This window comes from Thermophilibacter sp. ET337 (genome assembly GCF_024733715.1).
In the GTDB taxonomy this organism is placed as follows: domain Bacteria; phylum Actinomycetota; class Coriobacteriia; order Coriobacteriales; family Atopobiaceae; genus Thermophilibacter.
In genome coordinates, this window is record NZ_JANRHO010000001.1 from 1 (window position 1) to 56207 (window position 56207).

The window sequence follows — 56207 nt, forward strand, 5'->3', positions numbered from 1 at the left end:
TCGACGCCGGCGCCTGGCGCTACGACGAGGAGAACGACGTCTACTACCAGCTCGGCCTGCGCTACTGCCTGTCTCCTGCGACCGAGACCTACGAGTCCCTCGCGGTCTTTGTCCCCGGGGCCTATTTCACGGCCGAGAAGAACGGGTCAACGTATACCTGCACCGTGAACGAGAAGGCCGTGGTGGGCGCCTTCACCGCCGCTACCGCGCCTGTCCTCATGCCCATCAACACCGGGACGCTCGCCGCGCAGGCAAGCCCCACCACCTACGCCTTCGACGGCCTCGCGCCCTATCTGGACGCCGGCTGCATCTACGTCTACGCCGGCTTCCGCGGCAGGTCCGCGGGCTATGACACGGCCTCCGGCTCCGACGAGCTCTTCCCGGGCGGCTCTCCCTGGCCGGTCGTGGACCTCAAGGCGGCGATCAGGTACCTGCGCTACAACGCCGCCGCCCTTCCTTGCGACGCGAGCCGGGTATTTGTCTTTGGCTTCGGCGCCGGCGGCGGGCTGAGCGCGGTGCTCGGCTCCTCCGGCGACGCCGCTCTCTTCGAGCCCTACCTGGACTCGATCGGCGCGATCACGCACGACGCCGAGGGGCAGGCGGTCTCGGACGCCATCGCCGGCAGCGCCTCGTGGTGCCCCGTCACGTCCTTTGACGTGGCGGACGCCGCCTACGAGTGGGGCCAGGGCCAGTACGCGAGCGAAGCCACGCGCGCCGAGGGCACCTGGACGCGCCTGTTCTCGCAGGATCTCGCCGGGGCCTACGGGACCTGGGTCAACGAGATGGATCTCCGCGACGCGGATGACGCCCAGCTCACGCTCGACGAGACCGAGGCGGGCGTCTACTCGATGGGCTCCTACGCGAGTGCCCTGCTCGACGTCATCGACGAGGCCGCCACGCACTTCGTGCAGAACACCTCGTTCCCTTATGCCTACACCCCGCAGCGCCTCGAGGACCCCACCTTCCCCGGCGACCCCAACCTCGCCGCGACGCGCGAGGCGGATGCCGCCATGAGCGCCGCTCCCGCCGAGGCGGTCGCCGACGGGACGGGTCAGGAGACGGTGGGCGAGGCCGCCGCGGGGGACGCCGAGACGGCAGAGGCGCCCGCCGAGACGCCCGCTCAGGATCCCGCGCAGGTCACGCTCACGGGCGTCGCCCAGGTCCAGTCGACCATCTACGACACCGCGCAGAGCTACTTCGCCGCGCTCAACGCGCAGAACTGGTGGATCAACTACAACCACCGCTCCGGGAGCGTCTCGGTCTCGAGCCTGCGCGACTTTGTCTTGAACCTGCGCCCCGCCGCGCTCGACGCGTCCCCCTTCGACCATCCGGACCGCAGCTCCCAGACCAACCAGCTCTTTGGCATCGGCGAGGAGTCGACGCTGCACTTCGACGCCCTCGCCGAGGGCCTGATCCAGGCCAACCTCGACTCCTATGCGTCCTGCGAGGACTGGCCGGCCGAGCTTGAGGCGGACTGGGAGGAGGACCTCGAGAAGGTCGACTCCCTCGAGACCGACATGGTGACGCGCGTGGCCATGATGAACCCGCTCTTCTGGCTGAGCGGCCACTACGAGGGCTACGGGCAGGCGACCGTTGCGCCGCACTGGCGCATCAACGAGGGACTCTTTGACACCGACGTCCCCCTCGGCACCGCGCCCAACATCGTCTTCGCGCTGAGGAAGTACGACGGCGTGACCGACGTCGCCCACACCCCGGTCTGGGGTCAGGGGCACGTCCTGGCGGAGCGCTCCGGCTCGGCGACGGCCAACCTCGTCGCCTGGGTCACGTCCTGCTGCTCGGCGTAAGGTCACGTCTGACGATGGCAGCCGTCTCGATCGAGTGCCGCGACAGGGGAGAGGAACCCTCGGGCAGCCTCCCCATGCGACAGACCCTCGCCGTGGGGATCACGCTCTTCTCGATGTTCTTTGGCGCGGGCAACCTCATCCTCCCGCCCCTGCTCGGCGTCCAGGCGGGCACCGAGAGCCTTCCTGCCCTGCTGGGGTTCTTTGCCGCGGGCGTGGGGCTGCCGGTCCTGGGGATCATCGCCGTCGCGCTCGCGGGCACCCTGCGCGAGCTCCCCGCGCGCGTGCACCCGCTCTTTGCCCGCGTCTTCGTCGCCCTCGTCTATCTGGCCATCGGTCTGTGCCTCGCCATCCCGCGCACGGCCTCGACCGCCTTTGAGATGCTCGCCCCGCTTCTGCCCGCGGACAGCTCGGTCGACGCGGCGCGCCTCGCGTTCTCGCTCGCCTTCTTCGCGCTGGCGTTTCTGCTCGCGCTGCGCCCGGGGCGGCTCACGAGGTTTCTCGGGCGCGTCACCGGGCCCGCGCTCATAGCACTCATCGTCGCGGTGGTCGGTGCCGCGCTCTTCTCGCTGCTCTCGGGAGGCGCAGAGGCGCCCGCCGCGCCGGTGGCCCCCTATGACGGCAACGCCCCCGTCCAGGGCTTCCTCACAGGCTACCAGACCATGGACCTGCTTGCCTCGCTCACCTTCGGCCTCGTCATCGCCGAGAACGTCCGTGGGCTCGGCGTCGCGGACGGGCGCGGCGTGATGCGGGAGGTCTGCCGCGCCGGCGTGATCGCTGGCGCGCTCATGATGCTCGTCTACGGCGGGCTCTGTCTCGTGGGACTTGAGCTGAGCGCCCCGCTTGCGGGTGCCACCAACGGGGCCGAGGTCATCACGGAGTCGGCGACGCTGCACTTTGGCCTGCTCGGGACGGTGCTCGTCGCCGCCATCTTCCTGCTCGCGTGCCTGAACGTGTGCGTCGGCCTCATCAGCTGCTGCGGGACGTACTTCTCGGGCGAGCTGCCCCGCGTCTCGTACCGTGCCTGCGCGCTCGTCTTCGCGGTTTTCTCCTGCGCCGTCTCCAACCTCGGGCTCGACGCGATCCTGAGCTTCTCGGCGGCGCTGCTTGGGGCGCTCTACCCGCCCGCGATCGTGCTCGTGGTCATGGGCATGCTGAGAAGACCCTACGACGCCCTCCCGAGCGTCTGGCCATGGACGGTCGGGGTGACCGTGGTCGTGAGCTCGGTCGAGTCGGCGCGTGACGTGCTCGCGCCCGACCTCTCCCTGCCCCTCGACGCGCTCCCGCTGGCAGACCTCGGCCTCGGATGGGTGCTTCCCGCGGCGCTCGCCGCCGCCCTCTGCTGCGCCGCGACCCTCGTCGCGCGGCGTCTCCGCCCGGCTCAGGCTCCGGGCGGCAGGACCTCGTGAGAAAGGAACCGTCGTGACCGTCAGAAACAGAAAGCCCCGCGCCCTTCTCGGCATCTTTGCGCTCGCGCTCGCGGCGTGCCTCGTCGTCCTCGCGGCGGGCTGCACGGGCGAGACCGCCTCGCAGACGCAGGGAGACGACGCCACGGCCCCCGCCGAGCAGACCTCGGGCGCCGACATCTCCTCCGTCGACGCGGACGACCCTTACGCCACGGGCGTGCACCACGCCAAGATCGAGGTCGAGGGCTACGGCACGATCGAGGTGGCGCTCAACGCCAACGTGGCGCCCATCACGGTCTCCAACTTCTGTCACCTCGTGGAGGAGGGCTTCTACGACGGCCTGACGTTTCATCGCGTGGTGCCGGGCTTCATGATCCAGGGCGGGGACCCCGAGGGCAACGGGACCGGCGGCTCGGACGCCACGATCAAGGGCGAGTTCGAGGACAACGGCGTGGAGAACAACATCCCGCACGTGCGCGGGACGATCTCCATGGCGCGCGCGAGCGACTACGACTCCGCGAGCTCCCAGTTCTTCATCATGCAGGAGGAGGCGGACTACCTGGACGGCCAGTACGCGGCGTTTGGGACCGTGACCTCGGGCATCGAGGTCGTCGACGCCATCTGCGAGGGCGTGTCCATCGCCGACGAGGCAAGCGGCCTGGTCACGGAGCAGACCCAGCCCGTCATCTCGAGCATCACGCTCGTTGACTAGAAACCGCTTGCAAGACATAAACACACTAACCTACTTGAGTGTGCTTAAGGTTTCAATACCGTTTCCGTAAACGACATGGATTCACCTGTCTCCGTGCTATACTGAGCAGCAGTGAAAGGAGCTGCCAATGTATGGCATAGGGGAGTACCTCGTCCATCCCGGTCAGGGCGTCTGTCGCGTGGAGGAAGTGACGGAGGGACCCCAGGCGGTCTATCGGCTGCTGCCCGTTGGCAAGCGTCATCCGGTGCACATCAGCTTTCCCATCGCCAACGAGGCACGCCTGAGGCCGGTCCTCACGCGCGACGAGGCGCAGCACATCATCGACGTCTATCCCGCCCTCGAGGTCGAGAGCTTCACCGCGCGCAACAACTCGCTCGAGGAGGAGCACTACCGCAGCGAGATGCGGCAGGGCTCGTGCCTCGACTCCGTGCGCATCGCCAAGACCTTCCGCATCCGCATAGAGGACCTCTCGGCGCGCAACAAGAAGCCGCCCGTGGCCTACGAGCGCATTCTCAAGGAGGCGCGCGAGCGTTCGTGTGCGGAGCTGGCGGTCGCGCTCGGCATCACGCCGGAGGACGTCGCCGTCCTCTTTGAGCAGCGCATGGGCGAGGAGAGTCAGAACTAGCGCCGCTTTGGCAGCCCCTCGGAGGTTACGTCTCTCGCACGGTTGCGTGGGCAAGTTGTGACGGCGGTCGGCTCTGCCGGTAGAATGGGCACCATCTGAATGAGCCGTACCCAAGGAGGCACCATGGCGGAAAACGACATGGCGACGACTAACGCCGCAACCGAGAGCCGCGCGATCATCACCGTTCTGGGTGGGGACCGCCCCGGAATCGTTGCCGCGGTCGCCGGCGCGCTCAGCGAGCGCAATGCCAACATCCTCGACATCTCTCAGACCATCCTGCAGGGCACCTTCACGATGACGATGCTCGTCGACCTGGGCCCTGCGGACTTCTCCGACCTCAAGGCCTGCCTGGACGAGCTCTCCGCAACCCTCGGCGTGCAGATCATGATGCAGCGCGAGGAGGTCTTCAGGTACATGTACCGTCTCTAGGGGGCGCGTCGGGCCGTCTCCTCGGCCCGGCAACAGATGAGGAGGTAGCCCATGATCCGCATTCCCAAGGGGGCCGGCTGGCCCATCCTGACGCCGCGCGACACGCCGGCCTTCGACCATGTCGCCGACGCCTATCCCATGCCCTCGGTCGCCCTCGGGCTGCCCCCCGTCTCCGACGGGCTCTATCACGGCTACGAGGACGTGGACGTGGTCCCCGCCGAGCTGTACGAGAAGTACGACGTCAAGCGCGGCCTGCGCAACGCGGACGGCTCAGGCGTGCTCGTGGGCCTCACGACGATCTCCAACGTCCACGGCTACAACCGGACCGAGCACGGCATCGAGCCCGACGACGGCCAGCTGATCTATCGTGGCTACGGCGTGGACCAGCTCATCAACGCCGCGCAGGCCGATGACCGCTTTGGCTACGAGGAGGTCGCCTACCTGCTCATCTCCGGGCGCCTTCCTACGCGCGACGAGCTCGACGACTTCCGCGCCCGCATCGACGCGCGCAAGCAGCTCCCCGAGGGCTATCTGGGCATCTTCCCGCGCGCCACGTACAGCCACTCCATCATGAACGTGCTGCAGCGCGCGACGCTGCTGCTTTACGCCTTCGACCCCACGCCGGACGACACCTCGCCTACGCACGAGATCGACGTCGCGCTCTCGCTGCTCGGCCGCTGGCCTCGCACGGCGGCCGTGGCGCACGCTGCGCACGTCGCCGAGCAGAACGACACCAAGCTCATGGTCCCGCCCGTCCGCGAGGGCTACTCGATGGCCGAGACCGTGCTCGACGTCCTGCGCAGCGACGAGGGCTTCTCGCACGAGGAGGCGATGCTACTCGACGTCATGCTCGTCCTCCACGCCGAGCACGGCGGCGGCAACAACTCCACGTTCACCACGCGCGTCCTGTCGTCCTCCGGGACCGACGCCTACTCAGCCTACGCGGCGGCCATCGGATCGCTCAAGGGTCCCAAGCACGGCGGCGCCAACTACAAGGCCAACGACATGATCGAGGACGTCGCCGCCCACGTGCGCGACTGGTCAAATGACGACGAGGTGGCGGACTACCTGGGCAAGATTCTGCGCAAGGAGGCCTTCGACAAGGCCGGCCTGCTCTACGGCCTGGGCCATGCCGTCTACACCAAGACCGACCCGCGCGCCGAGATCATCCGCTCCTATGCGCGCAAGCTCGCCGAGCAGAAGGGTCAGGTCGAGAAGCTCGACCTCATCGCGAGCATCGAGCGCCTGGGCCCGCAGGTCATGCGCGACGTCCGTGGCATCACCAAGTCCATCAGCACCAACATCGACATGTACACCGGCTTCGTGTACTCGATGCTCGGCATCCCCCAGGACCTCTACACCCCGATCTTCGCGATGGCGCGCCTTGCGGGCTGGACGGCCCACCGCATGGAGGAGCTCTACGGCGCGGGGCGCATCATCCGTCCCGCCTACAACTCCGTCATGCCCAACTCGGAGGGCTACGTGCCGCTCGACGAGCGCTAGGGTCAAGGCCTCGTTCTTCTCGCCCGCCATCTCCAACGTTCTCCGCGAAGAAATCGCGGTTGGGTACGTTAACAACGGCTACAGACTGCGATTTCTTCGCGGAGAACGGCGTGGCTGACGAGAAGAGCTCGCAAGACGGCTTCTGGCAAGAAAAGACCCCGGCGGCGCGTTGCCGTCGGGGTCCTGTGCTCTGGCGAGAAGGACGCGCGGGCTGCGTTACTCCGCGGGCTCGTCCTCTTCCTCCCCGTCGTCGAGCAGGGGACGGAAGCTCGCGGTGTCGCCGCCCACGACGGTGCTCGCCTCCTCGACGGAGCGCTCGCGGTCCTCGCGCATGCGGACGGAGAAGATGTCCTCCTCTTCCTCCTCGCGCGCCTCCTCCTCGGCGGGGGAGGGCTTGGGGACGACGCGCTCGCTCTCGGGCAGCTCGACGCGCGAGAGCTTATGCTGACGCTTGGTGCGCGAGAAGAGCGGCACGTACTCGTAGATCAGGCTCGAGTTCTCGAGGCCGTACCAGCGGGCGGGCGAGCCGCAGAGGCTGCGGATGAAGTACTTGAGCTCCATGCAGCGGCGGTTGATGCCGGAGATCTCGGTCTCGGGGGAGAGCGTCTTGCGGATGAGGCAGAACTTGAAGTCGCCGACCTGGCTCGGCTCGAGGTAGATCGAGTACTTGTGCTCCTGCGGGGCGAGCTGGCCGCGCTCGACCAGGCTGGAGACGATCTGGTAGAGGTAGGTGTTGACGCGCTGGTTGACCTTGAAGCCCAGGCGCAGCTGAACCTTGAAGAGGAAGTCCGTGCCAAAGTCCTCGACGAGGTACTCGTGGGTGAAGGGCTCCTCGGTCACCTGGACGTTGAGGAAGTAGTACGCCTTGGCGCGCTTGGGCTGCTTGTCGAGGATCGAGTAGAGGATGTCTCGGTCGAGCCGGTCAAACGACGAGTCGTTGGTCAGGAAGACCAGGTTGTCGGCGAGCAGCGGGTAGTCCTCGTCGTGGCTGAGGTCGAAGATCTGGTCGAGGTACTTCACCACGGGCAGGTACATCGTCTGCGTGCGCTCGACGGCGGTGCCGCGGCGCCACACGTACATGACCAGGAAGATCGCGGACGCGATGACCACGGTGACGTAGCCGCCGTGGAAGAACTTCGTGAGGCTCGAGAAGAAGAACATGAACTCGATGGCGCCAAAGAAGATGGCGAACGGGATGGCGAGCGCCGTCTGGCGACGGATGCGAGAGAGGTAGGTGAAGAGCAGGACCGTGGTCATGAGCATCGTCACGGTGATGGCCAGGCCGTAGGCGGCCTCCATGTGCGCCGAGGTCTGGAAGAACAGCACCACGCAGATGCAGGCGACCCACATGACGTTGTTGATCATGGGGATGTAGATCTGGCCCTTGGTCTCGGACGGGTAGTTGATGCGCATGTGGGGCATGAGGTCCAGGCGCACCGCCTCGGAGACGATGGAGAAGGAGCCGGTGATGAGCGCCTGGGAGGCGATGATCGCGGCGAGGGTGGAGAGCAGGACGGCGAAGACGCGCACCTGCTCGGGCAGCATCTGGAAGAAGGGGTTGAGGTCGGCGATGGAGCCGAGCTCGGCGGAGCCGTTGTTGGCGAGGATCCACGCGCCCTGGCCCAGGTAGTTGAGGATGAGGCAGACCTTCACGAACGGCCAGGTGGCATAGATGTTGGGCTTGCCGACGTGGCCCATGTCGGAGTAGAGGGCCTCGGCGCCGGTGGTGCAGAGGAACACGTTGCCCAGGACCATGACGCCGGCGGCGTTGAGGTTGCCGTTGAACAGGAACATGATGCCGCGCACGGGGTTGAGGGCGCGCAGCACGCCGAAGTTCTCGAAGATGTGCGGCAGGCCGGCCACGGCGAGGAAGAGGAACCACAGCGTCATGATGGGGCCAAAGGCCTTTCCGATCTTCGAGGTGCCGGCCTTTTGCAGGAAGAAGAGCACGCTGATGATGCACACCACGATCGCGATGACGATCTGCTGGCTGTCCCCGATGAGCCGATAGAGGAAGTCCACGGTCCTCAGACCCTCGATGGCCGTGGTGACGGTGACCGCCGGCGTGAGGATGCCGTCGGCGAGCAGCGCCGCGCCGCCGATCATGGCGGGGATGATGAGCCAGCGCCCGCAGCGCTTCACGAGGCTGTAGAGCGCGAAGATGCCGCCCTCGTTGTGGTTGTCGGCCTTCATCGCCACGAGCACGTACTTGACCGTGGTGATGAGGGTGAGGGTCCAGATGATGAGGGAGAGGGCACCGAGGACGACGTCCTCGGACATGGTGGCGAGTCCCCCGTTGCCGGAGATGATCGCCTTCAGGGTGTACATGGGGCTCGTGCCGATGTCGCCGTAGACGACGCCCAACGTGACGAGAATCATTGCCGCGGAGAGCGGGATGCCGGCGCTCTTGGCCCTGTGGCCGCCGTGCGCCAGCGTGGTTTCCTTCGCAGTCATGAAGCTCCAAACTCGATTGTCAACAATGAGGGGCCGTGTGGCCTGACAGCCTAGCGTATCACTTTGTCGCATGGGTAGAATGTGCTGCGAGTAAGGTATCTGGCCGAAAGGAGAGAGATGGCAGACGAGGAGAAGGGCGCCGCGCGTCCGCAGGCGAGCGAGCAGACCAAGGGCTACGCGGTCGTGGGCGCCGAGCGCGCCTCGAGCGTGCCCGAGCCGGCGTCGGCGCGCCTCACGTGGACCGACGGCGAGCGCGTCATCGACTACGAGGCCCGGGCGGCGCACCTGGAGGTGCGCGGGGACGACGGGGCGCTCATCGGCAGGATGTTCTCGCTCTCGTACGTCGCGGTGGACGGCGAGGGGCGGCCGGACGCGGCGCGCCCGGTCACCTTTGCCTACAACGGCGGCCCGGGCTCGAGCTCGGTACCCATCAACTTCGGCGGCATCGGGCCGCGCCGCGTGACGACCGACGGAGTCCGCCACGTGCGCGCCGACGCGCCGGTCGTGGACAACCCGCATACACTGCTGGTTGACTCTGACGTGGTCTTTCTCGACGCGCTCGGCACCGGGTGGTCGGTGCTCGCGGAGGACGCCGACCCGAAGAAGCTCTTCTGCACCGACGGTGACGCGGACGCCTTCGCGCGCGCCATCTGCGCGTGGCTCACGGACAACGGCCGCTGGTCGAGCCCGCTGTACCTCTACGGGGAGTCGTACGGGACGGTGCGCAACGCCGTGCTCATGCGCCTGCTCGGCGAGCGCGGCGTGCAGCTCACGGGCGTCGTGATGCTCTCCGCGGTCTTCAACATCGCCGGCCTGCTCAATCCCGGCGACGACTTCTACTACCTGGGCATGACGCCCACGTATGCCGCCACGGCGCAGTTCTTTGGCAAGGCGGGCGCCGGCGTCGACGAGGACGAGTGGTTCGACCGCGCGACGGCGTTTGCCGAGGACGAGCTCGCGCCGGCGCTTTTGCTCGGCGACCGGCTGGGCGAGCAGCGCGAGCGCGAGGTGGCCGAGCGCATGGCTAGCTTCATCGGCCTTCCCGTCGAGCACATCCTCGCCCGTCACCTGCGCATCGACCTGCTCGACTTCAGGACGCACCTGCTCGCCTCCGAGCGCCGCGTCTGCGGGCGGCTGGACACGCGCTTCTCGGCCGACGAGCCCTCGCCCATGCAGAGCTACGACATGTGGGTCGCGGGCGAGGATGCCGCCGACGACGCGCTCGAGGGCGCGTGGGTGCGGGCCTTCCGCCGCTTCTGCGCCGACGAGCTCGGCTATCAGGGGCCGGCGCGCTACCTCTCCAACAACTACGACAAGGTCAACGCCGGCTGGGACTGGGGGCACGAGGAGCCGGGCCTGGGCCGCGTCGCGACGCCCAACGTGGCGCTTGACGTCGCCGTCGCCCTGCGGCGTAACCCCACCTGCAAGCTCGCGATCATCGGCGGGCGCTACGACGCCGCCACCACGTGGTGGAACGTCGCCCACGACATGAGCTGCCAGTTCCTCTCGCCTGAGCTCAAGGGTCGCGTGAGCTGGTACCGCTACGGCTGCGGGCACATGGCCTACGTCGACGAGCCCACGCTCGAGGCCATGGGCCGCGACGTCCACGAGTTCTACGAGAAGCGCTAGCCGGAAGGGCCGGGGCGAGAAGGTTCGGCGCTCAGAGAGCTTGCCGCTTAGAGCGCGGCAAGAACTCGCGGCGAACCTTCTCGATTCGATGACGTGCGGCTTCCGGACGGTTTTGTGGCTCAGACCGTCCGGAAGCCGCACGTTTGTAAAGAAGGTGCGGGCTTCGGACGAATTTGGCTCCTGAAAAGTCCAGAATCCGCACCTCAGCCGATAGGGTGCGGGGAATGGACGATTCGTGGGCGGACGAGAAGGACGAGCGGGCCCGGTACAATGGTTGGGCAACGGAGAAGAACGGGCGAGAGGTGACCCGATGGAGTTTGTGGCGACGTGTCCCAAGGGCTTCGAGCGACTGCTGGCGGACGAGCTGAGGGCGCTGCGGGTGCCGCAGGTGAGGCCGCTCAAGGGCCAGGTCTCCTTTGGCGGCGAGCTGGCCGACGCCTATCGCGCGTGCCTGTGGTCGCGCCTGGCGTCGCGCGTGCTGGCGGTGCTCGCGCGTGTGGACGCCCATGACTCCGACGCGCTCTACGCGGGCGTCTCGTCGATTGTCTGGGAGGGGCAGCTCGCCCCCGGCGCGACCTTTGCCGTGGACGCGCACGGCACCAACGCCCAGCTCCGCAACACGCAGTTCGTGGCCCTGCGCGTGAAGGACGCGGTCGTGGACCGCATCTTCGCCGCCACGGGAGTCCGACCGGTCACCGACCCCGCCCGCCCGGGCCTGACGATCGACGCGCGCCTCTCCGGCGATCACGTCACGATCTCGATCGACCTTGCCGGCGAGCCGCTCTTCCGGCGCGGCTACGACTCGCGTGCCGCCAAGGGGGTGGCACCGCTGAGGCCGGACTACGCCGCGGCGCTGCTCGCTGCCGGCGGCTGGCGGGAGGCCGTCCGCTCCGGCGCGCCGACGCTCGTCGCGCTCTGGCCGGGGCAGGGAAGCGTGCTCGTGGAGGCGGCGTCGGCGGCGCTCGACCGCGCACCGGGCCTGCTCCGCAGCCGCTGGGGCTTTGCGGGCTGGGCCGGGCACGACGAGCCCGTCTGGCAGGCCCTTCTCCACGAGGCCGAGGCCCGCGCCGCCTCGGGCGAGAAGAACGCCTGCTCGCTCGTCGTCTGCGACGACCGGCCCGGCGCTGCCTCCGCGTGCCGCCAGGCCCTCCGCGCCGCGGGCATTGCCCTCGAGCCGACGCCGTGCTCCGCCCCCGAGGCGGCAGACGCCGCCCGTGCGGCCGCGGGCGCGCTTGTGACCTGCGATCTTTCCTGGATTGGCGAGACGGCCCTCGCGCGCGAGGCCGCCGCCCTCTCCTCCGTCTCGGCGCTTGCCGGCCAGGGCGTCGTGGCCCTTGCGCGCGACGCCTCCCTCGACGCGGCGCTGCGCACCGAGCCGGCCGCCGTCGACGAGCTCATCGTCGGCCGCGACCCGGCGACCATCCGCCGCTACGCGCGACGCGACGACGTCGAGCCGCCGAGTTGCGTCGATGCCGCCGGCGAGCGCATCCCCGTGCTCGTGGCGGGCTCCGAGCAGTTTGCGCGGCGCCTCTCCAAGGTGGCCAGGCAGCGCGCCAAGTGGGCCCGGCGCGAGGACGTGACCTGCTACCGGGTCTACGACGCCGACCTGCCGGACTACGCGGTGGCGATCGAGCTCTACGAGGGCTCCGAGACCCCGGGCCGCTGGCTGCAGATCTCCGAGTACGCGCCCCCGCGCGGCGTCGACCTCGAGCTCGCGCACCGGCGCCTCCTCGACGTCCTGGCGATCGCGCCACGCGTGATGGACGTCGCCTCCGGCGACGTGAGCGTGCGCGTGCGCACCCGGTCCCGTGGCGGGTCACAGTACGCCGACGAGGCGCGCGCGCCCGAGCGCGGGCGACGTGACGGCCGCTCTTCTTGCCGTCCCGGCCGCGTGGAGCTGCCCGCGGGGGCTCATCTGGTGGACGAGGGCGGACTCACCTTCGAGGTCAACTTCGACGCCCGTCACGACTGCGGGATCTTCCTGGACCACCGCGAGACGCGCGGGCGCATCCGCGAGATGATGAAGCAGACCAAGGGCTCCAAGCGCTTCCTCAACCTCTTTGCCTACACGGGCACCGCGACCTGCTACGCCGCGGACGGCGGGGCCAAGCACACCACGACCGTGGACCTCTCCCGGCCAAGCCTGGACTGGGCGCGGCGCAACATGGCGCGCAACGGCTTTGCGGGCGAGGAGCACGAGTTCGTGCAGGCGGACGTGCTCGCATGGGTCTCCGAGCAGCGCCACACCAAGAACCGCTGGGACCTGATCTTTTGCGACGTGCCCACGTTCTCCAACTCGGCGCGCATGCGCAAGGCGTCGTTTGACGTGCAGCGCGACCACGCCGAGCTGATCATCGGCGTGTCGCGCCTGCTCGTGCGCGGCGGTAGCGCGATCTTCTCGTGCAACCTGCGCACCTTCAGGCCCGACGTCGAGAAGCTCGAGCGGGCGGGTGTGCGCCTCACGGACATCACCGACGAGACCATCCCCGAGGACTTCTCCCGCAACCGAAAGATCCACCACGCCTATCTGGTGGAGCGCGCGTAGCGGCTCCGCGTCCCTCTCGCCCGCCTCCGTCTGCCGCCGTGCGGCGTCCGTCCGCGCATGCGTTGGCCGGGCGGTCGCCGCGGGCGAGTAATATCTCCCTATACGTGTGGATTTGGCGCGGGCCGCGGCTCGCGCCCCGAGCAATAGGGGGAACACGCAATGGACGCACGCATCGAGGCCACGGTCAAGACCTGGCAGGACAACGTCAAGGAGCCCGACCTCGCGGCCGAGCTCGCCGAGCTCACCCAGGAGGGCAACGAAGACAAGCTCTTCGATGCCTTCTATCGCGACCTCGCCTTTGGCACCGCGGGCCTGCGCGGCACCCTCGGCGTGGGCACCAACCGCATGAACGTCTATGTGGTCGCCCAGGCCACCCAGGGCGTCGCCGACTACCTGAACGCCCACTACGACAACCCCACCCTGGCCCTCGCGCGCGACTCGCGCAACAAGGGCGAGGACTTCCAGAAGGTCGCGGCCGGCGTGCTCGCGGCCAACGGCGTCCACGTCTACGTGTACCCGCGCATCGAGCCCGTCCCCACGCTCTCCTTTGCGGTGCGCCACCTCGGCACCTCCGCCGGCATCGTCCTCACGGCCTCCCACAACCCGGCGCCCTATAACGGCTACAAGGTCTACAACGACAACGGCGGCCAGATCACCGACGAGGCCGCGGCAGAGATCTCCGCGAACATCGCCAAGGCCGACCCGTTCAATGTCAAGATCATGGACTTTGACGAGGGGATCGAGAAGGGCCTGATCGAGTGGACGCCCGAGGAGGTCCTCGACAGCTTCATCGACAACATCAAGAAGGTCTCCGTCCCGGGCTTCAAGGCCTCCGACGACTACTCCGTGGTCTACACCCCGCTCAACGGCACCGGCATGGAGCTCGTGACCCGCATCCTCAAGGAGATCGGCGTCGAGAAGGTCTCCGTGGTGCCCGAGCAGTCCCAGCCGGACGGCAACTTCCCCACGTGCACCTATCCCAACCCGGAGTTCCGCGAGGCGCTCGAGCTCGCCCTCAAGCTCGCCGAGGAGGTCAAGCCCAAGCTCGTCGTGGCCACCGACCCCGACGCCGACCGCATGGGAACCGCCATCCCGCACGACGGCGACTACGTGCTGCTCTCCGGCAACGAGATGGGCGTTCTGCTCATGGACTGGCTCGCCACGATGGCCAAGGACAACGGCGAGGACGTGAGCCGCAAGGTGGCCGTGTCCACGATCGTCTCGTCCTCCATGCCCGACGCCCTCGCGCGCGATTGGGGCTTTGAGATGAGGCGCGTGCTCACCGGCTTCAAGTACATCGGTGACCAGATCGACCAGCTCAAGGACGAGGGCGAGGAGGACCGCTTCCTCATGGGCTTCGAGGAGTCCTACGGCTACCTCGTGGGCACGCACGCCCGCGACAAGGACGCCATCGTCGCCACGATGCTCTGCGTCGAGATGGCCTCCTACTACGCCGAGAAGGGCATGGACCTCTACGAGGCCATGGACACCCTCTATCAGAAGTACGGTTACTACCTCAACGGCACCGTCAACGCGAGCTTCCCGGGTGCCGCCGGCGCCGACAAGATGGCGGGCATCATGGACGGGCTGCGCACCAACCCGCCGACCGAGATCGCCGGCTACAAGGTCGTGGGCATGACCGACTACGCCACCGGCCCCGAGATGCCGCGCGTCTCCGGCCTGCAGAAGGAGGCGGCGCAGGTCCTGCCGCCGGCCAACGTCATCGAGTTCCGCCTCGAGGACGACAACAAGGTCATCTTCCGTCCGTCCGGCACCGAGCCCAAGGTTAAGGCGTACCTCTTCTCCAAGGGTGCTACGCGCGCCGACTCCGAGGCCGTTCGCGCCAAGCTCGAGGCCGCGTCGAAGGAGATCCTGTCGTAGGACGCTCTCAGCCGCAAGGGAGGCCCGCCATCTCCACGAGGAAGTGCGCTTCGCGAAACTTCCTCTTAGGAGATGGCGGGCCTCCGTCTGTCGATCGGCTACTTGCAACCAAGGATTTTGTTGTGAGGGCACAAAAATAGCGGGGACGTCGTCGTTGGACGGCGTCCCCGCTTGGGTTGTGGGGGTGGGGGCTACTCGGCGTCGTCGGTCGTGGCGTCGGAGGAGCTGAAGGCGTAGAGGTTGTCGCAGGAGGCGGCCAGGGTCGCCGGAGCCCACGGGTGGGCGCTCACCTCGGGCGAGGTGGGATCGTAGACGACCACGCTGCCGTCCTCGTTCTCGGAGACGAGCAGGACCCAGTGGGCCGTGTCGGTGAGCGTGCCAGCCTTGGCCTCGATCAGCAGGTAGGTGCCCGTGTCGAGCATCTGGGAAAGGTTGTCGCCGTTGGAGACGTAGGAGGCGTAGGCGACCCCCAGGCCCTCTGCCGCGCTCGAGAGGTAGTCGGCGGACATGGCGCTGTCGCCGCTTGCGAGCTCTGCCTCGGTGACCGCCTGGGCGATGTCGGCGGGGGACTTGTCGCTCTTGCCGGTGAGGCCCATGTAGGCCATCGAGACGACGGTGGGGCCAGAACCGCTCACGGCGAGGGGGTGGCCGGCGTAGTCGACGGCGCCCCAGCGGGCGTCCCAGCACCAGAGCTGCGGGGCGACGCCCTGCTCGACGGCGTCCTCGTAGGGCTGCGCGGTCTTCTCGGCATCCGGGTAGGCGGCGACGAAGTCGATGGCCTCGGGCACGGTGAGCGCGAGCTCGAGCAGGCCCTGGTCGGAGTAGCGGTCCGCGGAGGCGGCGATGGCAGAGAGCTTCTCGCTGCGGTTGAGCTCCGTGGCAAACTCGTTCGTGAGCTCCTCGGAGACCCCGGCGGCGACGCGCGCGTCGACCGGGTTGGTTTCGCCCGCGGGCTCGGAGGACGAGCAGCTGCGCACGCAGCTGGAAACGCCCACGATGATCAGGACGAGAAGAACGATGGCCAGGGCGCCAAGGATGAAGAGCTGGCGGTCGATGCCAAAGATTCGGGTGCGACCGTTTTGGAAGTTGATGCTGCGCGCACGCACGGGATAGCCCGGGCCCTTGCGAGAGGGGCCCTTGAGCCCGCCGCCGCGCTGGCGCGTGCCGCGCGGCCCGTGATAGGCGCCCCCACCCGGGGTGATGGGCGGCCGCGAGGACTGCTGTCGGGGGCGTGAGCTGCCGGAATCCCGGCGCAGCCTCCCGGTGTTGTCGTTGTACGCCATTGGCCCTCCATGAAACCATGTCGCAGCATTTTCCTTATCGCATGATACGGCAGGGCGTGGGATAGCGTTTGACGTGCGGTTGAATAATCGGGGAGTGGCGAGAAGAAAAAGCCCCGGGGCCCATGTGGGCGCCCGGGGCAGGTGTGCCTGGGACTAGGCGGTGGGCTCTGCGGGAGGCGTGGTCTCGCCTCCGCCGCCGGTTTCGCCACCGGTGCCTCCGCCGTCCGGGGGCGTGGGTCCGGGATCAGGCGTGGGCTCCGGATCGGGCGTGGGAGTGGGCTCGACGGGCGTCTCGGGCTCGACGGGCACCGTGGGCTCGTCGACCGTCGAGTCGTCAGTCTCGTCGGTCGTGCCGTAGTCGTAGTCGACGTCAGAGTCGTCGGTGTAGTTCTGCGAGGAGGTGCCCACGAAGGTCCACGAGCTGTTGGGCTTGTAGGTGGCGGTGTGGTCCGAGGAGGGGAAGTCCTTCCACTCGACGCCCTCGAGGACGGTGTTCATGTACTCGGTCCAGATGGGCTGGGAGGTCTCGTAGGTCTCCGCGTAGCGGCCGTAGATGAGGACGGGGTCGCTGCCCTGGCGGTATCCCATCCAGACGACGGTCGTGAGCTGCGGGGTGAAGCCGCAGAACCAGAGGTCGGAGGCATCGTCGGCGGTGCCGGTCTTGCCGGCGGCGGGCTGGTTGGCGTTGAAGTAGGCGTTCACGTAGCTCGTGGTGTAGCCGGCGTCGAAGACGCCCTCGAGCACCTCGGTGATGTCCTCGGCGACGGCCGAGTCGATGACCTGCTCGCCGCTGTCCTGGTGCTCATAGACGACGTTGCCGTTGCGGTCCTCGATCTTGGTGATGGCGACGGGGTTTCTGTGGATGCCGCCGGAGGCGATCGTGGAGTAGCCCTCGCACATCTCGAGCGGCGTGACCTCGGTGGCGCCGAGCGAGGAGGCGAGGACCGGCTTGACGGGGGTGTCGATGCCCACAAGCTTGGCGGTCTCCTGGAGCTTCTCGATGCCGATGGCCTCGATGACCTGGCCGTAGGCGGTGTTGGAGGAAAGCTCGGTCGCGCGGGCGAGCGTGATGTAGCCGTAGTTGTTGTTGCCGTAGTTCTTGAGGTCAGGCCAGGCGGCGGTGATCCTCATCGGCGAGCTGCAGTTAAGCATGACGGTGGGGCTCATGCCGTCGAGCATGGCCGCGAGCAGGGTGAAGGTCTTGAAGCTCGAGCCCGCCTGGCGCTGGGCGAGCGCGAGGTTGTAGGAGGACTGCCCGGCCTCGGCGTCGTTGCCGTAGTTCTGGCCGCCGACCATGGCGACGATGTAGCCGTTGGAGTTGTCGATGGAGACGAGCGCGGCGCCGATGCCCTGGGAGTCGAGCTTGTCGACCTGGCTGGCGCAGGCCTGCTCGGCGACCTTCTGCTTCTCGGGGTCGAGGGTGGTGTAGACCTTGAGGCCGCCCTGCAGGATGGTCTCGGACGAGAAGTCCTGGAGCAGGAGCTGGCGCACGTAGTCGGTGAAGTAGGGGTAGTCGCCCACGGAGTCGCTCAGCTCGCCGGGGTTGAGGACGATCTCCTCGGTGCAGGTGGCGTCGTACTCCTCCTGCGAGATGTGGCCGGCCTCGAGCATGCGCAGCAGCACGAGGTTGCGGCGCTCCTTGCAGGCCTCTGGGTTGACGAAGGGGTCGTACATCGAGGGCGCGTTGGGAAGTCCCACCAGGACCGCGGCCTCGTTCAGCGTGAGCTCGCTCGCGTGCTTGTTGAAGTAGGTGATGCTCGCGGCCTCGATGCCGTAGGCGCCGTTGCCGTAGTAGATGGTGTTGAGGTACATGTTGAGGATCTGGTCCTTCGTGTACTCCTTCTCCATCTGGATCGAGATGTAGGCCTCGCGGACCTTGCGCTTGAGGGACTGCTCGAACTGCTCGTCGGAGAGGACGGTGTTGCGCACGAGCTGCTGGGTGATCGTGGAGCCGCCGCCGGCGTCGCCGCTGCCCGTGAGCTGGCCCACGACGGCGCGCATGATGCCCTGCGGGTCGACGCCGTTGTGGTCGTAGAAGCGCTTGTCCTCGGTGTCCACCACGCCCTTCTTGACGTAGTCGGAGACCTCGTCGAGCGTGACCGATCGACGGTTCTGCAGGTAGTAGGATGCGATCTCGTTGCCGTCCGCGTCATAGACGCGCGTGGGCTCCGCGACGAGATAGGCGTCGGCGGAGGTGTAGTCGGGAAGGTCCTGTAGCCACGACCCCACGAGCGCTCCCAGTGAGAGCGCGAGCGTGACGCAGAGAAGAGCTATGAAACCGAACACGCCCGCGATGCCAAAGCCGACGAAGTGCGTCTTCGAGTGCGTGCGTGCCCTGCGGGTTCTGATCCCCATCGGGGTCCTCCTGTTCGTGGGGCGTCCGTCCACAGACGGATTCATTATAGAGGTGACGCGGGAGGGCTGCCCCGCCGGCGGTCGCAACGTGTTGAGTCCGTGGACGCGGCGCGTGACGGACGCCCCGGAGAAACTTGCCAAGTTGCGGTATGCTAAACAGTTACGTGGCGGCACGGGCCGCCTGGATTCGAACGGAGGAGAGACGTGCTGCCGGTTGACGAGCAACTCAAGGTGATCACTTCCGGCACGATGCAGATCGTGCCGCTGGACGAGCTCAAGAAGAAGCTCGAGAAGGGCGTGCCCCTCAACATCAAGCTGGGTGTGGACCCCACCTCGCCGGACCTGCACCTCGGCCACGCCGTCCCGCTGCGCAAGATGCGCCAGTTCCAGGACCTCGGCCACAACGTGACGCTGATCATCGGCAACGGCACCGCCCTGATCGGCGACCCGTCCGGCCGTGACTCCACCCGTCCGCCCCTCACCGAGGAGCAGGTCGAGGCCAACGCCAAGACCTACGTCGAGCAGGCCATGAAGGTCCTCGACCCCGAGAAGACCACCATCGTCCACAACGGCGACTGGCTGAAGGGCCTCAACCTCGCGGAGATGCTCAAGCTGATGAGCCAGTTCAACGTGGCCCGCATCCTCGAGCGCGAGGACTTCCACAACCGCTACACCGAGGGCAAGTCCATCGCCCTGCACGAGTTCATCTACCCGGTGCTTCAGGCCTACGACTCCGTCGTGATCAAGGCCGACCTCGAGATGGGCGGCAACGACCAGATCTTCAACCTGCTCGCGGGCCGCGACCTCATGCGCGCCATGGGCATGGAGCCGCAGGTGGCCCTCACGATGCCGCTTCTGGTGGGCACCGACGGCCACAAGAAGATGTCCAAGAGCTACGGCAACTACGTGGGCCTGACCGACGAGCCGGCGGACATGTACGGCAAGGTCATGTCCATCACCGACGAGCTCGTCCCGCTCTACTGGCGCCTGTGCTCCACAGCCGACATGGACAAGCTCGACGCGATCGACGCCGCCTTCGCGGACGGCTCGGCCGACCCGTACGCGCTCAAGCGCGAGCTCGCCGCCAACATCGTTGACCTCTACCACGGCGCGGGCGCGGGTGCCGCGGCGAGCGCCGCCTTCGACGCGCAGTTCAAGCGCGCCGAGGCCCCCGAGGACATGCCCGAGTTCCCGCTCTCCGTGGCCGAGCCCAACGACGAGGGCAAGGTCTACCTGGGCAAGCTGCTCGTGGAGGTGGGCATCGCCAAGTCCGCCGGCGAGGCGCGCCGCCTCGTGGACGGCGGCGGCGTCAAGATCAACGGCGAGGCCGTGGCGCCCAAGTGCTACAACGTCGACCCCGCGCTCTTCTCGGCGGGGACCACGGTCCAGTCCGGCAAGAAGCGCTGGGCGCGCCTGGTGTAGCGACAGGAGTCATCTAGGACGCGGGCGGTGCGCCTTCTTTGGCACCGCCCGCGAAGTGTGTAGAGGGGATGCGCAAAAATAACGGGCACGAAGCACCTCAGATGATCGCGTTTTCCAGTTGATCGGTCATCGCCAATGCGATTAGGCGGTCTTCGTGCCCGTTTTTTTGGAGCTTGCCGAGAGAGGCGTCAGAACTATGTCAGGAAGAGCCACGTTTCTTGAGACTCACGGCGTGCCGGAGCTGCTGGCACCGGCCGGCGGTCCCGAGCCCTTCAACGCGGCGCTCGCGGCGGGGGCTGATGCCATCTACTGTGGCTTGGGAAACGACTTCAACGCTCGCCGCGGGGCAAAGAACTTCGACGACGAGTCGTTTGCCGCGGCATGTCGTCGGGCGCACCTGGCGGGTGCCCGCGCGTACGTGACCGTGAACGTGGCGATCTCGACCGAGGAGATGCCGCGCGTTCTGGAGCTCGTGCGGCGCGCGTGGCTTCTGGGCGCGGACGCCTTCATCATCCAGGACTGGGGCCTCATGGCCCAGATCCGCCGCACCTGGCCCCAGATCGAGACGCACGTCTCCACGCAGGCCAACGTCCAGGACGCCCGCGGCGTGGCGTGGTGCCGCGACGTCTGGGGCGTCGACCGCGTGACCCTCTCGCGCGAGCTCTCGCTGGCGGAGATCTCGCGCATCGCGGAGGAGGGCGTGGAGCTGGAGTGCTTTGGCCATGGCGCCCTCTGCTTCTGCTATTCGGGCGTGTGCCTGATGAGCTCGCTTGCGGGCGGTCGCTCGGCCAACCGCGGGCTCTGCGCCCAGCCGTGTCGGCTGCCGTATGACCTCGTGGACGAGAAGGGGCGCGTGCTCGAGATTCCCGGCGTTCCCACGCAGGGGCTTCCCGAGAAGAACCGCGGGGTGGGCGGCACGCGCCTGCTCTGCCCCAAGGACTACTGCACCGTCGACCACCTCGCCGAGATGCGCGACGCGGGCGTGGGCTCGCTCAAGGTCGAGGGCCGCATGAAGGCCCCGGACTACGTGTTCTCCGTGGTGGGTGCGTACCGCGACGCGCTCGACGCGCTGGCGGCGGGCGAGCAGGACGAGGTGGCAGCGACGGCGCGCCATCGCCGGCTCAGGCGCGCCTTCAACCGGGACTTCACGGAGAGCTACCTCTGGGGCCACTCCGACAACGACATGATGAGCTACGAGCGCTCCAACAACCGCGGCGAGGTCGTGGGCGAGGTCGTTGGCTCGCGCCAGCTCGAGGACGCCGTCGTGCGCCGCGGCGGCGGCAACGGCGGACGCGAGCGCATGCGCCGCCACACGCGCGCCGACGTCGACGTGCGGCTCACGGCGCCGGTAGGCGCGGGAGACCTGCTGGAGATTCGCCCGGTCGACGACCCCACGCAGTTCCTCACCGCCAACGCCGTCGCCGACGCCCCGGCGGGCGCCGTCATCACGTGCCGCGCCGCCCGGCCGATGCCCGACGGCTCGGTCGTGCGCGTGATTCGCTCCCAGCGCGCTCTCGACGACGCGGCCCGCGTGGCCGACAAGGACGTGGTGCGCCGCCGCCCGGTGCGCGTCCGAGTGGTCGCGCGCCTGGGGGTCCCGTTCAAGGTGGAGCTCGAGTGCGTCGATGGGGCCGCTGCGGCGCGCGCCGAGGGCTTTGTCGTGGAGCCGGCGCAGACCCGCGCCGTGTGCGTCGAGGACCTCGTGGAGCACGTGGGTCGCATGGGCCAGAGCCCCTTTGAGCCCGTGGGCTGGGAAGTCGAGCTCGACCCGGGCTGCGGCATGGGCTTCTCGGCCGTGCACAAGGTCCGCGCGGAGGCCTGCCGCCTGCTGGAAGAGGCCCTGCTCGCCCCCTATGCCGAGCGCGCTCTGTTAATTGGGGACAGTCCCCAATTTACAGATGCGCCCGCCGTCGGCGGTACGTCGGCGGAGCCCGAGGTCTGCGCGCTCGTGACGTGCCCGGAGTGTGCGGAGGCCGCACTCGCGGCCGGCGCGACGCGCGTCTACGCGCCGGCCGACGAGCTTGCCGAGCGCCCCGATGCGTGGCCCGAGGGCACCGTCCCCTGGCTCGACGAGATCTGCCGTGAGGGCGACCACGCTCGTCTGGACCCGTGGGTCCGTGCTGAGGAGCCCGTCGCCGTGGGCAACGTCTCCGAGCTCGCGCTCGCCGCCGCGTGCGGGGCGCTCCCCGAGGTGCGCTCCTGCATCCCGGTCCACAACGTCAGCGCGCTCGCCGCACTCGAGGACGCGGGCGCCGCCGGCGTCTGGCTCTCGCCCGAGCTCACGCTCGACGAGGTCTGCGCGCTCGCACGCGCGGCCCGCGTGCCCGTGGGTCTCTCGGTCTTTGGACGTGAGCGCGTGATGACGAGCGAGCACTGCGTCCTGCAGGCGCTCGACCAGTGCGTCCACGATTGCCGCCGCTGCGCGCTGCGTCGCCGCCGGCTCTCGCTGCGCAACATCGACGGCAGGGAGCTCCCCGTCCGCACCGACGTCAACGGGCGCTCGAGGATCTTCTCGGCAAGCCCGCTCGATGCGACTCCGCAGGCGACGGAGCTCATCGCGGCCGGCGTGTCGCGCCTTCTGGTGGACGGCCAGCTCATGGACTCCGCCGAGGTGAGCGCCGCCGTCGCGCGCGTGGCCCGCGCGGTCGAGGCCGTCCGCGACGGTCGTCGTCCCGCATCCCGAGCGAGCGGAGCCACTTCCGGGCATCTTTTTGCCGGCATTGGGTAACATGTTCCACGGACCACAAGTTGACAATGTCGTCAGGTTATTTTGTCAACCTGCCAACCCTACGCCCCGCAGCCGCGGGGCCTGCGAAAGGACTCATCATGGCCGTTGATCGCGCACTTCTCGACGCCACCCTCGACGTCATCCGTCAGAGCCTCCAGGCGGACGGCGGTGACGTCGCCCTCATCGACTGCACCGACGACGGCGTGGTCACCCTCGAGATGCAGGGCGCCTGCGCCGGCTGCCCGCTCTCGAGTCTCGACATGTCCGAGGGCATCGAGCGCATCCTCATGGAGCACGTCCCCGGCGTGACGCGCGTCCAGCCCGCCGCCTTCTAGCGGGCGAGAAGAACGGGCGGAGAAGAACGTGTTTCTCGATGACCTTTACCACATGCTCGACCCGGTGGCCTTCTCGCTGGGGCCGCTCACCGTGCGCTGGTACGCCCTCGCCTACCTCGCCGGCTTCATCTGCGCGGGCGTGGTGATGTGGCGCACGCAGAGGCGCTGGAAGCTCGGCCTTTCCGTTGACGACGTCTTCTCGATCGTGATCGGCGTGGTCTTTGGCATCATCATCGGCGCGCGCCTGTTCTACGTGCTCTTCTACGGGGCGGGCTACTACCTCGAGAACCCGCTCGAGATCTTCATGCTCAGCCACGGCGGCATGAGCTTCCACGGCGGCCTCGTTGGCGCCGTTATCGGCGGCAGCCTGGTGTGCCGGCACTACGGCATCTCCATTCCCACGATCTGCGACCTCGGCGTCATCGGCGCGCCGCTCGGCCTCTTCTTTGGCCGCTGCGCCAACTTCGTGAACGGCGAGCTTTGGGGCAAGGAGACCACGCTTCCCTGGGGCGTCATGTTTGAGACCGGCGGAGGCGTGTACCGTCACCCCTCCCAGCTCTACGAGGCCGTCCTCGAGGGACTCGTGATCTTCGCGGTGCTGTACGTGATGTCGCGCCGTGTGCCGCCGCGCCCGCAGGGCACCTTCATGGGCATGTTCCTCGCGCTCTACGGCGTGTTCCGCTTCCTCGTTGAGTTTGTCCGCGTGCCGGACGCGCAGCTCGGCTACCTCTTTGGCCCCATCACGATGGGCCAGCTGCTGAGCCTTCCGCTCGTTTTTCTCGGTGTCGCGATCTTGGTCGTGGCGCACCGTCTGGCGCGCCCGCAGGTGGGCTACGTCGAGCGGTAGCCGCCCCGCCCCTACGCGCGGGCGGAGTCCTCGGGCGTGATGGTCATGGACTGGAAGCGGTGTGCCATGTAGGCGTCGTCGTAGTGCTCTGCGTAGAACTCCTCGACCGGCGATGACGGCGCGAGGCCACTCTCACGTTGGTACCAGCACTCGAGGGACTGCAGCGTCATGACGCCGTTGACCAGCATGAGCGCCGCGCATACGGCGGTCACGGAGTAGCGCGCCTGCCAGGGGATGAGGTTGATGAGCTTGAGCAGCCACGGCAGGCAGACCTTGATCCAGACAAAGCCCAGCGCGCCCCACATGCACATGAAGAGCGTGGACGTGCGGCCGCCAAAGAGCGCGGCGATGGGGTCGGGGAACAGGCCAAAGATCGTGGAGCCCGAGTAGTCCCAGGCCACGGCGCCAAAGCCCACCTGCATGAACCAGGAGACCGCCGCCTCGAAGAGGCCGCCGATCACCGCGGAGACCAAGAAGATGACCACCGGGTTCGCTCGGTAGAAGCGGTTGAGCGCCACCGTCATGAGGACGGCGCCAAAGCCGTAGATCGGCGAGAAGGGTCCGTAGAGCATGCCGGCGCGGTCCTGGTAGACGCCGGGGTCCACCACGACCATGTGGTAGACGGTCTCGATGATCAGCCCCAGCACGCAGCAGACCACAAAGACCCAGAACAGGTTGAAGAAGTCGAGCTCGATGAAGCCGCGGTCGCCCTTGGCGCGCCCGAGCGTGCCGGCCTCGGCGGCCTCCTCCGTCTCCATGTCGCGCAGCTTGCGCTGGAGCTGGCGCTCCGTGATGAGGGTGGGGTCGATGGTCGCGGAGATCACGACGAGGATGAGCAGGCGCACGCCGCTGTAGATGAGGTTGTCGCCAAAGCCGTTGAGCATGATCTCGAGGATGAGGTTGACGACGCCCACGCCCACGAGGCCGTAGGCGATCTGAGCGACGTGTCGACGGCGGTTTTGCAGCATGAGCACGCCAAACGCGACGTAGCCGGCCGCGCCCACGAACATGGTCACGATCTGCAGGACCGTGAGCGTCATCGTGAGCGTGACGTCGTGGCGCTCGCGGAAGAGCTCGGCGCCGTACTGGACGAGCGGGACCGTGATGAGGGCGATCAGCGCGATGACGGCTGCCGCCGTGACGAGGCAGTAGATGCCGTAGAGCTTGAGCAGCGGCGAGATCTTGCGGCTCTCGGCGGGGACGGCCGCGTGCGCCGCGTGCGTGGGGGCTTTGCTCATGAGGGTTCCTTCGGAGGCGGTGACATTGGCAACATCGTACCCCGAACCACGGACAGCAAACCCGAGGAGGCCAGAGGCGCGGCATCTGGACGCTTTGACGAGAAGAACCGTCCATCTGCCGCATGTTAACCAAAGAGGCGCGGCGTCCGGACGGTTTGTCGAGAAGAGCCGTCCGCAAGCCGCACGTCCTTCTCGCCCACGGAAAGGGATGCGGAAAAGTTACGCCCGGCTAACACCATCGCTCAAATAGTTTACTATGGCTAACAGAACGATCCGTCGGACGTGAGGGGCGACGACACGTGATGATTGACAGGCGGCTCATCGGCGCGGTGCCGGGGAGCATGAGATACGTGGGCGCGAGCGTGGCGCTGCAATGGGCCTCGCTCGTGGCCAACATGGCGATGATCCTCGTGGTGTGCCGGACGCTCGCCGGGCTCTGGGCGGGCGTCGCGGGCGAGAAGGACCTTGCGTTCCTTGCTGTCTGCGTCGCGGCTTCAGCGCTGGTTCGCGGAGTCTGCGCCGTAGCTGCGGCGCGTATGGGCTACCTCGCCAGCTGCGCGGTCAAGCGCACGTTGCGCCACCAGATCTACGAGAAGCTCCTGCGCCTGGGGCCGAGCTACCGTGCGGACGTGCGCACCTCCGAGGTCGTGCAGGTGGCCGTGGAGGGCGCAGACCAGCTGGAGACCTACTTTGCCGCCTACCTCCCGCAGCTCTTCTACGCACTTCTCGCCCCGCTCACGCTCTTCGTGGCCCTGGCCTTTGTGAGCGTGCCGGCGGCGGTGGTGCTGCTCGTGTGCGTGCCGCTCATCCCGGTGGCCATCGCCGCGGTGCAGACTTGGGCAAAGAGGCTGCTCGGCCGCTACTGGGGGCAGTACACCGAGCTCGGTGACACCTTCCTCGAGAACCTGCAGGGCCTCACCACCCTCAAGGTCTACCAGGCCGACGAGTTCAAGCAGGCCGAGATGAACGAGCAGGCCGAGAAGTTCCGCCGCATCACCATGCGCGTGCTCACGATGCAGCTCAACTCCATCACGATCATGGACCTCGTCGCCTACGGAGGAGCGGCCGCGGGCGTGGCGGTGGCGCTCACGCAGATGGCCGCGGGGGCCGTGGGCCTGGGCGGGTGTTTGGCCATCATCCTGCTGGCGGCGGACTACTTCATCCCCATGCGCCAGCTGGGGTCGTTCTTCCACGTAGCCATGAACGGCATGGCGGCGAGCGAGAAGATCTTCCGGCTGCTGGACCTGCCGGAGCCGCCGGCGGGCGGCGCCGCGTTCCCTGAGCGTTGCGACGTGCAAGCCCGCGGCCTGTGCTTCTCGTACGAGGAGGGCCGTGAGGTGCTGGGCGGCGTCGACCTCGACGTGCCGGCGGGCGGCTTCGTGGCGGTGGTGGGGGAGTCCGGCTGCGGCAAGTCGACGCTCGCGGCGCTCCTGCTGGGGCGCCTGCGCGGGTACGCGGGGTCGCTTGCGGTGGGCGGCGTTGAGGTCGGCGCGCTCGACGCGGCTGACCTGCTCGCCAACGTGACGTACGTGGGTCACGAGAGCTACCTCTTCAAGGGGACGGTGCGAGAGAACCTGCTGGTCGCGGCGCCGGCGGCGAGCGACGATGCGCTCTGGTCCGCGCTCGAGGCCACGCGCCTGGCAGCCTTCCTGCGCGGCGAAGGCGGGCTGGACACACAGCTCGCGGAGCGTGGCTCCAACCTCTCCGGAGGTCAGCGCCAGCGCCTGGCCATCGCCCGCGCGCTGCTGCACACCACGCCGGTCTACGTCTTTGACGAGGCCACCTCCAACGTAGACGCGGAGAGCGAGGACGCCATCATGGACGCCGTTCGCGGGCTTGCCGGCCGCGCGACGGTGATCCTCATCTCGCACCGCCTGGCGAATGTGGTGGGGGCGGACAAGATCTTCGTGCTCGACGGCGGGCGCGTGGTGGAGCACGGGCGCCATGACGACCTCGTTGCCGCGGGCGGCCGCTACGCCACGCTCTGGCGCGCCCAGCGCGAGCTTGAGGAATACGGTGCGGCGAAGAGGATGGTCGCATGAGGGTGATGCTTCGGCTCGTGGGGCTGGTGCGCCCGCTCATGGGATTCATGGTGCTGGCAATCCTCATGGGGCTTCTCGGTCACGTCTGCGCGGCGGCGATCACGGTGCTCGGCGGCTACGGCGTGCTCGCGGTGCTTGCGGACGGCGCGGCTGCCTCGCTCGCCGGCCTCGTCGCTGCGATGGCGGTCTGCGCCGTGGCGCGCGGGCTCCTGCGCTACGGCGAGCAGGCGTGCAACCACTTCATCGCGTTCAAGCTGCTCGCGCTCGTCCGCGACCGCGTGTTCCGGGCATTGCGGCGCCTTGCCCCGGCCAAGCTCGAGGGGCGAGACCGCGGCGACCTCATCTCGCTCATCACCTCGGACATCGAGCTTCTCGAGGTCTTCTACGCGCACACCATCTCACCGGCGGCGATTGCGCTCCTCTTCTGCGCGGGTGCCTGCGCCTTCATCGGGAGCTTCCACCCGCTGCTCGCAGCTGTGGCCGCGGCGTCGTATCTCGCCGTGGGCGTGGCGTGCCCGCTCGTTGCGGCGCGCCTCGCTGGTGACGCCGGTGCGCGCTTCCGCGCCGGTGCGGGCGAGCTCTCGAGCTTCGTGCTGGAGAGCCTGCGCGGCCTGGACGAGATTCTGCAGTACGGCGCAGGTGCGGAGCGCCTTGCTCAGATGGACGAGCGGTCCCGCGCGCTTGCCGCGGACGAGGAGCGCATGAAGCGCTCCACCGGTCGCGCGACGGCGCTCACGGGCACCGTCATTCTCGCCTGCGACCTGGTCATGCTGCTCGTGGCGGCGGCGCTTCACCGTGCCGGTGCCGTGGGCTTTGACGGGGTGCTCATCCCGGTGCTCGCGCTCATGAGCTCGTTCGGCCCGGTGGTGGCGCTCGCGAACCTGGGCTCCACGCTGCAGCCCACCCTCGCGGCGGGGGAGCGCGTGCTCGCCATCCTGGATGAGGAGCCGGTAACGCCTGAGGTCACGGGCGAGAAGCACATGGACTTCGACGGCGCCGCGGCAAGCCACGTGAGCTTCTCCTACGGGAACGAGCGGGTGCTCGCGGACGTCTCGCTCGAGGCCCCTGCCGGCAGAATCGTGGGCATCACCGGGCGCTCCGGCTCTGGCAAGTCCACCCTGCTGCGCCTGTTCATGCGGTTCTGGGACGCGGACGAGGGAAGCGTCTCCGTCTCCGGGCGCGACGTGCGCCGCGTGGACACGGCCAACCTGCGCGACCTGGAGTCCCTCGTCACGCAGGAGACCCACCTCTTCCACGACAGCATCCGCAACAACCTGCGCATCGCGCGGCTCGACGCGACGGACAAAGAGATCGAGGCCGCCTGCCGCAAGGCCTCGGTGCATGACTTTGTGATGAGCCTGCCGGCCGGCTACGACACGCCCGTCGGCGAGCTCGGCGACACCCTCTCCGGCGGCGAGCGCCAGCGCCTGGGCCTCGCCCGCGCCTTCCTGCACGACGCCCCGCTCATGCTGCTCGACGAGCCCACGAGCAACCTCGACAGCCTGAACGAGGCCGTCATCCTGCGCTCCATCGCCGAGGAGCGCGGCGAGCGGACGGTGCTTCTCGTCTCCCACCGCCCGTCCACGATGCGCATCGCCGACGCCGTGATCTCCGTAGAGGACGGGAGGGTCAGCTGATGGCGCGCACGCCCGACACCGCGCTCGTGGCGGCCAAGCGCGAGCGCGAGAAACGCATGGTCTCCGAGATGATCGCGCTCTACTGCCGCAAGCGCCACGGCACGCGCGGCGGCGAGCTCTGCCCGGAGTGCGCCGAGCTCGCGGAGTACGCGCGGCGGCGCAGCGACCGCTGTCCCTTCATGGAGACCAAGACCTTCTGCTCAAACTGCCGCGTGCACTGCTACAAGCCAGAGATGCGCGAGAAGATCCGCGAGGTCATGCGCTTCTCGGGCCCGCGCATGATCTTCCATCACCCCGTGGCGGCCGTCCGTCACGTCATAGAGACCAAGGCCGAGAAGAGGCGACTTTCCAAGGAGAACGCATGAAGGTGAAGAAGGTGCTGCTGGTAGCGCTTGGCTGCGTTGGGCTCGCGCTGGGGGCTGTGGGCGCGGTGGTTCCGCTGCTGCCGGCGTTTCCGTTTTTGATGCTTGCGGCGTTCTGCTTTGCCAAGAGCTCTGAGCGTCTGCACGCCTGGTTCACGGCCACCAAGCTCTACAAGAAGAACCTCGAGAGCTACGTGACCGGCCAGGGCATGGACTGGGCCACCAAGATCCGCGTGATGGTCACGGTGACCGTGCTCATGTCCATCGGCTTTGTCATGATGCACCAGGTGCGCGTTGGCCAGATCGTGCTGGCGTGCGTGTGGGCGTTCCACATCCTGTACTTCTGCTTTGTCGTGAAGACCCGTCGCGTGCCTGCGGAGGCGTGAGCGGCGGGCGAGAAGAACGCGGGCTCGCAAGGAGGTTGCCATGATCAACGTCATTATCGTCCTGGCCGTGGTGGCGGTCGTCCTTCTCGCTGTGCAGCGCTACCTGCGGACGCTCCGCCGGGGCGGCTGTGGCTGCGGGCGCTCGGGCGGGGACGCCGGGTCCCACGTCGCGCGCCCGACGGTTGCCGACACCAACGAGGCGCACTACCCCTACTCGGCCGACCTCACCGTCGAGGGGATGCACTGCGAGCACTGCCTCGCCGCCGTGGAGACCGCGCTCGACGGCATCGGCGGCGTGTGGGCGCGCGCGACCCTGCCCGACCGCGTGCGCGTGCTCTCCAAGGATCCGATCGATCACGCTGCGCTGGCCGAAGCCGTGGAGTCCGCCGGTTACCGGGTGACCCAAGGGTGATTCAAAAGGAGACGCCCCCCTTTGAATTGAACTGCGCCCCAGAACTTGGACGCGCTAAATCATAACCGCTAGGCGGCCTCCCGAAGGGCCTGCTCCCGGAACTCGACCGGGGTCAGGCCCTTCAGCTTGACCTGCCGCCTCGTATTGTTCCAGTGGTGAATGTAGGCCTCGAGGTCGCGCTTGAACTCCTCGAACGTCCCCCAGTCGCGACCGCGGAAGAACTCGTCCTTGATGTGTCCGAAGACCTGCTCGGTCGCGCCGTTGTCGATGCGGTTGCCCTTGCGCGACATGCTCTGCACGAAGCCGTTCTCCGCGAGGGCCTCGACGTACGTCGCGTGCTGGTACTGCCACCCCATGTCCGAGTGCAGGACCGGTGCCGTCCCCTCGGGCTTTGCCGCCACGAGCATGGCGAGCATCTCCTCCTGCTGGGCGAGGTCGGGGCGCTCCGAGATCGAGTGCGCCACGATCCCCTTGCTGCCGAAGTCGTAGACCGGGGCGAGGTAGGCCTTGCCGAAGGAGAGCTTGAACTCGGTGACGTCGGTGCCCATCTTCTGCCAGGGGCCGTCGGCGGCGAAGTCCCGGCCGAGCACGTTCTCGAAGGTCTCGCCGACCTCCCCCTTGTACGAGCTGTGCCTGTGGTAGTCGGTCTCGCGCCTGATCCCGCAGCGCAGCCCCATCTCGCGCATCATCTTGAGCACCGTCTTGTCCGCTATCCGCTCGCCGTCGACCGCCCTCAGCTCCATCGCTATCTGCCGGTGGCCCACGCCGTTGGGGAGCCTGCCGAAGATCTCGGCGACCCGCGGCCGGAGCTCCGGCCTGGTCGGCTTCTTCGGGTGAGCGAGCGCGTAGTAGTGGGTGGACCTGGCGAGCCCGGCGGCGCGCAGCAGGTCGTCGAGGCCGTGGCCCAGCCCTGAAAGCTCGGCGACCGCTAGGGCCTTCTCCCGGCTCGGGAGCGAAGCCCCGCCTTCAGGGCTATCGATTTTTTAGGTACGCCACCTCGGCCTCGAGCCGCCTGACCTCGCGCTCGAGCTCCTGCTCGCGCGTCATCGGCGCCGCCCTCGAGCCCGACCCCCTGGGCCAGCCCTTCGGCTTCGGCCGGAGCGCCTCCTCGCCGCCCTCCCGGTAGGACTTCACCCACTTCGAGATCGGCGCCTCGGACCTGACCCCGAAGCGCGCCATCGCCTCGGACCTCGTGGCCCCCTCCTCGACCACCGCCCTCGCGGCGGCCAGCTTCGTCTCGAAGCTGTATCTGTACTGCGAGCCGCCCACGTCGAGCAACCCCTCCGCCCCGGTGGCGCGGAACCTGCGCTGCCACCCCTTCGCCGTCCTCCTGGGTATCTCGAGCTCGGTCGACACGGCACGGTAGCCGAGCCCCCTGCCGAAGAGGTCGGCAGCCTTCCTTCTCAGGGCAACATCGTATTTGACCCTCATGTCCTGCGCCATGAAAAACCTCCCATTTCTCGTTGTCCAAGAAATGGGAGGCAGTTCACGGACGGGAGAGGCGCCGAACAAGACGAGGGCTCGCTGGTGAGTCACGCGAGGAGGCTCCTGTCGGCTGCCGTCGAAGAGGGCGGCGCGCCGCCTTCCGTCGATGACCTCGCGCGCAAGCTCTACGTGAGCCGGTCGCGGCTCTGCGACGCGTTCAGGAGCGAGACGGGGCAGGGCGTGGGCGCCTATGCGCGCCAGCTGCGGATGGAGCTCGCGTGCCGCCTCCTTGAGGGCGGGGATCGTAGCGTCTCCGAGGTCGCCGTCCTTCTCGGCTACCCGAGCTCCTCGGCCTTCTGCCACGCCTTCTCCGGCTTCACGGGCATGTCCCCGCGCGCATGGGTGATTCAAAAGGGGACAGACCCCTTTTAATCCATTTGCTCGAACAGCGTCTCCATGAGCCAGGCGATGATTCGAAGGGACAGCCCCTTCGTATCATCGGGCTTTTCTATATGACCAACATGTTGGTTATACTTGTCTCAACGAAGGAGGCGAGCCCTATGACAACGTTGACTGTCGACCTTGAGGGTGCCGCGCGCATGGGCATCGCTGAGGCAAAGGCTCATCTCAGTAGCATAGTCGAGCGTGCCGAGAAGAACGGCGAGGCTGCGATTCTCGAGCGCTACGGACGCCCGGCGGCGCTCGTCGTGCCCCTGCCGCGTGCGGAGAGCGCGGGTGGTCGGGCGCGCGGTCTTCTCGCCGAGTACGCGGACGAGGACGCTCTTGGCCTCGAAGAGGGGGCCTTCGCCCGGGCGATGGAGGCAAAGCATGGAATCCCTGCTTGATGCCAACGCGGCGCTTCGCTACCTACTGGAGGACAACCAGGAGCAGGCAGAGGCCGCTGCCGAGACCATTGCACGGGGTGTCGAGATAACCGTCGAAGTCCTCGCGGAGTGCGTCTACGTGCTCGCGGGCGTCTACCATGTGCCGAGGTCGCGCATCGCGGAGAGCCTCGGCATCCTGCTCGACGAGGTCACGTGTCGGCGCAAGAACGTGGCTGCGGCGGCGCTTGGGCTCTACAGCGGCAGCTCGTTCGACTTTGTCGATTGCGTGCTGGCTGCAGAGCGCCAGGAGCTCGGACGCGACGTCGTGACGTTTGACAAGAAGCTCATTGGTCTTCTCGGCAGAGTCGAGAGGTGATGCTATGGGCGAGGGGCACTTCATCAAGTCGGTAGCCATTCGCTGGGAGCTTGTCCGTACTGATGACTATCTGCGAAACATTCCCGCACTTGTGGCGTTGGGGAAAGAGCCGCTCTTCTTCACGAGCAACGTGACGTTTTTTGTCGGAGAGAACGGCTCGGGCAAGTCGACGCTGCTTGAAGCTATGGCGGTGGCGTACGGGCTTAACCCGGAGGGCGGCACGGAGAACTATGTCTTTCGCACGCACGACTCGCATTCCGCGCTGCATGAGGGCATCGACATGAGGCGAGACCTGCTGCGTCCGTGGAACACGTTCTTCCTGCGTGCGGAGAGCTTTTACAACGTGGCGAGCAAGGCGGAGGATTACAGCCTCTCGCCGGGCGGAGAGGGCATGACGTATCGCAACCCCGCCACCGGCCGCAGGAGCTACCTGCACGAGATGTCGCACGGAGAGGCGTTTCTCGGCTTCATCCAGGACAGCTCCAAGGAGAACGGCCTCTACTTCCTGGATGAGCCCGAGGCCGCGCTCTCGCCTTCGCGCCAGCTCACGCTGCTCTATGAGATGCACGAGCTTGCCGAGCACGGAAGCCAGCTCATCGTGGCGTCGCACTCTCCGATTCTGCTTGGGCTGCCGGGGTCTCAGATCGTCTCGTTTGATGGCGAGCGGCTGCGCGAGATTTCCTACGAGGAGACCGAGGCGTATCAAGTGACGGAGCTCTTCATCAACGGTCGCGAAGGCCTGCTGCGTCGGCTGCTTGGGTGATTCAAAAGGGGACAGTCCCCTTTTGACCCAAAACGTGCCATAGAGACGCGCTTCCCCAATTCCGTGTACCTGAGATAGCCGGCTCGTGCCGCGGGCGTTGTGCGCACTCCTCGGCGTTGTGCACACTGCCTCAGAGGTCCTTCTCGACAGATGCGCAGGTAGATGCGTTGTCGAGAAGTGCGCACACCGCCGCTGAGTGCGCACACCGCCGAACCCGGCCCTACGCGAGCGCGCGGATGGCGTCGGCGACGCCGCCCTCGCTCGAGAGGTTGATCGAGAGGCTGATGGGCACCACCGTGAGCGTGACCACGTCGGAGCCCTTGTAGGTGACGACCTCCAGGCCCTTGTACTCGCCCACGTCGTCTGCGGACTGTCCCAGCTTGACGGTCTCGGGCTCCCAGATCTCGACCACGTACTCCCGCTCGGCGTCCGGGGTGGGCGCCAGGCCGCTCACCTGGGAGAGGGGCGAGAAGATCTCGTCGATCTGCGCCTGGTCCGTGATCTCGGCCACCTGCGTGCCGTCCGCATCGTACACCACGGCGCGGACGGTCTTGCTCCAGTCAATGCTCTCGAGCTCGCGTGCAATCTCCGTGGCGTTCTCTGCCATGTCTGTCAGCATGTCCGTGAGGCCGGTCGAGTCCTCGCTCTTATCGCCTAGGCCAAAGCATCCGGCAAGCGAGAAGGACAGCGCGGCAGCAAGGATAAGCGCGACGGCACGGTGGCGCATAAGGCCTCCTTCGTTCGGGGTGGGCCTCCTTTGTACCACGTCCGGGCGGTGTGCGCACTCCTCGGCGTTGTGTACACTGCCTCAGAGGTCCTTCTCGACAAATCCGCAGGTAGACGCGTTGGCGAGAAGTGCGCACATCGCCGTCGGGTGTACACAACGCAGAGGAGTGTGCACAACCGCACGCGTCTACGCAGAGTGGTGCGCTGGCCACCGATAAGCCCATCTACCTGCGGCGCGCAACCTGCAGGCGCCTTCTGGTTGCCGCAAAATCGGCCAAATTGCGCACCGCTGGTTGGTAGAATTGCGCCGTGCGCACCCGCAGAATACAAGGTGCCGGCAGACAGCGCACACCCCCGAAGAAGGGCAGACCATGAGCTTTCGCGACAACCTTCAGCACCTGCGCGCAGAGCGCAACATGACCCAGGAGCAGCTGGCCATGCTGCTCGGCGTCTCACGCCAGAGCGTCACGAAGTGGGAGGCCGAGAAGAGCCAGCCGGAGATGGACAAGCTGCTCAAGATGTGCGAGATCTTCGACTGCACGCTCGACGAGCTCGTGACGGGCGACCTCACCGGCCGCGCCGCGCCTGCGACGGCGGCCCCCATTCCCGCCGGCCCGCCCACCGACGTCTGCGGGTACGAGGAGCACCAGCGCATGATGGCGCTCAAGGTCCCCACCGGCGTGGCCCTCATCCTCCTGGGCATCGCGCTCGGCCTGCTCTTTGAGGGTGCCGTCGAGCTGGCGTCCTGGAACGGGCGCGACGGCCTCTTCGTGATCATCGTGCTCGTGGGCATCCTCGCGGGCCTCGCGTTTCTCGTGCCCGCGGGCATGGAGCACACGGCGTTTCAGAAGGCGCACCCCTACGTGGAGGACTTCTACACAGACGAGGACCGCGCCGCCGCCCGCCGGCAGTTCTCAGCTTCGCTCATCGCCGGCCTCGCGCTCATCTTCGCGGGCATCGGCTGCCTGCTCATGCTCGAGAGGACGGCGGAGAACTGGGGGCTCTTCCTGCTCATGTTCTTCATCGCCCTGGGCGTGTGGTGGATCGTGCGCGGCGGCATGCTGCTCGGGCGGGTCAACGTCGAGGAGTACAACCGCTCCATCGCCGAGGATCTCGAGGTAGAAGACATCGTATCCGCAGAGCTGGACGAGGCACGGCGCGAGGCTCTTCTCGCCCAGAAGCGGCGTGGCAAGAAGCTCGGCGCGGTGTGCGGCGTCATCATGATCGTGGCCACGATTGTGGGCCTGGCGCTTCTCTTTGCGCCGGTGTTCTCGGCGCCAAACATGGACTCCTGGACCCCGGAGGGCACCTCGGCCATGTGGTTCTGGGTAGCCTGGCCGGTGGGTGGTCTCGTCTGCGGCATCGTGACGCTGCTCTGGGAGGCGTTCGGCCGGGAAGAGTGACGCGCCTGCGCGAGACACCGTGCCTCGTGGGCTATTGCCTCATGCCCCCAGCTCGGTAATGGGGACAACAAACACTCCGTTGGGCGTCCTTCTGCAGAAGGACGCCTTGCCAACAAGGACCGCAAGGAACGAGGGATTCGCGTTACGTGCGGCGGGGTTACGTGCAATCTTATCGCGCAGCCTGAGAAGGTTGCGCTCTGCTGCCGGCACCTTCTCCTCGCTCAGCTTCACCTCGAAAGCGCCCCACCTTCCGTCAGGAAGCTCAACGATGATGTCAACTTCGAGGCCGTCGGCATCTCCGTAGTAGTGCACCCCAGCGTCGGGGATGGTCCCGAGCGCGGAGCAGTACACGCGCACGTCCCTGAGACAAAGCTCTTCGAAGAGCGTCCCAAAGACTTGCGTCTCTCGAAGAAGGCGATCTGGGGTCATCGAGAGCAAGGAGGCGGGAAGAGAGGGGTCGACGAAGGTCCTCTTTGGCTTTGATCTCACTCGGGACTTAGCCTTGACCGGCGCATCCCATCCGCGCTGCTCCTCCACGAAGTACTGATCCTTGAAGAAGGTGAGATAGGGCGCCAGAGAGTGCTGGTAGTAGGAGGGGTCAACGTCTTTTGACGCGCCGTTCTCATGCACGTCGCAGTACATGGCCTGATAGGTCATTGACGCGCCGACGTTGCGCGCAAGTGAGACCGCAAGACGACGTGCCAGATTTCCGTCAAGGCCGCGCTTTGCCGCGCTTACCGAGAAGAGCGCATTGAGGTACTGCGCGGGCACGTCGCCGATGAGGTCGTCTTCACAGTTGATTGAAGCCGGCCACCCGCCGCGACAGATCTCTTTTGCGAGCAGTCGCACGTCGGTCTCGACGGGAGTGGGGGTGAGTTCGCCCTCAAAGAGTTTTCTTAACGAGACGGCACCTGATGACCTGCCGCTCTCATAAAGGCTCATGGGTCGCATCGACACCGTGGCAATTCTTCCCGCCCCGCTGTGGGAGACCTCGGACTTGTCGACCGTTGATGAGCCTGTGAGCAGAAAGAGCCCCTTCTCGTTCCCGCGCTCATCAACTGCCCTGCGCACGGCGTCCCACACTTTGGGGACGTCCTGCCACTCGTCAATGATGTGAGGCGACTGCCCCTCAAGGGCAAGGGTTACATCGAGCTGAGCCATTTGTCGCATGCCGTCGTCGTCAAGGTGAATGATGCTGTTTCCCTGTGCCATGCTTGACCATGTCTTGCCGCAGAACTTTGGCCCCTGAACCTCTACGGCGCCAAAGCCCCGGAGCCTGCGGGAGATGGTCTGGTCGACCAATCGGGGGATGTAGCCGCTAGGTTTGAGCGTCATTCGAACCTCATCTTCGAGATACAATTTTCGAGGATTATTGTAGACAATAATCGAGGATATTGACGACAAAAATCGCGAACTCTCTTGAAGGTTCATATTGAGTGTGGCAGCGTCAATGTGACCAGTATCGTCCGATACGGATTAATACGTTGAGGCGCCTCACGACTGGCATGCTCCTATTGTTTGCGCAGCGCCCCAATTGCCTCCGTCGCGCCCAGGTCGAGAAGGACGCTTCGCTCGGCGAAGTCAGCTGCGTGCCATGGAAGCCGATGGGCTCGTTCATCGTGAGGTATTCGCCGAGGTGCCGCCGCGCGTTGAGTACTCGCTCACGCCGCTGGGCCAGAGCCTCGCGCCCGTGATCGACGCGCTCAAGGCCTGGGGCGAGGGCTTCAAGGCGCAGCTGGCGAGCTGACCAAGAAGCGCGTCAGCCGTTTTGTCCCGTGCCTCTGCTACTACGTAGACACGTCTACAAAGGAGGCTCGCATGGCAACCGCGGTCGTTTCCGGGCGCGTGGCCGAGAAGGTCCGTCAGCGCGCGGACGCCTACATCCGCGCGGCGGGGTCAACGCCGGCCGAGGTCATCAAGGTGGTCTGGGAGAACATCGCGCGCACGGGCGAGGTGCCGGAGGCGGCGCCGGCGGAAGAGCCCCGTGGTGCCTGGGAGCGCTTCATGGAGTTCAGGGAGAGCCTTCCCAAGGCCGAGCCGTGGCTGGTCAACCTCACCAAGGAGCAGATGCGCGACATGATTGCGAGTCGCTATGCGTGACTTCAACAGCAGGAGGCTGCTCTTCGACACCAACGTTCTTCTCGACGCGGTTTGCAGGGAGCGTCCGCAGTCTGCGGAGGCATGCGAGGTCCTTCGCCGTTGCAACGGTGGGGGAGACCTGGGACTTGTTGCCGTGGGGTCGCTCAAGGATGCGTATTACGTGCTGCAGCGACAGTATGGTGAGGCGCAGGCGAGAAGATCGGTGGAATGACTGCGCGAGCTGCTCGTGATCGCGCCGATGGGTGCGGAGGAGTGCGAGCTCTCGCTCGGCTGCGGCGAGCAGGACTTCGAGGACGGCCTCATCTGTGCCTGCGCCGAGCTCAATGACGTGGACGTCATCCTCACGCGTAGCGCGGACGCGTTCAAGCGCTCCAAGGTCCGAGCCATGACCTGCGCGGAGTACCTCGAGACTTTTGGGTAGGCAGTCACTCGCCTAATTCAATCCCCATAACCTTATTTAGACAATATCTATTGAATTGTGTTATCAATGGGTGTGTACTTAATGAAGTATCGCGTCCTTAGAAGACAAATCTCCGAGCTGGCGAAGTCAAAGGGGCTTGTGGTGTTCTGGGAAGAGGGCTCGAGCCACACAAAGGTGAGCGTTGGGAACAGACAGACGACAATCCCCCGTCATTCTGAGGTGAATGAGGTTACTTCTCGCGCGATACTCCGCCACCTGTTTGGAGGTGAGTGACATGGCAAAGGACGTAACGGCGCGCGTGACTCGGAGTGAGGGTTGGTGGGCCATTTCCGTCGAGGAGATTCCGGGTCTGTTTACCCAAGCTCGCAGGCTCGATCAAGTTGCCAATATGGTTCGTGACGCGGCGTCGCTGCTTGGCGTTGAAGTGGATGCCGTTGAGGTTCTGCCAGTGCTTGACTCTGACTCGCAAAGAATGCTTGAGGAGCTCGAGGCAGCTCGCAGAGAGGCTGAGGAGAAGCGGCGCATATCCTCAAGCCTCACTAGACAAATAATCCGCCGCTTTCGCGAGGAGGGTCTCACCTTGCGTGACATCGCCTCTCTCGTGGGTCTCTCGCAGCAGCGTGTTGCCGTGCTGAGCAAGGACGTATAGAAGGCAGCTACGAGTTAATCCGCTCAACAAACGCCTGATAGTCGGCCTCGTTCTGGTCGGCATAGGCGCGGGCGAAGTCCCACATGGCGTCCTCGAAGGTGTGTCCTTCGTCGAGGTAGGCCGCAATGGCAACCTCGTCGCCGGTGCGGGCGTGCGCGTGCGCGAGCGACCACGCGCAGAGCCGCGCGACGTTCTCGAGGCTCTCCGGGCCCACTGCGGCGAGGTCGATCGAGCCCTTGCTGTTCCAGAGCTGGCGCACGTAGTAGTCGCGCGTGCCGCCGCCCGCCGTGGGTACGCTCGTCCAGCCCAGCAAAAAGTCGCTCGTGGACTGCACGAGGCGCTGGCCCTCCACCACGCGCTCGCCGTGACTGGCAAAGCCGCTCGGACGCCAGTAGCGCTCCACGACGGACTCCTCCGCCTCCTTGACCTGGAGGACCAGCGGGTCGTCCTCGTCGCGCCCGGTGAGCAGCGCGATCCAGGCGCGGCGTCCCACCGAGCCCACGCCTACGACCTTGCGCGCGGCGTCCTGCAGGCGGTAGTGGCCGAGAAGGACGCGGCGGTCGCGGGGGATGCTCCCAAAGTAGGCGTTCAGAAGGCTGTGCAGCGTGTGGCCAAGCTGGGCCGTGTCGTAGCCCTGCTCGGCGGAGAGCTCAGAGAGCGGCACCAGCTCGGGCGGGCGGGTGTCAAAGCGCAGGCGCCCGCCATCGCGCACCGTGAGGCGGTCGGCCGCGCGCACGCTGTCCTTCTCGCGCGCCTTCTCCACGACCTTGCGGATGGTCCGCCCGGTCTTGCCGTCGAGCTCGAACTCGTCGAGCATGCGCTCGACGTCGAGATGGGCGTGCCAGACGTCGAGCTCGCCCTTCTCCGCAAAGTGGGCCATCGCGCGACGATACTGCTTGGCGCAGGCGCGCACGGCGTCCTTGCGGTCCTGCTTGGAGAAGCCCCGGTCGCGCCCGCAGATCTCGATGCTCGCCACAAGGCGCATGACGTCCCACTCCCAGGGCCCGGGCGCGGTCTCGTCAAAGTCGTTGACGTCAAAGACGAGGTGGCGCGTGTGGCTCATGAAGATGCCGAAGTTGCCGACGTGCGCGTCGCCGATGCACTGGACCTCGATGCCGGTGACGGGCATGGTGGCGAGGTCGGCGGCCATGATGACGGCGCTGCCGCGGTAGAACGTGAACGGCGAGACGCCCATGCGCTCGTAGCGCAGCGGCACGAGGCCCGGGTCACGCGTGACGGACTGCTGCTCGATGAGGTCGATCGCAGGCTCGCTGGACGCGCGCGGCTCCCAGGCGCCGAGCGTCTCGATCGGGCACGCCTCGCGCGCGGCGAGCCCGGCGGCCCGGCGCTCCTCGACGGTGGGCGCGGGACGGTAGAGCACCGCCTGCGAGCTTGGCGCGGCGTTCTTCTCGACCTCTTCGAGCTCGTCCATACGGGTCCTTTCGTGTGGCGTGACTCCAGATTAACGCACGGAGCGCCCTTTGCGCGCGGGGCCTCACTCGTGACAAAACTCACTTCCGCGCGCAGGGCGTGCCCGGGACAATGACGTCAAGAGAAAGGGGCTGCCATGTCGCATGTGAAGACCGCACCATCGCAAGACGTCGTCCGCGTCACGGGTCTCGTCAAGCGCTATCGCGAGCTCGTCGCGCTCGATCACCTGGACCTCTCCGTGCGCAAGGGGGAGATCTTTGGCCTCCTGGGCCCCAACGGCTCGGGCAAGACCACGGCCATCAACTGCATCCTCCAGCTGCTCTCCTACGACCGCGGCACCATCGAGCTCTTCGGCGAGCCGATGGGGCCGAACCGCTACGATCTCAAGACGCGAGTGGGCGTGGTCCCGCAGCAGGTGGCCGTCTTCGACGAGCTCACCGTGCGCGAGAACGTGGACGCCTTTTGCGCGCTCTACGTGCGCGACCGCCGCCGGCGCCGCCAGCTGGTGGACGAGGCGATTGACTTTGTGGGCCTCGGCGACTACGTGCGCTTTCGCCCGGGCAAGCTCTCCGGCGGCCTGGCGCGGCGGCTCAACATCGCCTGCGGCATCGCCCACCGCCCGGAGCTCATCTTCTTCGACGAGCCCACCGTCGCCGTTGACCCGCAGAGCCGCGCCAACATCCTGGACGGCATCTGCCGCCTGCGCGACGAGGGCGCCACGGTGGTCTACACGAGCCACTACATGGAGGAGGTCGAGCAGATCTGCGGTCGCATCATGATCTGCGACCGCGGGCGGGCGGTGGCGCAGGGCACAGCTGACGAGCTCAAGCGCATGATCAGCCTCGGCGAGAAGATCACGGCCGAGGTGGGCGAGCTGCGCGAAGGCACGCTCGAGCGCCTGCGCGGCCTCTCGCACGTGCGCTCGGCCGAGCTCTCGGATGGCACGCTGCTCGTGACCTGCGAGCCGAGCCCCCACAACCTCACCGACGTCCTCGGTGCGCTCGCGGGCGCGGGCGTGCGCCTGGGGCGCGTGATGTGCGAACCGCCTACCTTAAACGACGTCTTTCTTGAGCTCTGCGGCCGCGAGCTGCGCGACTAGGGGGCAGCCATGGGAAGCTCGTTTGTGGTGACGCTCAAATCGCTCGTTCGTGCGCCCTCGGTCATCATCTGGGTGCTTGCGTTCCCCATCATCATGTCAACCATCTTCCTGTTCATGTTCTCCGGCATGCGCACGGATGGCGTCGCGGACCCGATTTCCGTGGCGCTCGTGGGAGCGGCGGACGAGAGGGACGGTGCAGCCGAGACCCTCGACTTCGCCGAGGTCCTCGAGGCGCTCGCCGCAGATGGCGACGATCAGCTTCTTGACCTGCGGCTCGTTGAGACGAGCGCCGAGGCGGCCAACCTTCTTGCCGCTGGCGAGGTCGAGGGCTATTACGAGGTCTCAGCCGACGGCGCGCCCGATCTCACGGTTGCCGACGCCGGATCGGTGGGCGCCGCGGTGCTCGAGGCCGTGGCCAGCTCGTACGTGCAGTCGGGTGCGCTCATGGCCGAGGTCGCCGAGCGCGACCCGGCGACGCTCGACGATCCCGCCGCCGTGGCCTCGGCGCTCGAGCTCTCCGCCGGCGTCGAGCGCGCGCAGGTCACCCACGCCACGCCCGACGAGATCGTGCGCTACTACTACGCGCTTCTCGGCATGGCCACGCTCATGGCCACGCAGGCGGGCATGCTCGCGGTGGCCTCTGCGCAGCCCTGCGTCTCCGAGCTCGGCGCGCGACGTGCGGTCGCGGGCACGCCGCGCGGGCGTCAGCTCGTCGGCTGCGTTGCCGGCGCGTGGGTCGTATCGTTTGTGGCGCTCGCGCTCGCCTTCGCGTTCCTGCTCCTCGTGGTGGGCGTGGACTTTGCGGGGCGCGAGGGCCTCTGCCTGGTGGGGGTCGGCGCGTGCTCGCTGCTCGCCACCGCGATCGGCGCGTTTGTCGGAGCGCTGCCCATCCGTGCCGACCTCTCCGCCCGCTCCGGCATCATGACGGGCCTCACGTGCCTGCTTTCGCTTTTTGCGGGCCTCTACGGCACCGCGGCGCTCGAGCTTTCGGACTGGCTCGCGCGCACCGCACCGTGGACCGCGTGGGTCAACCCCACCAAGCTCGTCTGCGACACGTTCTACTCGCTCTACTTCTACACGTCGCTCGCCCCCTTCGCCCTGCGCGTCGCCGTCTGCGTGGCGGCCTCGCTCGTCCTTCTCGTCCTGGCAACGGTCGCCTTTAGGAGGCAGAGCTATGAGCATCTTTAGGACCGCGCTGCGCGTGGCGGCCGCGCACCCCGTCTATCTGACCGTGTACGTGGTCTTTCTCTCGCTGCTGGGCGTGCTTGTGATCGGCGACCTGGGCACCGGCGCCGCTGCGGCTGCCTCCGGACCGGCCTTCGAGGCCCGCGTGGCCGTCGTGGATCGTGACGGCTCCGAGCTCTCGGGCGCGCTCGTTTCCTGGGCAAAGAAGAATGCCGAGGTCGTGACCGTGGACGACGAGCCGCTCGCGCTGCAGGATAGCGTCGCGACCGGTGCCGTGGACTGCCTGGTCGTGCTGCCCGCCGGCTTTGAGGGGGACCTGATCGCGGATGCGCGTGCCGGGCGTGACCCCGCACCGCTCGAGGTCGCCTATGGCACGGACGTGCAGGCGGGCGCCCTGGCCGCGACGGCGACCTCGCGCTGGGTGAGCCTCGCCGCCCAGGCGGCCGCGCTCGAGCCGGACGCCACCGCATCCGAGGTGGCCGAGCTCGCGCTCGCCGTCGCGGACGAGCGGGTAGACATGAGTGTGGACTCCACGGGCACGGAGGATGCGACGGGCAGCGGGCTCGCGGTCTACCTGCGCTTCTCGACCTACTCTGTCATGAGCTCGATCGTGGTCGTTGCCGGCGTCACGTTGGCCGCGTATCAGCGCCCGGAGATTCGTCGCCGCAACGCCGCCGCTCCCGTTGCGCCCGCGCGCCTTGCCTCCGGCGAACTCGGCGCGTGCTGCGTGCTCGTGGCCTGCGTGTGGGCGTGGACGTGCCTGGTGGGCGTCGTCGCCTGCGGGGGCTCGCTTACGGGCGTGGATCCGCTTCTCGTTGGTCTAGCGCTCCTCTCGATGCTTCCCTTCGCGCTTGTTCCGCTGGCGATCGCGTTTCTTCTCGCGCAGTTGGGACTCTCCGAGCAGGCGCTCAACGCGGTCGGCAACATCGGCGCGATGGTGCTCTCTTTTCTCGGCGGCGCCTGGGCGCCGCTTGCGCTCCTGCCTGCGGGCGTGCAGGCCGCGGCTCGCCTCTCGCCCTCGTTTTGGGCCTCGAGCGCCGTGGAGGCCGCGCTTGGTGCGAACGGCGTCACGCCTGCCCTTCTCGCCGAGGTGAGCACGTCTGTGGGAATCGTGGCGCTCTTTGCCGTGGCAATCTGCGCCGCCGGGCTCGCCGTCGGCCGCGCGCGTCGTCGTGTGGCGGGCGCCGCGTAGGGGAGCGTCCGGCGGCCCTGCTAGAATCGCCCTTATGGAGAGACTCGTCGACAAGGTCGTGGCGCTCGTCGCCTGCCTGCCCGCGCTCGCTGCCACCGCGCGCGGGACGGTGGGCGCGGCGGTCGTGGTCGCGCTGCTTGCGGCCGTGACGTCGGCCTCGCTCGTCGAGGTCTTGCGCGGGTCGGTACGCCTCGTGCCGCCGCTTCTGTGCTGCGCCCTCGTGTGCGTGCTGCCTAACTCCGCTGCGCTGCTTGGCGTCGCTGCCTGTGACCTCTGCTTCGTCGCATCGCTCGAAGGAGGTCGCGCGCGGCTTGCGCCCCTTGCCGCACCCGTTGCCCTTGCGCTTGGCTGGTGCGTTGGCGCCGAGGGCCCTGTCGTCCTTCTCGCCGTTCTCGGGGCCGTGGTGGGCGCGTGGCTCGGGCTTCGTGCCGGCGTCTTTGAGTGTCGCGACCGCGACGCCCTGCGCACCCGCGACGAGCTGCGCGCCGCCGAGCTCTCCCTTGCCGAGAAGAACCGCGAGCTCCTGGACGCCCAGGACTATGAGGTGCGTCTGGCCACGCTCTCCGAGCGGGCCCGCATCGCGCGAGACATCCATGACAACGTGGGCCACCTGCTCACGCGCGCCGTGGTGCAGGCCGAGGCGTACCGCGTGATGCACAGCGGCGAGCCTGCCGAGAAGGACCTCGCCGCCGTGGCGCTCACCGTGCGCGAGGCGCTCGACGAGGTGCGCGCGAGCGTGCACGACCTGCGCGACGATGCCTGCGACCTCTCGGTACAGGTGCGCGCGGTCGTGGAGCGTGCCTGCGAGGGGACGGAGCTCGCGCCCACGGTGCGCGTGGAGGCGGGGGAGGCGCCGGCTGCCGTGGCGAGCTGCCTTACTGCGGTCGCGCGTGAGGCCGTCTCCAACGTGCTGCGCCACTCGAACGCGCGCCACGTGAGCGTGGAGCTGGTGGAGCACCCGGGCCTCTGGCGGCTCACGGTGACTGATGATGGAACGACGGCGGCCGGCGCGCCCGGTAGTGGCCCCGGCATGGGGCTCGCCTCGATGGAGGAACGCGTGCGCGCGCTCGGCGGGACGTTTCGCGTCGGTTCCGGCGAGGGCGGAGGCTGGACCGTCTTCGCCAGCGTGCCGCGCTCTGGTGGAGATAGGAGGCGCACATGAGGGTCGTCATAGCAGACGACGACGCCGTGGTGGTGGAGTCGCTCCAGATCGTGCTGGACGCACAGCCCGACATCGAGGTCGCAGGCTGCGGGACGGACGGGGCCGACGCCGTGCGCCTGGCGGCCGACGCCGCGCCTGACATCGTCCTTCTCGACATCCAGATGCCGGGGATGGACGGCCTTGCCGCCGCCGAGAAGATCCTCGCCTCCCCGGAGTCGCCGCGCGTGGTCTTTCTCACCACCTTCTCCGACGACGAGTACATCGTGCGCGCCCTTGCTCTGGGCGCTGCGGGCTACCTCATCAAGCAGGACGTGGCGGGGGTGGCCCCGGCGCTGCGCGCGGTGATGGCAGGGCGCAGCGTGCTGGAGGGCGAGGTGCTGGAGCGGGCGGTCGCCCTGGGAGCGGGTGCGCCGGTGGCCGAGAAGCCCGACCTCACGGCGATCTTTCCCCAGCTCACAGACCGCGAGCGCGATGTCGTGGCGCTCATTGCCGAGGGGCTGGACAACCGGGAGGTCGCGGCCGCCGCCTACATGGGCGAGGGTACCGTTCGCAACCACATCAGCTCGATCCTTGCCAAGCTCCATCTGAAGAATCGCACGCAGATTGCTGTGGCATACTGGAGGGCGCTTCGATAAGACAAACGAACCAGCCCCTTTTGTCTTAGGACGGGAATTCTTGTGACAAACACCTCTTGGAAGCTCAAGCTCGCGTGCGTGTGGGGCGGCGAGCTCGTCTCGGTGCTCACGAGCTCCATCCTGCAGATGGGCTTCGTCTGGCACATCACGCTCACTACAAACTCGGCGAGCATGCTCTCGCTGGCGTCGCTCGCGGGCTTTCTGCCGCTCGCGCTCTTCGGTACCTTCGCGGGGGCAATCGTCGACCGCCTGCCGCTCAGGACCACGCTCATCGGGGCCGACCTCTTCATCGCCGCAGTGAGTGCCGTCGTGGCGATGGTCTCGCTCACGGGCGCGCTGCCTGTGTGGGTGGTCATGGCGGCGCTCTTCGTGCGGGCCATCGGCAGCTCCCTGCACACGCCCGCCTTCCAGGCGCTCACGCCGCTCGTGGCGCCGGCCGAGCACCTCACGCGCCTCGCGGGCGTGACACAGGCCGTCCAGTCGGGCGGCTACATCCTCGGTACGGCCATAGCGGCGGTGATCTACCCGCTCTGGGGGCTCACGGCCATGATCGCGCTGGACGTGGCGGGCGCGCTCTTTGCCACGGTCGCGGTGCTGGCGGCGCGGCTCGACGTTGGGGGTTCGGGGGCCGGCGTGACGGCGGGCGAGAAGGGCCTCGGCCTCGTGGCCCAGGCGCGCGCCCTCGCCGCGGAGACCGCCGACGGCTACCGCGTGCTGCGCGGCTACCGTGGCCTCTTCGCGCTGCTGTGGTGCGGCTTCGTGTTCACGCTGGTCTTCTCGCCCATATCGGCGCTCTTTCCGCTCATGACGCTCGATCACTTCGGCGGCACCACGGGCGACGCCGCCACGGCAGAGATTGTGTTCTCGGTGGGCATGATCGCGGGATCGGCGCTGCTCACGGCGACGGGCGGGTTCAAGAACCGCGCGCTCACGGTCGTGGCGGCGACGGCGCTCTATGGCGTGGCCACGCTCGGGGCGGGGCTGCTTGGGACGGGCGGTTTCGTCGCGTTTCTCGCCATGAGCTTCCTCATGGGCCTGAGCTCGCCGTTCTACTCCGGTCCGCAGACCGCGCTCATGCAGGAGAAGGTTCCGCCCGAGTACCTGGGGCGCGTCTTTGGCCTCTACGGTGCCATCATGTCCTGGGCGTTGCCGCTTGGGCTGTCGTTCTCGTCGCTCTTCGCGGATGCCGTTGGCGCACCGGCGTGGTTTGTGGGGGCCGGCGCCGCGATGGTTCTTCTCGCCTGCGTGACCTGGGCAATCCCCGCCATCCATCACATCGAGCAGTGATGCGAGGGGGCAATCCCCCCTCGTATCATGCCGACACTCCCAGCCGGCACTCACGAGTGTCGGCAAAGTCACTTGCCGCAGCCGGCACTCCTCACCGTAACCTGTCAACTCGGCCGACACTCCTGGCGGGCACTCATGAGTGTCGGCACGTAAGGGCCATTATTACCAGCTCTCGCTCACAATTCGCAGCGTGAGCTCGTCGCGGCTGCCGGCGTAGTACTTGTCCAGCACAGCGCCAAAGACGGGGTCTGTGCCCGTGAGCCCGAAGAGCGTCATCGACGAGCGGACCTTAAGCGCGTCGATGTCCCCCAGCACGGCAACGGGGTCGCTTCCCGGAAGGGCGAGAAGTGCGCGTGAAATCTCGACCAGGCGCGCCCTGAGCAGGGGATGGTTGACGTACGCGTCAAGCTCCGCGCGGCTGGCGATGCCGTAGCGCTCCGCCATGGCGCTGCGCCCGAGCCCGCGCACCTGCGGAAAGACAAACCAGATCCAGTGGCTCCGCTTTCGGCCGGCGCGAATCTCGGCGAGCGCCTGCTCGTAGGCGCCGCCGTCCTGCGCGCGGACAAAGCGCTCGATGTCAAAGTCAGCGTTGGGCATGTTCGACTCCCTTCTCTGTCAGATAATAGGCTTGTCAAGGTCGAGAAGAACAGGGGACCGCATGTCCTACTGCGACTGGGATACCACCGATGAGCTCTGCCTGCGCTACCACGACGAGGAGTGGGGCGTGCCGGTGCACGACGACCGCACGCAGTTCGAGTACCTCTCGCTCGAGGTGATGCAGTGCGGGCTCAACTGGACCATGATGCTGCACAAGCGCGAGGTCATGCGGACGTGCTTTGCGGGCTTTGACTTTGATGCGGTGGCCGGGTTTGGTCCGGACGACGTCGATCGCATTCTGGCCACGCCGGGCATGATCTGCTCGCGTCGCAAGGTTGAGGCCATCATCAACAACGCGCAGTGCTTCCAGCGGGTGCGCGAGGAGTTCGGCAGCTTTGACGCCTACCTCTGGGGTTTCTCGGACGGCAAGACAATCCTCTACAACAAGCACGCTGATGGATGGATTCCCGTGAGCAACGGCCTTTCCGCGCGCGTGGCCGCCGATCTGCGTCGACGCGGCTTCAAGTACCTGGGCCCCACGACGGTCTACTCGCACTTCGAGACGCTCTGCGTCTCGAATTAACGGGGCGCTACAGGTCGACAACGCGCACGGTGCGGCCGTGCTCGCGCAGCAGCGCAATCAGGTCCGCGGTGGCGAGAAGGATGGTCGCGGTGTTGTCGCACGGGTGCACGGTCACGTGCCCGGCGTCGACGAGCTCCTGGTCGATCACAACCTCCACGCGGTGTTCGACGTCGTTCAGCGCACCGAGCGGCGTGACGGAGCCCGGCACCAGGCCGAGCATCGAGCGTAGGTCCTTATCGCTGGCAAACGAGAGACGGCGCGACCCCAGCCGCTCCTGGACCTCTCGCAGCGAGACGTCCTTCTCGTCCGGTAGGCAGACGAGGTAGTACGCGCGGTGCTTGTCGTCCCGCAGGAAGAGGTTCTTGGCGCCGAGCTCGGGATGGGGGATACCCGCGGCATGTGCCTGCTCCACGGTGAAGACCGCCTCGTGCTCGTAGAGCTCGTAGGCGATCCCCGCCTGGTCAAGCAGCGCCATTGTCTCAGTTTTTCCGTACAGGTTGACCTCCCGCGAAAATGATACGAAGGGACTGTCCCTTCGTATCATCGCTCGAGCTTGCGGACGACGGCGATGGCAGGGTCCACGGCGGCGGCGAAGGCGTCGAAGTCGGCGTAGGTGCCGACGATGCTGCCGTAGTGGGTGGGCACCACGACGGCCGGGCGCAGCGCGTTCACAAGGGTCGCGGCCTGGCGCGGGTCGCAGGTGTAGGTGCCGCCGATGGGCACGAGCGCAACGTCGCAGCGCACAACCTCGTTGTCGACGTTCTGGTCCGTGTCGCCGGAGACGTAGTAGCGCGTGGGCTCGCCGTCGAGCGCGAGCACGTAGCCGAGCCAACCGTTGGCCTGCGGATGCATGGCCAGCCGCTCGGGCTCCACGTTGTAGGCGGGCACGGCCTCCACGGTCAGCCCGGGGAGCTCCAGCTTCTCGCCCGCGCGCATGAGGTGCGTCGCGGCAGCGCCCAGCCCCGCGACCTCGCTCGCCATGCTCGCCGGCGCCACGACTACGGTCTTCTCGCCCGCCACGCGCGCATAGTCCTCGGGTGAGAGATGGTCGTAGTGGGCGTGGGTGATCAGCACGTAGTCCGCGTCGTGCGCCGCCTCGGCGTCGGTGAGCGAGAAGGGGTCGAGGTAGGCCACAGTGCCGCGCGCCCCCTCGATGCGGATGGCGCTCTGGGTGTACACGCGGACGTTCTCCAGGCTCAGGCTCATGGCTGCCCCTCTCACGACGTGGTGGATGCGCCCATTCTACCCGGATGGGGCGGTGCCGTTGTGGTGCCCGCACTCATGAGTGCGGGCGAGAAGTGCGGGCGGTTATGACGCCTGCGCCCCTTGAGTGCGGGCGTCCACTCGCTCGATGGCCGCAAGTGCCCCCAACAAGTGCGCGACGGCCCGCACTGGATGAGTGCGGGCCGTAAGTGCGGGCCGAAACCTGTGAAATGCAAAGAAGTGCGGGCGTGCCCGCGCCCTTCTCGTCCTACTTCTTGCCGAAGAGGCCGCCGATGGTGTCGGCGATGCCTCCGAGCGGGCTGTTCTCGAGGGCGCCGCCAAGGCCCTCGGCGAGGTTGCCGAGGTCGAGCCCGCCAAGGTCGATGCCGCCCTCGGCGACGTGGCTCTTGATGCCGTCGACGATCTCGGAAGGGTCGACGTCGCCGAGGTCGTGGCCGGTGAGCTCCTCGATGGTGCCCTTGGGGTCGGAGACGAGCCCCTGGAGCTTCTCGGGGGCGTCGGCAAGGGCCGCGGAGACCTGGGCGATGATGTCCTGAACGTCCATGTTCTTCCTTTCGGATCGTGCGCGTGGCGCGCGTTTGTCCCTCTAGGGTACCTGCTGTCGGGCGGCTTCAGGGGCCTGAAGGCTGCGTGCGCCGTTGGTTGAGGGGCAGACGGCGGCCCTATGCGGCAATCTTGGCACGCACGGCGTCGAGGAGCTCCGCGCAGCGCAGCGTTGCCGCGAGCGACATGACGGGCGACTCCGTGAGCCCGGCGCGCAGCAGGTCTGTGAAGTGCGCGATCTGGTCGTAGAAGTCGTCCACGGGGTAGGGGACGTCCAGCCTCGCGGGCTCGGCCCCGTCGGCGAGAAGAACGGCGCGCTGCGGGCGGTGCATGTCCTCGACCACGATCTTGCCGGCGGTGCCCACGAGCGTCGCGGTGCGCGGGCCGGCGGTGTCCGCGGCGGTGGCCAGGCGCGCGGTCTTCTCGCCCTTTGCGCCCAGCGCGAGCTCGGCGTCCACGAAGCAGTCGATGCCGTGGTCCCATCGCGCCTGCTCGGATACGACCTCGTGCGGGCCGGGCAGGTAGTCGTCGATCCACGCCGCGCAGTAGATGCCGGAGTCCAGCAGGATGCCGCCGGCCGCGGGGTCGGACATGTAGTCGCCGCCGCGGGCGATGCGGTCGCCCATGTCGTTTTCCAGAAGCGCCTCCACGCGCATGAGCTCCCCGATGGCGCCCTCGGCCACCAGCTCGCGGACGCGCCGGTAGAGCGGGGTGAAGCGCGTCTTCATGGCCTCCATGAGAAGGACGCCTTCCGTTCGCGCCGCGTCGACGAGCGCCCGCGTCTCCGCCGCGCTCGCGCACGCGGGCTTCTCGCAGAGGACCGCCTTGCCGGCGCGCAGCGCGGCGACGGCCCAGGTGAGGTGCATCCCGTGGGGGAGCGCCAGGTAGACGGCATCGACGTCGGGCCGGGCGAGAAGGGCGGCGTGGGCTGCGCCCGCCACGCCCCCGAGGCCATCGTCGGAGAACGTGCCTCCCTCCGGCACGCCGTGCTCTGCGGCAAAGGCAGCGGCCCGCCCGGCGGAGCGGCAGCTGATGGCGACGAGCTCGGAATGCGGCTCGTGCGCGAGGCTTCGTGCGAAGCGGTGGGCTATGCGCCCCGCGCCGACGATGCCCCAGCGGACGTTCTTCTCGGCCATGCGCGCCCCTTTTCTGCGGTGTGACGTTTTGCCAGGTGCCGGAATCGCGTCATATGCGTGTGAGGGACACGCATATGACCGGATTTTGGTTCCGATTTTACGCATATGGCGGAAATCAGGCACCACGGTACGCAGATGGCGGAAATCAGGCACCTGGGGTGACGCACCTGGGGTGTTGCCCCGGCGCTACAGCAGCGCGCGCTCCACGGCGAGCGCGAGCGGGTACGGCAGCACCTTGGTCGCCACGTAGAGCACCCGCATGTCAGCCGACGGGATGCAGAGCGCGCGTCCTTCTCGCGCCGCCCTGAGCCCGCGCGCCGCGACGCGCCCCACGTCCTCAAAGCCCGTGAGCCGCGACATTCGCGCGGCGACGTCGTCCGCGCCCGGATGGTCGAGAAATCCCGTGCGCATGAACTTGGGGCAGAGGGCGGTCACGTGGATGTCCACGGGTCCGAGCTCGGCATCGAGTGCGCGGGAGAGGTCGAGCACGAAGCGCTTGGCCGCGGAGTAGGTGGCGAGCCCCGGCTGAGGCATGAAGGCGGCCACGCTCGCCACGTTGAGGATGCGCGACCCTGCCGCCATGTGCGGCAGCGCGCGGTACGTGAGCTCCACGGGGGCCAGCATGAGGAGGCGCACCATGTCCGCGTTGTCGCGCGCGGGCATGTCCGCGAAGTCGCCGAACGTGCCGAAGCCCGCGTTGTTCACGAGCAGCGCCACGCGCGCGTCGGGCGTCCGGGAGAGCGCGTCCCCCAGGACGTCGAACGAGTCGGCGTCCGTGAGGTCGAGCGTGAAGGGACGCACGAGTCGGCTGGTCTTCTCGGCTTGGCGAGAGACGGTCCAGATCTGGTCGAGCCTCCCGAAGGCTCCTCCCTCGAGCTGGCGGACGATCTCGCGCCCGAGCCCGGACGACGCTCCGGTGACGATGGCGATGTTGGTCATGAGAGCCTCCGTGGTTGGCGATGCCGTTGCCGTTGCCCCCATTATCCACCTCTGGATGACATTGGCGCGTTCTTCTCGCCCGCCGGGCCGCAGCTGATATTGTCTTTCAGATTTTGCGAATCGCCTGAACACCGTGAAAGGAACACCGTGAAGAACTCCGAGATCTACCGCCGCACGCTGAAGTTCTCCGTCATGCGCCTCGTGCGGACCATCCTGTGCGTCATCATGCTGGCCGCGTTGCCGCTGATCACCTTTGTGGCCACGGGCCTCGCCGGCCTGGATGAGGCGGCCCAGCTCGCCGCCACGGGCGTTGCGTTCATCGTGGCCCTTATCGTCTTCTACCTGGTCGCCCACTACGGCGGCTACCTCCTCACTGCCGGTCAGGTGGCCATGATCACCGAGGGCGTCGCCACCGGCGAGCTCCCCGAGGACACCTACGTGGCGGGCAAGCGCGCCGTCAAGAGCCGCTTTGCCACGGCGAGCGTCTACTACGGCCTGTGGAGCGTCACCAGGGCCATCACCACCGAGATCTCCTCCGGCATGAACGCGATCGCACGCGGCATCGACGGCGAGGACAACGCCGGCGCCGCCTCGATCATCGCCGGCATCATCTCCGCCATCGTGAGCGTGGTGCTCGAGTACCTCAACTACTGCAGCCTGGGCTGGGTCTTCCTCCACAGCGAGCAGTCCGCGTTCAAGAGCACCTGCGACGGCGCCGTGATCTACTTCCAGAACTGGAAGACGCTCATGAAGAACTCCGCCAAGGTCATCGCCATCACCATCGTGTCGCTCGCGCTTATCGGCGGCGCGTTCTTCGGCGTGGCCTACCTCCTGCTGGGCTCCATCGAGCCGCTGACGGCCGTGCTCGCCGACATCGACGCCGCCGCCACGCTCGAGGACGGCACCGCCGTGCCCGCCGGCACCTCGCTGATCGTGCTCTGCGCCGTCATCGCGCTGGTGCTGTGGGGCGGCATCCACGGCGCCTTTGTGAAGCCCTACATCCTCGTCTCCGTCATGCGCCGCTACATCGAGGCCGGTCGCGCGGACACTCCGCAGGTCGACGTCTACGAGAAGCTCTCCGGCATGTCCAAGGGCTTCAAGAAGGCCCTCGGCCGCGCGGAGCAGGAGAGTGCCCCCTCGGCCGCGTAGGCGACAATCGGTTGACAATCACGTCAGGTTGTTTCGTCAAGCGCTTCGGTTGACAATATAACCTGACGTTATTGTCAAACCTGCAGCGTGGCGTCAACTGCCGTTTCGGAGGCGGCGCATGCCCGGCGCGCTAGCTGCCGGCTACCGTCTTGTCGGAGCTGAAGAGGCGCTTCATGAAGGAGAACTCGCTTCGGGCAAACCTGTTGAGGCGCTCCACCTCAGGCCTCTGCGGCGCGTCGAGCATCACGAGGCAGACGGGTATCGAGGGCGCGCGCTCCGGGTCAACCTCGTGCATCATGGCGAAGGGCACGATGCTCAGCGCCCTGAGGTTGACTCCCATGATGTAGCCGTTGCGGTTCTCGAGGAAGTCGACCACCTCCTCGTTGGTGCCGATGCTCTCGAGGGGGGAGGAGAGCCCGTGCTTCAGGCAGCTGTTGAGAATCGTCTCGTTGAAGCCGTCTATCTCCTCCGACCAGAGCACGGGGTAGGGCTCGAGGTCGGCAAAGGTCAGGGGGCGCTTGCCGCGCAGCGGGTGGTGCCTGCCCATGAACACCCCGGGCATGACCATCCCAATCTGGACGCAGGTGCAGCCCGGGGCGTCAAACTCGCCAATCGTGAACAGGGCGTCGAGGGCCCCGGCGCGAAGGCCCGTCAGCGCGCTCTTTCCGACCGAGACGGAGAGGTGGGTCTCCACCCCAAGCGAGTGCGTGATGAGGCGCGCGATGATGGCGCAGATGAACTCGTGCTTCGAGAACGGAGGGGTGACGAGCGCGAGCCTGAGGTCCTCTCTGGAGGAAGCGCTCTGCCACGACGCCACCGTCTGCTCGAGGGAATTGAAGCTCTCGACGGTCTTGAGTGCCGGCTCGAGGAGCATGCTCCCGAGCTGGGTGAGGCGCATCCCTCGTCCCTCGCGGACAAAGAGGCGCCCGCCGACCTCCTCCTCGAGCTCGTGAATCGACTTCGAGACGGCCTGAACGGTGACGCCCTCCCCCTTTGCGGCTGCGGAGAAGTTTCCAGCGCTCGCCGCACGGCAGAAAAACACGAGCTGTCTGATGTTCATGTCCCCACTCCGGTGGAAGTCCTTCAATCGTCCCTAGTCTAGTCGCGGTCAGCTGGCGCGGGCCGGCGAGAAGAACGCGCCCTCCAATATCAACCAGCGCTTGATTAATTGAATCGGATGTCATGCGCGGTCTGAGGTGCTCGTTCTTCAGGTATCGTTACTCTGTCTGACTATCTGCCAAAGTCCTCCCGAGGAGTTCGTATGACCCCTGATCCGCAGTCCGAACCGACGAAGCCCGAGAAGTCGGGCGCCACGCCAGCCCATATCGCGGAGGGGGAGAAGATCCCGCTCGTGATGCGCCTCTACGGCGTTCTCTGTACGGTCCTCGGTGTGTTCACCGTGTTTGCGGTCATCGTCTTTGCTGCCCTCATGGCATGGGCGCTCCAGACCGATCCGTCGATGATTATCGTGGGCACCGATCCCACCCTGCCCGTGGTCCTTCTCGTCATCAGCTACCTCGTGACCATTGGAAACGCGGTGGCCCTGCTCGTCTTTGGTCACTCGCTGCGCAAGAGCCGGCGGCGCAACGCGGTGCGCTGGTCGCACGTGCTCATTGGCACCTCGGTCATTCAGATTCTGCTGAAGATCATGCTGCAGGGCATCGACACCACACTGATCTCCGATGCCATCCAGCTGCTCATCCTCGTGGCGATCTCCGTTACCGTGGACCCGTCGCTGCGTCAGGAGCGCGCGCTCAAGAAGCGCGTGCAGGACATGGTGGACCGCGAGGCGGCCGAGGAGGGCATGCTCGGGCGCGACCTCGAGGGCAAGGGCTATATCGAGCTCAACTTCTTCAACCTGTTCTGGGTCTTCGTGATCTGCTGCTTCCTCGGCCTCATCATCGAGACCGTCTATCACTTCGCGGTGGTGGTCCCCGGAGAAATTCAGGACCGTGCCGGCCTGCTCTTTGGGCCCTTCTCGCCCATCTACGGGTTTGGTGCCGTGCTCATGACGGTGGCGCTCAACCGCTTCTACAAGGCCAACCCGGTGATCATCTTCCTGGTCTCTGCCGTCATCGGCGGCCTCTTTGAGGCGGCGACGGCCTGGTTCATGGAGATGGGCTTTGGTGCCGTGGCCTGGGACTACTCGGGCTCCACGATCTTTGGGCTCTTCCCGGACCCCATCGCCGTGATCTTTGGTGGGCGCACGAGCGCGCTTTTCATGTGCATGTGGGGCGCGCTCGGCTTCGTGTGGATCAAGTTCTGCCTGCCCTGGATGCTCAGGCTCATCAACCTCATCCCGTGGAAGGTCCGCTACTCCTTTACCACGCTCTGCGCCGTGCTCATGCTGGTGAACGGCGTCATGACGCTCGAGGCGCTGGACTGCTGGTTTGAGCGTCTCTCCGGCATCCCGCAGACCACGCCCGTGGAGCAGTTCTACGCGGAGCACTACGACAACGACTACATGGCGCACCGCTTCGAGTCCATGACCATCACGCCGGACGACTCCGCGCGCGTGGACGGCGCCGGCCGCGCCGCCAACGTCGTGGCCGGCGAGGAGGCTCTCGAGGACGCCGCCGACGCTACGTTCGAGGATGATGCCGCGTGACGGACGAGGCTGGAAAGAGGCGTCCCCGCTGGGGGCTGCGCGTTCTTCTTGCCCTGCTGGCGCTTGTGGTGGTGGCCGGCGTGGCGCTAGCCGTGGCGGTGCACCACCGCCAGGAGCAGGAGCGCCTGGGCCTGGGAGCCGTCTCTGCCCCGAGCGCTCCGCAGGAGCTCGAGGGCTCCACTGGCCGCACGGGCGCCTTCACCGCGCAGATCGACTTCACGAGCATGGCCACGGGCGCCGAGACCATCTCCACCGAGGTCGCCTGGGACGACGAGTGGTTCTTTGCCGACCCCACCGTGTACAACCACGAGCTGGCCACCACCTGCGCGGTGCTCTCCGCCGTGGCCAACTCCGAGTCCGGCTACTACCAGGAGGGCTCCGACTCGCCGGCCTACATGGAGGCGGCCCTGGCCGAGCTGGGCTTCGAGGACATCTCCACGGCGTCCTACCAGTACCGGAGCGAGATCTTCGACGAGGTGGTGGACTTTCTCGCCGGCACGGACGACGTGGTGGCCTACTCCGTGGCGACCAAGCGCGTGACGGCGGACGATGGGCGCGAGAAGACCCTCTACCTGGTGTCCGTGCGCGGCAGCTACGGCTCGGAGTGGCTGAGCGACCTCAACATGGGCGACGCCGCGGACTACGAGATGGACGCGATCGACCACGAGGGCTTCATGCGCGCCGCCAACGAGATTGTGGACGACCTCGCGGAGCGCA

The 56207-nt window shown here is 67.3% G+C and carries 54 protein-coding genes (1 of these 54 running past the window's edge); 38 read left to right on the forward strand and 16 right to left on the reverse strand.

The genetic code is table 11. The features are described from left to right. The 6 genes from NW198_RS00005 to NW198_RS00030 form a co-directional block, all read left to right on the forward strand. Positions 1-1805: subtype A tannase (locus NW198_RS00005; RefSeq protein WP_258339490.1), on the forward strand; the 1805-nt coding region annotated here is incomplete at its 5' end. 14 nt (positions 1806-1819) lie between these two features. After that, positions 1820-3211 carry a branched-chain amino acid transport system II carrier protein gene (brnQ, locus tag NW198_RS00010; protein WP_258339491.1) on the forward strand — a complete coding sequence of 464 codons (1392 nt, stop codon included), beginning with the start codon at positions 1820-1822 and terminating at the stop codon, positions 3209-3211. Positions 3212-3224: 13 nt separating this feature from the next. Further along, positions 3225-3920, forward strand: a complete 696-nt coding sequence (locus NW198_RS00015; protein ID WP_239386674.1) for a peptidylprolyl isomerase — start codon at positions 3225-3227, stop codon at positions 3918-3920. Positions 3921-4047: 127 nt separating this feature from the next. Then, the gene (locus NW198_RS00020) at positions 4048-4545 is read left to right on the forward strand and encodes a CarD family transcriptional regulator (protein ID WP_087314653.1); all 498 of its coding nucleotides are present in this window, start codon (positions 4048-4050) and stop codon (positions 4543-4545) included. A 123-nt stretch (positions 4546-4668) separates the two neighbouring features. Beyond that, positions 4669-4974, forward strand: coding sequence for an ACT domain-containing protein (locus tag NW198_RS00025; RefSeq protein WP_239386672.1), 306 nt, complete (start codon positions 4669-4671; stop codon positions 4972-4974). Between the two features lie 51 nt (positions 4975-5025). Further along, on the forward strand, positions 5026-6477 hold the full coding sequence (locus tag NW198_RS00030; RefSeq protein WP_258339493.1) for a citrate synthase: 1452 nt from the start codon (positions 5026-5028) through the stop codon (positions 6475-6477). Positions 6478-6693: 216 nt separating this feature from the next. Here NW198_RS00030 and NW198_RS00035 read toward each other — a convergent pair whose 3' ends face one another. Next, a complete protein-coding gene (locus NW198_RS00035) occupies positions 6694-8931 on the reverse strand; it encodes a KUP/HAK/KT family potassium transporter (RefSeq protein ID WP_087316972.1) in 2238 nt (745 codons plus the stop codon). A 117-nt stretch (positions 8932-9048) separates the two neighbouring features. Here NW198_RS00035 and NW198_RS00040 point away from each other — a divergent pair, with 117 nt between their 5' ends. The 3 genes from NW198_RS00040 to NW198_RS00050 all read left to right on the forward strand — a co-directional run bounded on the left by NW198_RS00040 (position 9049) and on the right by NW198_RS00050 (position 14986). After that, positions 9049-10560, forward strand: a complete 1512-nt coding sequence (locus tag NW198_RS00040; RefSeq protein WP_087316969.1) for a S10 family peptidase — start codon at positions 9049-9051, stop codon at positions 10558-10560. Positions 10561-10870: 310 nt separating this feature from the next. Then, positions 10871-13105, forward strand: a complete 2235-nt coding sequence (locus NW198_RS00045) for a class I SAM-dependent methyltransferase (protein WP_258339495.1) — start codon at positions 10871-10873, stop codon at positions 13103-13105. Positions 13106-13264: 159 nt separating this feature from the next. After that, complete coding sequence (locus NW198_RS00050) at positions 13265-14986, forward strand: phospho-sugar mutase (protein WP_258339496.1); 1722 nt, start codon at positions 13265-13267, stop codon at positions 14984-14986. Positions 14987-15177: 191 nt separating this feature from the next. On the opposite strand, the gene NW198_RS00055 is transcribed toward NW198_RS00050, so the two are convergent. Both NW198_RS00055 and NW198_RS00060 read right to left on the reverse strand, forming a co-directional pair. Beyond that, positions 15178-16269: a hypothetical protein gene (locus NW198_RS00055; protein WP_258339497.1), complete on the reverse strand. Its 1092-nt coding sequence runs from the start codon at positions 16267-16269 to the stop codon at positions 15178-15180. Positions 16270-16422: 153 nt separating this feature from the next. Then, positions 16423-18624, reverse strand: a complete 2202-nt coding sequence (locus tag NW198_RS00060; RefSeq protein WP_258339498.1) for a transglycosylase domain-containing protein — start codon at positions 18622-18624, stop codon at positions 16423-16425. A gap of 204 nt (positions 18625-18828) precedes the next feature. On the opposite strand from NW198_RS00060, the gene tyrS reads away from it, so the two are divergent. The 4 genes from tyrS to lgt all read left to right on the forward strand — a co-directional run bounded on the left by tyrS (position 18829) and on the right by lgt (position 23956). Beyond that, entirely contained in the window at positions 18829-20046 is a 1218-nt protein-coding gene (gene tyrS / locus NW198_RS00065) for a tyrosine--tRNA ligase (protein ID WP_258339499.1), read from the forward strand. A 196-nt stretch (positions 20047-20242) separates the two neighbouring features. After that, positions 20243-22774 carry a U32 family peptidase gene (locus NW198_RS00070; RefSeq protein ID WP_258339500.1) on the forward strand — a complete coding sequence of 844 codons (2532 nt, stop codon included), beginning with the start codon at positions 20243-20245 and terminating at the stop codon, positions 22772-22774. Positions 22775-22872: 98 nt separating this feature from the next. Beyond that, a complete protein-coding gene (locus NW198_RS00075; protein ID WP_072372575.1) occupies positions 22873-23109 on the forward strand; it encodes a NifU family protein in 237 nt (78 codons plus the stop codon). A 28-nt stretch (positions 23110-23137) separates the two neighbouring features. Next, positions 23138-23956, forward strand: a complete 819-nt coding sequence (gene lgt / locus NW198_RS00080) for a prolipoprotein diacylglyceryl transferase (protein WP_258339501.1) — start codon at positions 23138-23140, stop codon at positions 23954-23956. Between the two features lie 11 nt (positions 23957-23967). On the opposite strand, the gene NW198_RS00085 is transcribed toward lgt, so the two are convergent. Next, complete coding sequence (locus tag NW198_RS00085) at positions 23968-25194, reverse strand: putative ABC transporter permease (protein ID WP_258339502.1); 1227 nt, start codon at positions 25192-25194, stop codon at positions 23968-23970. A 302-nt stretch (positions 25195-25496) separates the two neighbouring features. Between NW198_RS00085 and NW198_RS00090 the strand changes: the two genes are divergently transcribed. The 5 genes from NW198_RS00090 to NW198_RS00110 are packed head-to-tail and all read left to right on the forward strand — an operon-like array spanning position 25497 to position 30033. After that, on the forward strand, positions 25497-27236 hold the full coding sequence (locus tag NW198_RS00090; RefSeq protein WP_258339503.1) for an ABC transporter ATP-binding protein/permease: 1740 nt from the start codon (positions 25497-25499) through the stop codon (positions 27234-27236). Then, entirely contained in the window at positions 27233-28873 is a 1641-nt protein-coding gene (cydC, locus tag NW198_RS00095) for a thiol reductant ABC exporter subunit CydC (protein WP_309147690.1), read from the forward strand. The genes NW198_RS00090 and cydC overlap by 4 nt, the downstream gene beginning before the upstream one ends. Continuing rightward, a complete protein-coding gene (locus tag NW198_RS00100) occupies positions 28873-29238 on the forward strand; it encodes a nitrous oxide-stimulated promoter family protein (protein WP_258339504.1) in 366 nt (121 codons plus the stop codon). Before cydC ends, NW198_RS00100 begins: the two co-directional genes overlap by 1 nt. Beyond that, the gene (locus NW198_RS00105; RefSeq protein WP_087316697.1) at positions 29235-29621 is read left to right on the forward strand and encodes a YbaN family protein; all 387 of its coding nucleotides are present in this window, start codon (positions 29235-29237) and stop codon (positions 29619-29621) included. Before NW198_RS00100 ends, NW198_RS00105 begins: the two co-directional genes overlap by 4 nt. Positions 29622-29661: 40 nt before the next feature. Then, positions 29662-30033, forward strand: coding sequence for a heavy-metal-associated domain-containing protein (locus tag NW198_RS00110; protein ID WP_258339505.1), 372 nt, complete (start codon positions 29662-29664; stop codon positions 30031-30033). A gap of 68 nt (positions 30034-30101) precedes the next feature. Here the strand turns inward: NW198_RS00110 and NW198_RS00115 are convergent, their stop codons facing one another. Next, the gene (locus NW198_RS00115; protein WP_309147699.1) at positions 30102-31013 is read right to left on the reverse strand and encodes an IS3 family transposase; all 912 of its coding nucleotides are present in this window, start codon (positions 31011-31013) and stop codon (positions 30102-30104) included. Continuing rightward, positions 31006-31476 carry a helix-turn-helix domain-containing protein gene (locus NW198_RS00120; RefSeq protein ID WP_258339506.1) on the reverse strand — a complete coding sequence of 157 codons (471 nt, stop codon included), beginning with the start codon at positions 31474-31476 and terminating at the stop codon, positions 31006-31008. Before NW198_RS00120 ends, NW198_RS00115 begins: the two co-directional genes overlap by 8 nt. 84 nt (positions 31477-31560) lie before the next feature. Here NW198_RS00120 and NW198_RS00125 point away from each other — a divergent pair, with 84 nt between their 5' ends. From NW198_RS00125 to NW198_RS00140, 4 genes are all read left to right on the forward strand, one after another. Further along, entirely contained in the window at positions 31561-31890 is a 330-nt protein-coding gene (locus NW198_RS00125) for a helix-turn-helix transcriptional regulator (protein ID WP_258339507.1), read from the forward strand. Positions 31891-32018: 128 nt separating this feature from the next. Continuing rightward, entirely contained in the window at positions 32019-32303 is a 285-nt protein-coding gene (locus NW198_RS00130; protein ID WP_258339508.1) for a type II toxin-antitoxin system Phd/YefM family antitoxin, read from the forward strand. Further along, positions 32287-32658: a PIN domain-containing protein gene (locus tag NW198_RS00135; protein ID WP_258339509.1), complete on the forward strand. Its 372-nt coding sequence runs from the start codon at positions 32287-32289 to the stop codon at positions 32656-32658. Before NW198_RS00130 ends, NW198_RS00135 begins: the two co-directional genes overlap by 17 nt. A gap of 4 nt (positions 32659-32662) precedes the next feature. After that, a complete protein-coding gene (locus NW198_RS00140) occupies positions 32663-33421 on the forward strand; it encodes an AAA family ATPase (RefSeq protein ID WP_258339510.1) in 759 nt (252 codons plus the stop codon). Between the two features lie 220 nt (positions 33422-33641). On the opposite strand, the gene NW198_RS00145 is transcribed toward NW198_RS00140, so the two are convergent. Then, positions 33642-34148 carry a phage NinH family protein gene (locus NW198_RS00145; protein ID WP_258339511.1) on the reverse strand — a complete coding sequence of 169 codons (507 nt, stop codon included), beginning with the start codon at positions 34146-34148 and terminating at the stop codon, positions 33642-33644. 370 nt (positions 34149-34518) lie between these two features. Here NW198_RS00145 and NW198_RS00150 point away from each other — a divergent pair, with 370 nt between their 5' ends. Further along, a complete protein-coding gene (locus NW198_RS00150) occupies positions 34519-35550 on the forward strand; it encodes a helix-turn-helix transcriptional regulator (RefSeq protein WP_258339512.1) in 1032 nt (343 codons plus the stop codon). Between the two features lie 39 nt (positions 35551-35589). Here the strand turns inward: NW198_RS00150 and NW198_RS00155 are convergent, their stop codons facing one another. Further along, positions 35590-36885, reverse strand: a complete 1296-nt coding sequence (locus NW198_RS00155) for an ATP-binding protein (protein WP_258339513.1) — start codon at positions 36883-36885, stop codon at positions 35590-35592. A 199-nt stretch (positions 36886-37084) separates the two neighbouring features. On the opposite strand from NW198_RS00155, the gene NW198_RS00160 reads away from it, so the two are divergent. The 5 genes from NW198_RS00160 (at position 37085) to NW198_RS00180 (ending at position 38720) form a co-directional block, all read left to right on the forward strand. Next, entirely contained in the window at positions 37085-37297 is a 213-nt protein-coding gene (locus tag NW198_RS00160; protein ID WP_375378020.1) for a winged helix-turn-helix transcriptional regulator, read from the forward strand. Positions 37298-37368: 71 nt separating this feature from the next. Continuing rightward, a complete protein-coding gene (locus NW198_RS00165; RefSeq protein WP_258339514.1) occupies positions 37369-37650 on the forward strand; it encodes a hypothetical protein in 282 nt (93 codons plus the stop codon). Next, positions 37643-37861, forward strand: coding sequence for a PIN domain-containing protein (locus NW198_RS00170; RefSeq protein ID WP_258339515.1), 219 nt, complete (start codon positions 37643-37645; stop codon positions 37859-37861). Before NW198_RS00165 ends, NW198_RS00170 begins: the two co-directional genes overlap by 8 nt. A 15-nt stretch (positions 37862-37876) precedes the next feature. Next, a complete protein-coding gene (locus NW198_RS00175) occupies positions 37877-38071 on the forward strand; it encodes a hypothetical protein (protein ID WP_258339516.1) in 195 nt (64 codons plus the stop codon). A gap of 274 nt (positions 38072-38345) precedes the next feature. Further along, complete coding sequence (locus NW198_RS00180; protein ID WP_087315460.1) at positions 38346-38720, forward strand: hypothetical protein; 375 nt, start codon at positions 38346-38348, stop codon at positions 38718-38720. Between the two features lie 7 nt (positions 38721-38727). Here the strand turns inward: NW198_RS00180 and NW198_RS00185 are convergent, their stop codons facing one another. Next, a complete protein-coding gene (locus NW198_RS00185) occupies positions 38728-40152 on the reverse strand; it encodes a DUF2252 domain-containing protein (protein WP_258339517.1) in 1425 nt (474 codons plus the stop codon). 135 nt (positions 40153-40287) lie between these two features. On the opposite strand from NW198_RS00185, the gene NW198_RS00190 reads away from it, so the two are divergent. The 6 genes from NW198_RS00190 to NW198_RS00215 are packed head-to-tail and all read left to right on the forward strand — an operon-like array spanning position 40288 to position 46711. Next, the gene (locus tag NW198_RS00190; protein ID WP_258339518.1) at positions 40288-41250 is read left to right on the forward strand and encodes an ABC transporter ATP-binding protein; all 963 of its coding nucleotides are present in this window, start codon (positions 40288-40290) and stop codon (positions 41248-41250) included. Positions 41251-41259: 9 nt separating this feature from the next. Next, positions 41260-42438, forward strand: coding sequence for an ABC transporter permease (locus NW198_RS00195; protein ID WP_258339519.1), 1179 nt, complete (start codon positions 41260-41262; stop codon positions 42436-42438). Further along, a complete protein-coding gene (locus tag NW198_RS00200; protein WP_258339520.1) occupies positions 42425-43627 on the forward strand; it encodes an ABC transporter permease in 1203 nt (400 codons plus the stop codon). Before NW198_RS00195 ends, NW198_RS00200 begins: the two co-directional genes overlap by 14 nt. Positions 43628-43661: 34 nt before the next feature. Beyond that, on the forward strand, positions 43662-44789 hold the full coding sequence (locus NW198_RS00205) for a sensor histidine kinase (protein ID WP_258339521.1): 1128 nt from the start codon (positions 43662-43664) through the stop codon (positions 44787-44789). After that, entirely contained in the window at positions 44786-45424 is a 639-nt protein-coding gene (locus NW198_RS00210) for a response regulator (RefSeq protein WP_258339522.1), read from the forward strand. Before NW198_RS00205 ends, NW198_RS00210 begins: the two co-directional genes overlap by 4 nt. A 42-nt stretch (positions 45425-45466) precedes the next feature. After that, positions 45467-46711 (forward strand): MFS transporter, encoded by a 1245-nt coding sequence (locus NW198_RS00215; protein WP_258339523.1) that lies wholly within the window; start codon positions 45467-45469, stop codon positions 46709-46711. 162 nt (positions 46712-46873) lie between these two features. On the opposite strand, the gene NW198_RS00220 is transcribed toward NW198_RS00215, so the two are convergent. After that, complete coding sequence (locus NW198_RS00220; protein WP_258339524.1) at positions 46874-47308, reverse strand: DUF1810 domain-containing protein; 435 nt, start codon at positions 47306-47308, stop codon at positions 46874-46876. A gap of 61 nt (positions 47309-47369) precedes the next feature. On the opposite strand from NW198_RS00220, the gene NW198_RS00225 reads away from it, so the two are divergent. Then, a complete protein-coding gene (locus tag NW198_RS00225) occupies positions 47370-47891 on the forward strand; it encodes a DNA-3-methyladenine glycosylase I (protein WP_258339525.1) in 522 nt (173 codons plus the stop codon). A gap of 7 nt (positions 47892-47898) precedes the next feature. Here NW198_RS00225 and NW198_RS00230 read toward each other — a convergent pair whose 3' ends face one another. The 5 genes from NW198_RS00230 to NW198_RS00250 form a co-directional block, all read right to left on the reverse strand. Next, positions 47899-48366 carry a prolyl-tRNA synthetase associated domain-containing protein gene (locus NW198_RS00230; RefSeq protein ID WP_258339526.1) on the reverse strand — a complete coding sequence of 156 codons (468 nt, stop codon included), beginning with the start codon at positions 48364-48366 and terminating at the stop codon, positions 47899-47901. A gap of 65 nt (positions 48367-48431) precedes the next feature. Further along, positions 48432-49097: an MBL fold metallo-hydrolase gene (locus NW198_RS00235; protein WP_258339527.1), complete on the reverse strand. Its 666-nt coding sequence runs from the start codon at positions 49095-49097 to the stop codon at positions 48432-48434. A gap of 265 nt (positions 49098-49362) precedes the next feature. Beyond that, positions 49363-49659 carry a hypothetical protein gene (locus NW198_RS00240; RefSeq protein ID WP_258339528.1) on the reverse strand — a complete coding sequence of 99 codons (297 nt, stop codon included), beginning with the start codon at positions 49657-49659 and terminating at the stop codon, positions 49363-49365. A 118-nt stretch (positions 49660-49777) separates the two neighbouring features. Further along, positions 49778-50794 (reverse strand): Gfo/Idh/MocA family protein, encoded by a 1017-nt coding sequence (locus tag NW198_RS00245; protein ID WP_258339529.1) that lies wholly within the window; start codon positions 50792-50794, stop codon positions 49778-49780. Between the two features lie 186 nt (positions 50795-50980). Next, positions 50981-51733: an SDR family oxidoreductase gene (locus NW198_RS00250; protein WP_258339530.1), complete on the reverse strand. Its 753-nt coding sequence runs from the start codon at positions 51731-51733 to the stop codon at positions 50981-50983. Positions 51734-51880: 147 nt separating this feature from the next. On the opposite strand from NW198_RS00250, the gene NW198_RS00255 reads away from it, so the two are divergent. Continuing rightward, complete coding sequence (locus NW198_RS00255; protein ID WP_258339531.1) at positions 51881-52882, forward strand: hypothetical protein; 1002 nt, start codon at positions 51881-51883, stop codon at positions 52880-52882. A gap of 130 nt (positions 52883-53012) precedes the next feature. On the opposite strand, the gene NW198_RS00260 is transcribed toward NW198_RS00255, so the two are convergent. Beyond that, positions 53013-53942 (reverse strand): LysR family transcriptional regulator, encoded by a 930-nt coding sequence (locus tag NW198_RS00260; protein ID WP_258339532.1) that lies wholly within the window; start codon positions 53940-53942, stop codon positions 53013-53015. Positions 53943-54143: 201 nt separating this feature from the next. Here NW198_RS00260 and NW198_RS00265 point away from each other — a divergent pair, with 201 nt between their 5' ends. Both NW198_RS00265 and NW198_RS00270 read left to right on the forward strand, forming a co-directional pair. Next, positions 54144-55490 carry a putative ABC transporter permease gene (locus NW198_RS00265; RefSeq protein ID WP_258339533.1) on the forward strand — a complete coding sequence of 449 codons (1347 nt, stop codon included), beginning with the start codon at positions 54144-54146 and terminating at the stop codon, positions 55488-55490. Continuing rightward, positions 55487-56207: the 5' portion of a hypothetical protein gene (locus NW198_RS00270; RefSeq protein ID WP_087315422.1), read on the forward strand. It continues 590 nt past the right edge of the window; only the first 721 of its 1311 coding nucleotides appear in the window; the start codon lies at positions 55487-55489; the stop codon falls past the right edge of the window. Before NW198_RS00265 ends, NW198_RS00270 begins: the two co-directional genes overlap by 4 nt.

Coding starts and splice junctions, on each gene's coding strand:
- brnQ (WP_258339491.1), top strand. CDS start 1,820: ATGGCAGCCGTCTCGATCGAGTGCCGCGACAGGGGAGAGGAACCCTCG.
- NW198_RS00020 (WP_087314653.1), top strand. CDS start 4,048: ATGTATGGCATAGGGGAGTACCTCGTCCATCCCGGTCAGGGCGTCTGT.
- NW198_RS00025 (WP_239386672.1), top strand. CDS start 4,669: ATGGCGGAAAACGACATGGCGACGACTAACGCCGCAACCGAGAGCCGC.
- NW198_RS00030 (WP_258339493.1), top strand. CDS start 5,026: ATGATCCGCATTCCCAAGGGGGCCGGCTGGCCCATCCTGACGCCGCGC.
- NW198_RS00035 (WP_087316972.1), bottom strand. CDS start 8,931: ATGACTGCGAAGGAAACCACGCTGGCGCACGGCGGCCACAGGGCCAAG.
- NW198_RS00040 (WP_087316969.1), top strand. CDS start 9,049: ATGGCAGACGAGGAGAAGGGCGCCGCGCGTCCGCAGGCGAGCGAGCAG.
- NW198_RS00045 (WP_258339495.1), top strand. CDS start 10,871: ATGGAGTTTGTGGCGACGTGTCCCAAGGGCTTCGAGCGACTGCTGGCG.
- NW198_RS00050 (WP_258339496.1), top strand. CDS start 13,265: ATGGACGCACGCATCGAGGCCACGGTCAAGACCTGGCAGGACAACGTC.
- NW198_RS00055 (WP_258339497.1), bottom strand. CDS start 16,269: ATGGCGTACAACGACAACACCGGGAGGCTGCGCCGGGATTCCGGCAGC.
- NW198_RS00060 (WP_258339498.1), bottom strand. CDS start 18,624: ATGGGGATCAGAACCCGCAGGGCACGCACGCACTCGAAGACGCACTTC.
- NW198_RS00070 (WP_258339500.1), top strand. CDS start 20,243: ATGTCAGGAAGAGCCACGTTTCTTGAGACTCACGGCGTGCCGGAGCTG.
- NW198_RS00075 (WP_072372575.1), top strand. CDS start 22,873: ATGGCCGTTGATCGCGCACTTCTCGACGCCACCCTCGACGTCATCCGT.
- NW198_RS00085 (WP_258339502.1), bottom strand. CDS start 25,194: ATGAGCAAAGCCCCCACGCACGCGGCGCACGCGGCCGTCCCCGCCGAG.
- NW198_RS00090 (WP_258339503.1), top strand. CDS start 25,497: ATGATTGACAGGCGGCTCATCGGCGCGGTGCCGGGGAGCATGAGATAC.
- cydC (WP_309147690.1), top strand. CDS start 27,233: ATGAGGGTGATGCTTCGGCTCGTGGGGCTGGTGCGCCCGCTCATGGGA.
- NW198_RS00100 (WP_258339504.1), top strand. CDS start 28,873: ATGGCGCGCACGCCCGACACCGCGCTCGTGGCGGCCAAGCGCGAGCGC.
- NW198_RS00105 (WP_087316697.1), top strand. CDS start 29,235: ATGAAGGTGAAGAAGGTGCTGCTGGTAGCGCTTGGCTGCGTTGGGCTC.
- NW198_RS00110 (WP_258339505.1), top strand. CDS start 29,662: ATGATCAACGTCATTATCGTCCTGGCCGTGGTGGCGGTCGTCCTTCTC.
- NW198_RS00120 (WP_258339506.1), bottom strand. CDS start 31,476: ATGGCGCAGGACATGAGGGTCAAATACGATGTTGCCCTGAGAAGGAAG.
- NW198_RS00130 (WP_258339508.1), top strand. CDS start 32,019: ATGACAACGTTGACTGTCGACCTTGAGGGTGCCGCGCGCATGGGCATC.
- NW198_RS00135 (WP_258339509.1), top strand. CDS start 32,287: ATGGAATCCCTGCTTGATGCCAACGCGGCGCTTCGCTACCTACTGGAG.
- NW198_RS00140 (WP_258339510.1), top strand. CDS start 32,663: ATGGGCGAGGGGCACTTCATCAAGTCGGTAGCCATTCGCTGGGAGCTT.
- NW198_RS00145 (WP_258339511.1), bottom strand. CDS start 34,148: ATGCGCCACCGTGCCGTCGCGCTTATCCTTGCTGCCGCGCTGTCCTTC.
- NW198_RS00150 (WP_258339512.1), top strand. CDS start 34,519: ATGAGCTTTCGCGACAACCTTCAGCACCTGCGCGCAGAGCGCAACATG.
- NW198_RS00155 (WP_258339513.1), bottom strand. CDS start 36,885: ATGACGCTCAAACCTAGCGGCTACATCCCCCGATTGGTCGACCAGACC.
- NW198_RS00165 (WP_258339514.1), top strand. CDS start 37,369: ATGGCAACCGCGGTCGTTTCCGGGCGCGTGGCCGAGAAGGTCCGTCAG.
- NW198_RS00170 (WP_258339515.1), top strand. CDS start 37,643: ATGCGTGACTTCAACAGCAGGAGGCTGCTCTTCGACACCAACGTTCTT.
- NW198_RS00180 (WP_087315460.1), top strand. CDS start 38,346: ATGGCAAAGGACGTAACGGCGCGCGTGACTCGGAGTGAGGGTTGGTGG.
- NW198_RS00185 (WP_258339517.1), bottom strand. CDS start 40,152: ATGGACGAGCTCGAAGAGGTCGAGAAGAACGCCGCGCCAAGCTCGCAG.
- NW198_RS00190 (WP_258339518.1), top strand. CDS start 40,288: ATGTCGCATGTGAAGACCGCACCATCGCAAGACGTCGTCCGCGTCACG.
- NW198_RS00195 (WP_258339519.1), top strand. CDS start 41,260: ATGGGAAGCTCGTTTGTGGTGACGCTCAAATCGCTCGTTCGTGCGCCC.
- NW198_RS00200 (WP_258339520.1), top strand. CDS start 42,425: ATGAGCATCTTTAGGACCGCGCTGCGCGTGGCGGCCGCGCACCCCGTC.
- NW198_RS00205 (WP_258339521.1), top strand. CDS start 43,662: ATGGAGAGACTCGTCGACAAGGTCGTGGCGCTCGTCGCCTGCCTGCCC.
- NW198_RS00210 (WP_258339522.1), top strand. CDS start 44,786: ATGAGGGTCGTCATAGCAGACGACGACGCCGTGGTGGTGGAGTCGCTC.
- NW198_RS00220 (WP_258339524.1), bottom strand. CDS start 47,308: ATGCCCAACGCTGACTTTGACATCGAGCGCTTTGTCCGCGCGCAGGAC.
- NW198_RS00225 (WP_258339525.1), top strand. CDS start 47,370: ATGTCCTACTGCGACTGGGATACCACCGATGAGCTCTGCCTGCGCTAC.
- NW198_RS00230 (WP_258339526.1), bottom strand. CDS start 48,366: ATGGCGCTGCTTGACCAGGCGGGGATCGCCTACGAGCTCTACGAGCAC.
- NW198_RS00235 (WP_258339527.1), bottom strand. CDS start 49,097: ATGAGCCTGAGCCTGGAGAACGTCCGCGTGTACACCCAGAGCGCCATC.
- NW198_RS00240 (WP_258339528.1), bottom strand. CDS start 49,659: ATGGACGTTCAGGACATCATCGCCCAGGTCTCCGCGGCCCTTGCCGAC.
- NW198_RS00245 (WP_258339529.1), bottom strand. CDS start 50,794: ATGGCCGAGAAGAACGTCCGCTGGGGCATCGTCGGCGCGGGGCGCATA.
- NW198_RS00250 (WP_258339530.1), bottom strand. CDS start 51,733: ATGACCAACATCGCCATCGTCACCGGAGCGTCGTCCGGGCTCGGGCGC.
- NW198_RS00260 (WP_258339532.1), bottom strand. CDS start 53,942: ATGAACATCAGACAGCTCGTGTTTTTCTGCCGTGCGGCGAGCGCTGGA.
- NW198_RS00265 (WP_258339533.1), top strand. CDS start 54,144: ATGACCCCTGATCCGCAGTCCGAACCGACGAAGCCCGAGAAGTCGGGC.